This is a genomic window from Catenuloplanes japonicus (genome assembly GCF_000717135.1).
Lineage (GTDB): Bacteria > Actinomycetota > Actinomycetes > Mycobacteriales > Micromonosporaceae > Catenuloplanes > Catenuloplanes japonicus.
This window is the reverse complement of the sequence record NZ_JNXY01000009.1, coordinates 288,358-346,028: the sequence shown is the minus strand read 5'-3', so window position 1 is coordinate 346,028 and position 57,671 is coordinate 288,358. Positions and strand designations below refer to the sequence as shown.

Below are 57,671 nucleotides of genomic sequence, written 5' to 3'. Positions count from 1 at the left end.
CGATCGGCGCACGGCAGGACGCGAACGGCTGGTGGCGGATCGAGGTCGCGGACCGCGGCATCGGCATCCCCGCGGAGCACCACAAACGGGTGTTCGCGCCGTTCTACCGCACGCCGGCCGCGACCGGTTATCCGGGCACCGGCCTGGGGCTGGCCACCTGCCGGCGGATCGCCGGTCTGCACGGCGGCCAGGTCGGCGTGGAGTCGAACCCGGGCGGTGGCAGCGTCTTCTGGTTCACCGTCTTCGACGGCCAGAGCGACCACCAGTCCGGCGAGCACGCGGTCTTCCTGGCCCACCTCGCATGACCCGCACGGTACGGCTGCCGGCCGCTCAGGAGAGCACCGGCAGCCGTACCGTGAAGGTGGTTCCGGTGTTCTCCACCGACGTCGCGGTGATCGTGCCGCCGTGGTTGCGCACGATCGCGTGCGTGATCGCCAGGCCCATGCCGGTGCCGGGAACCGCCAGGTGGTTCGCGTTCGACGCGCGGAAGAAACGGTTGAACAGCTGGTCCTGCTCGCCGGCCGGGATGCCCATGCCGGTGTCGGAGACCTCCACGACCGCCTGGTCGTCCTCGCGCCGCGCGGTGAGCGAGACCGCGCCGCCGGTCGGCGTGAACTTCAGCGCGTTGGAGAGCAGGTTCGACAGCACGCGGTCGATCTGGTCGCTGTCCGCGTCCAGGCGCAGGTCGCCCTCGGCGCGGACGGTCAGCGCGATCCCGGCCCGGTCCGCGGCCGGCGTGACCACGGCCTGCACGCCGGAGATCAGCCAGGCCAGGTCGACCGTGTCCCGGCCGGCCCGGAACGTGCCGGCCTCGATCCGGGACAGGATCAGCAGGTCCTCGATCAGGCCGCGCAGCCGGGACGTGTTGCGCGAGATGACCGCCAGCATCTTCGTCTGCGCCTCGTTGAGCGGGCCCGGGTCCTCGTCGACCAGCATCTCCAGGTACCCGGCGATGCTGGTCAGCGGCGTGCGCAGCTCGTGCGAGACGGTGGACATGAAGTCGGTCTTCACGTCGTCGATCTCCTGCAGCCGGGACACGACCTCCTGCTCGGCCTGGTAGATCCGCGCCTGGGTGAGGCCGTGTCCCAGGTCCGCGACCACGGACTCGGCCATCCGGATCTCGCCCAGGCTCCACGGCGGCGCGTCGCCGGCCACCAGCAGCGTGACCACGCCCAGCCGTTCCGTGCCGTTGCCGAAGACCACGGAGAACACGCCGGACGCGTGCGCGTCACGGAACCCGCGCCTCTCCTCCTCCGGCACCTCCGGCCCGGCGCCGCCGCGCACGTCCTCCACGGACCAGACCGAGCCCTGCACCGCGGTGTCCAGCAGCCAGCCCGCGTCCGCCGCGGCCAGCCGGTCGCAGAGCCCCTCGGCGCCACGGGTGCACCAGCGCGCGGACCGGCCGCCGGTGAGCCGGATGACCACGTGCTCCGCGCCGAGCATCCGGCCCAGTCCGCTACCGGCCTCGGCCAGCAGCTCGTCCTCGTTCAGGTGGGTACGGACCGTGATGCCCAGCTCGCGCGCGGACTGCCGCAACCGGGCCATCTCCTGCTCGTCGCGCCGGTTCCGCTCGATCTCGGTGGCGAACACGTTCACCGCCTCGCTCACCGCGCGTACCTCGGCCGGGCCGTCCGGCCTGCGCACCCGCGCGTTGAGCTTGCCGCCGGTCAGCTCGCCGAGCACGCGGACCAACCGGTCCAGCGGCCGGGTGATCTTCCGCCGGGTGTAGAGGCCCGCGGTCAGCGCCAGCAGCGCGGCCAGCACGGTCAGCGCCGTCAGCGACGCCTCGGTGGTGGTCCGCAGCCGCTCCGCCCGCCGGCCCAGGTGCTCCGCGCGCGCGGCCATGGTGTCGTCCAGCGCGTCGTTCTCCACCAGGTAGGCGTCGAACAGGTTCTTGCCCTGCTCCGCGTACTCGACGGCCTGGTCGCTGCGCGGCGGGACCAGGCGCTGCTGGTCCGCGAGCGCCCACCAGGCCTCGGCGCGGTCCACCTGGGTGACGACCGCGGTCGACTCGGACAGCGTCAGCACCAGGTCGTCGAGGCGATCCGCCAGGCCGGGGAAGTCCTGGACCGCCGCGTCGTACGACTCCATGAACCGGGTGTCCGCGGTCAGCAGGTACCCGCGCAGCGCGCGCTGCGCGTCGGTCATCACGGCGCGCAGCTCCGCGTTGGCCAGCCGCATCGGGAAGACGTGATCGTCCAGCTCCCGCACGGACCGTACCTGCACCTCCGTGGCCGTGATCCCGGCCGCGCCGGCGATCACGATCAGCACGAACAGGACCGAGAACGCGCGGGTGAGCAGCTGCCCGACGCTGCCGGTCCTCCGCGCCCGCGACGACATGCGCCGGGATCAGGCCCGGGAGCGGGTGAGCAGCGACTGGATCCGGGAGACCAGCTCTCTCGGGCTGAACGGTTTCGTCACGTAGTCGTCCGCGCCCGCGCCGAAACCACCCTCGATGTCCTGCTCCTGCACGCGGGCGGTGAGCATGACGATCAGCATTCCCTGGGTGGTCTCGTCGGCGCGCAGCATGCGGCACACGTCGATGCCGGACAGGCCGGGCATGGACACGTCGAGCACCGCGAGCGCGGGCTGGTTGCGGCGTGCCGCCTCCAGCGCGGACTGCCCGTCCTCGACCGCGATCACGTCGTAGCCGACCTGTTCCAGCTTGAACGCGACCAGGTCCCGGATGTCGGCATCGTCGTCGGCAATGAGTACGGCGGTCAATTCCCCTCCACCTCCGCCCGCGGCAGCGCGAGCCGCCGCATCAGGTCCGCCACGTCGGCCTTGCCGAACGGCTTGGCCAGGATCGCGGCCGCCGGCAGGTCCGCCAGATCCTCGGCGTCCAGCACCGAGCACACCACGATCGGGCACGTCGCGGTGCGCGGATCCGCGCGCAGCTGCCGGATCACGTCCCGGCCGTCGAGATCGGGCAGCAGGATGTCCACGACGATCAGGTCCGGCGGGTCGGCGCGCGCGGCGTCGAGCCCTTCCTGACCCAGGCCGTACCCGGACACCCGGCACCCGTGGCGGCCGAGGTGCCCGCGCAGAAGATCGAGGAGATCCTCCTCGTCCTCGATCACCACCGCCCGCAGCGCCCCGCCCACAGGCCCCATTGTCGCTAAAGAACTCCGCAATATCCGGTTGGTCCGGAATATCGGCTTAAGGGGGTGCAACCGTTTCGCAACCGGAGCGCTCCCACGCCGTACCCCCGGCGGCGTTTGCTTGGTTGTAGACACCGCACTGAAAGGAGACTCGCCATGGTCGCCCAGCCCGTCCAGGTCGAGGCCCTCTTCGCCTCCACGCTGCAACGCTCCGAGCAACCCACCGCCGAACTCATTCGTGACGCGATCCGCGCCGTCGTCGCCCGGCACGGTGAGATCGAGGTCGCCGCGATGGTCGCGCAGGAGTTCGGCGAGCACCCCGAGACGTCCGTCGGGCGCATGCTGTGGGCCCGCCGCGCCTGCCTCCAGGCCTACGCCAACGCCGCCTAGCAGCCCTTTTGCCCGTTTCCCATCGACCGCCGTCTCGGACGGATCCTGCCGACTCACTCCCGCCGCCGTGGCGTCTATTGTGGGCGGCCTGCGGGCCTTCCCGCAGGCCAAGACCCACTTGACACCGCGAGGAGGCCGGCCGCGTGGCCGAGGAGCCCAACCCCCGGCCCGCCCAGGCCGACAACCCCCAAGATCAACACCATCCCACGGTACGCCCGGCCCCTCCCCCGCCCCGCTCCGAGCCCGTCCCGGCCGGTCCCGGGATTCCGGAGTCATCGCCCGCGGACAGCGCCGGCGATCCGGCCGGCGAAGCCGCACCCGAACCGCACAGCAGCCCCACCACCAGGCCGGCCAGCGGAGCCGCACCCGGACCCCGCAGCCCCACCGCCGGGCCATCGCGGGACTGGGCCGGGTCGACGGTGGAGATTCCGCTGGTCATAGCCGCGCTGGCCGCCGCGAACGGGACCGACCCGTTCGAGGAGGCCCGCAAGCACGTGGCCGCGCTGGCCGCAGAGCGTGCGGCGGCGGAGTCCGGCGGGACGGCCGCACAGCCCGGCGCGGCGGCCACGCGATCCGGCGCCCACCCCGGCGCGGCAGTCGGCCCGCCCACCTCGGCGGACCTCCGAATATCGGCCGGTGGCGGCCCGCCGACCGCGTCCGCCGACGGGGTGGATCACCCGAGTTCCGGAGCTTCGTTGAGTGGACATGGGGCACCACTCGACAACGGGGAACCGGCCATGGTGACCGGGACGCACCGCGCCACCGGCGGACGCCTGCGCCGCCTGGCCGGCGACTACGCCTGGGTGATCGTCGCCGTCGTGCTGGCCGTGCTCGTCGCGCTCTGCTCGCTGCCGTTCACCACCGGTCTGGCACCGTCCTGGCGGGCCGGCGCGCCCGCGGTCCCGTCCGCCGGCACCGGCCTCCCGGTCGCCCCGATGGCCGCTACCTTCGGTACCGCGCCGTCCGGCTCCCCCTCGTCGCCGCTCTTCCCGAACGACCCCTCGTCCGGCTCGCCTGCGGATGGCTCCCCGACCGGCTCATCCCCGGATGGCGCCTCCCCGAACGGTTCCGTCCCGAACGGCTCTGCCCCGGACGGCTCTGCCCCGGACGGCTCCGTCCCGAACGGCTCTGCCCCGGGTGCCGACGCCGGAGCCGGCCGCATCGAGCCATCCGCGCAGGCCGGGGGCTCGGCCGAGGCCCCTGCCCCGCGCGCCACGACGCTCGCGCTCGGCCCCGCGAGCAGCGGCGACCTGAAGGCCTCGATCCGCCTCTACTGCTGGCAGGAGTTCGGCGCGTCCGGCGCCCGGCTGCGCTCCGGCCCGGACTCCGCCGCCGGCGACTGGGAATGCCGCGGACCCGGCTTCACCCGTCTGGTCGACCTGACCGCCATGTGCTCCTGGCGCTACGGCCCCGGCACGTTCGCCGCGATCACCGACCGGCACGACGCCTACAGCTGGCGCTGCTTCCGCGACCAGTCCACCTGACCACACGCGCCTCTCCGGCTCACCACCGTCCAGCGCGTAACCGGGACCGACGCGCCGGGACCGCGATCGGCGGACCGGAACCGCGGCCGGCGGGATGGCTCGATCGCGCCGGGCGGGTCGTCCGCGAACGTCTGACGGCACCCTGCCGGTGTGCGACGCCGACGCCGGCGCGGTGTCCCACCGACGGTCGCCGGACCACGACCGTGATCCGGCCCGCTAGGCGCCGATCGGGACGATCGATGCCAGACGCGACATCAGGTCGCCGGTGATCGCGGCCAGGTCCGCGTCGTCAGGGGCCGCGAGCCAGCTCTCGTAGGCCGTGAAGAAGAGCTGAATGCCGACGCGCGCGGCCAGCCGGGCAGTGTCCGGGTCGACGCCGCGCTCCCGCAGCACGCCCGTGAACTCGACCGCGATGTCGTCGTGCTTGATCAGGTCGCGTTCCAGCAGCTCCGGGTTTGCCGCGATGACCGCCTGGCGGTGGCGCTGCACGTCCCGGCCGCCCATCGCGTCCCAGTCGAACTCCGTCATCGCCCGCACGATCGTGTGCAGCGGATTCGTCACGTCCTCCGCCTGCCGGATCCGCGCGACCAGCCCCGCGCGCAGCCCCTCGGACTCGGCGAACAGCACGTCGCGCTTGTCCGGGAAGTAGCGGAAGAACGTGCGGGTCGTGACGCGGGCGCGCGCCGCGATCTCGACCACGCTCGTGTCCTCGAAGCCCTTCTCCCTGAAGAGCTCCATCGCGGCCTGTTTCAGCCGGTCCGCGCTGCCGAGTTCCCACCGTGGCATGGCGGTCATCCTACGCACTCCCCCATCTGTTGTCGCGCCGTGACATCAGTGCTAGCGTGATGTCACGGCGCGACATCATGTGGCGCCACGCGAGAGGACGGAGGAGCACCATGCTGACCATCGACGACCGCCAGGAGATCACCGACGTGCTGTCCCTGCAGGGGCACATCTTCGACGGCGCCCAGCTGGACCGGCTGGAGGAGGTCTTCACCCCGGAGATCGTCTACGACCTCAGCGAGGCCGGCGTGGGCACGTTCGAGGGGATCGAGGCGATCCGGGCCGCGACCGTGCGGCTCGGCGCCCACAACCCGATCGCCCACCACGTGACCAACGTGGTGATCACCGGCGACGGCGAGGACCTGGCGACCGTACGGTCGAAAGGCTTGGTGATCATGGCGAACGGCACGCTGCAGAGCGTGAACCACGTGGACACCGTGCGCCGCCACGACGGCCGCTGGCTGATCAGTCACCGGGTCATCACCAACCAGCAGGCGCCCTCGTACCAGTGACGCTTTCTTTTTTCATGTCAAAGGTGGATAAATCATGAAAGCAGTTATCTTCGATCGGTACGGTCCGCCGGACGTGCTCGCGCTCGCCGACGTCGACGCGCCGCACGCCGGGCAGGGCCAGATCCGCATCCGGGTACGCGCGGCCGGCATCAACGGCCTCGACGGCAAGATCCGCGCCGGCCTGATGCGCGAGCTGTTCGAGGTGACCATGCCCAGCGGCACCGGCTCCGACGCGGCCGGCATCGTCGACGAGGTCGGCGACGGCGTGACCGGCGTCCGGGCCGGTGACCCGGTCTTCGGCGTCGGCCGGAACGTGCTGGCCGAGCACGCGGTCCTGGACGCGTGGGCGGCCGTCCCGGACGGGCTGTCGTTCGAGGAGGCCGCCGGCTTCCCGATCCCCGTCGAGACCGCGTTCCGCCTCCTGGCCCAGGTCGCACTCAAGCCCGGCCAGACGCTGCTGGTCAGCGGCGCGTCCGGCGGCGTCGGCACCGCCGTGGTCCAGATCGCCCGCGACCGGGGGATCACCGTGATCGGCACCGCGAGCGCCGCGAACCAGGGCTATCTGCGCGATCTCGGCGCCGTCCCGGCCGTCTACGGCGACGGCTTCGCCGACCGGGTGCGGGCGCTCGCGCCGGACGGTGTCGACGCCGCCCTGGACCTCTCCGGCACCGGCGTCATCGCGGACTGCATCGCGCTGACCGGGAACCCGTCGACGGTGGTGTCCATCGCGGACTTCACCGCGCCGCAACTGGGCGCGCAGGTGTCCTACCAGCCGTCCGACGTGCCGGGCGCACTGCGGGAGGCGGCCGCGATGTATGCCCGGGGCGCGCTGCGCATCCCGGTCGAGAGCGTCTTCCCGCTGGCGGACGCGGCCGCCGCACAGGCCCACAACAGCGCAGGTCACGCGGCCGGGCGCACGGTCGTCGTCGTACCCGAGAGGTAGGAAACCATGGCACAGCTGTCGATCGTCAGGCCCGGCGAGGGCGAGATGGGCGAGTTGAGGGGCGTGCGGATGCGCGTCCTCGAGGACGGTTCCACGACGGACCACCGGATCGGCGTGATCGAGATGACGCTCGCACCCGGCGGCACCGGCCCCCAGCAGCACCGGCACTCCCTGCACGACGAGGGCTTCTACATCGTCTCCGGCACGGTCAGGTTCACCGTCGGCGACGCGGACCACGACGCGACCCCGGGCACGATGGTCATGGTGCCGCCGGGAGTGCCGCACACGTTCGCCAATCCCGGCGAGGTGCCCGCGGTGATGGTCTCGACCGTGACCCCGGACCTGTATATGCGCTACTTCGAGGATCTGCGCGACTGGGTGGCGGGCGGCCGCCCCATGACGCCCGAGGCGCAGGCGGAGATCATGTCCCGCTACGCCACGGTCCCGGCCACCGACCACGCCCACTGAGCCAACACTCAGTCCACCCCGCGCCCGTTCCCAGATCCCGGCACCCCACTCCCAGGTCCGAGCACCCCACTCCCAGATCCGGGCACCCCACTCCCAGGTGCCGGCACCCCGCTCCCAGGTCCGGGCACTCCGTGCCCGAAATTTCGTGAAATAGCGCTCCCGCCGATCACGGCAGCCTTATTCAGATATTGATGGCCGACCGCACAGCAGGCCCCACCACGGCCCGCAGCTGAGGATTCTCTCGCGCAGCACGGGAAGGAACACGCGGCACCCGCCGCGTTCACGTCGCCTTCACGCCCGCGAGGAGCCACCCGAGGGCATCAAGGGGACTCCGTGGCCGCCCCGGCGGGCATCGGTGGGTTCCCGCACGGCACCGGCTGGACCGGCAGACGTCATCGAGGTGATCGTTGGTGCGCTCACTGCTCTTTCAGACCGACGGAAAGAGCAGTGGGCGCAACAACGATCTCCGCCTTTCCGCGGGCGTCGTTTCCGGCTCAGGTCTGGAGAACCCGCACTCCCGCCCGGCAGGCCGCGGCGTTCTGATCGTGAGCCGCGCCACCCAGGGAGGAACGACGGGAATCGCGGCCTTGGGCCGACCCGCGCGAACCGGCTCCGACGGGGCGGGCAAAGCGGAGCGCCAGCGAAGTCTTTGCCCGCCCCGAGGTTTGCCCGCGGCGCGCGTGGATCATTGACGTCGACGAAACGGCTGTCAGCGAACGGATTTGACCGCCATTTTGCCGACGTCAATGATCCACACGCGGTGAGGTAGCGGTCGATCCCAGCGCGTGCCACGCGGGCACCTATGGTGCCCGGACGCGGCCGGGGTCCCCCGCCGCACATCTTGCTCCAAAGGCGCTATTTCCCGAAATTTCGGGCGAACCGCGCCCGGATCGGGCGGCCGAGCCGTAGGGGCGGCCGGGTATACGCGGACGGGCAGCAGGGCAGCCGGATTCGCGCGGCCCCGCAGCCGGATTCGCGCGGCCCCGCAGCCGGATTCGCGCGGCCCCGCAGCCGGATTCGCGCGGCTCGGCCGGCGCGCACAACAACAACATGGTGGAGCCGGGCTGGATGGCTGCCGCGGACCGGGCGGCGGCGGAGTATCCGAAGGCGGTCGACCACGACCCGGGCGCCTCAGGGGCCGGAAGCCATGGAGCCGGGCGAGCGGCACCGGGGTGCCGCCCGCCCGGAAGCAGGAGTGGTGGGCCGGGAACCGGCGTTGGCCTGACGGCACCCGGCCCACCACGGGCGGCCTGATCGTGGGAATCAGGCCGTGCGGCGCCGACGTGCGGGCGACGGCGCCGCTCTATGTGACCCCGGGGCCCGCCCGTCAAAAGAACGGGCCCCGGGACGACCGGTCAGCCGAGCAGTCGGTCGTAGTCGGCCAGGGCGAGTGCGATGTCGACCTGGGCCCAGAAGCGGTGGTACGTGAACGTCGGCGCCGCGCCACCGCTCAAATAGGCCTGGACCTTCGGGAAGTCCGGGTCGTTGCGGTAGAAGGAGCGGATGTCCAGGAAGGACTTGCCGGGCGCGATCTGGTCCCCGTTGGCCATGACGCCGCTGTAGCCGGACGGGACGAACAGGCCCTGCCCGGTCGATGCGTTGTAGACGTCGTCGAAGCGGTTGTAGTCCGCCCGTGTCTCCGGCACCGCGATGCCGGCCGAGTCCTTGTGCGTAAGCAGCGCGTCGAGCAGCGCCTTCGCCGTGGTCTGGGCCTGCGTGTTGCCGGACTTCGCGCCGTAGTAGACGAGCGTCCGGGCGTAGGCGCCGACCACGCCGACGTCCTGCGTGTAGTCGACCACGCTGACGTGCAGGCCGCTGTTGTTGACGCTGGTGGTGCCGGCCTGCCAGTTGCCGCCGGGCTGCCCGGACCAGGCCAGTGTGGACGGGACCTGGTAGTTGGAGCCGCTGGCCGTGGTGTTGGCGAGCGCCCAGGCGACCCACTTGTCCAGCACGGCCTTGGCGCGCGTGTCACCGGATTCGTGGTAGTACTCCGCGACGCGCTCCATGCTCCACGCCTGGAAGCCGAACCACTGGTTCGACGGCGGGTCGTGGTAGACCGGCTTCTCGTCGTAGACCATGCCGTAGAACGTCGGCACGCCGGACGGGCGGGCGCTGTAGTTGCCGTGCCAGCTGTTGGTCGCGCCGCCGGCGATCGCGCCCTCGGCGGACTGCAGCCAGGTGTAGAAGTCGATCTGCCTGGTCAGTGACGTCGCCCAGTCGGCCTTCGCGGACGAGGACCGCGGGACCAGCTCGGAGACGGTGGACAGCGCCCAGGCCGCGAACGGGTTCTGGTAGCCGCCGTGGTTGTGGCTGGAGCCGATCCGCCAGGACCAGCTGCCGTTCGCGGTGCCCTGCGAGCCGCCCCACGCGTAGTACCAGGACAGCAGGTAGTTGGAGCTGTCCTTGCCGGTGCCGGCGGTGCAGGTCGGGGACGCGCAGCCGGGCGTCTTGAAGTACTTGTCGTACATGGCGTAGCGCAGGTAGTCGCCCATCTTGGCCGCGTTCGCGATGGTGGCCGTGATCTGCGACTGGTTGCCCTGCTCCTTGGCCCATTTCAGCGCCCAGTAGGCGGCCTGCACGGCGCGGGCGTCCGCGTCCGGCGCGTTGGTGTAGCGCCACTGCTGCGCGTAGGACGAGTCACCGATGAAGATCGGCAGGAAGCCGCCGGCCGTCTTCGCGCCGAAGTTGAACGTCTCGCAGGACGGGTGCGGGACGGTCTCCCACACGGACTCCTGCGGGCCGCGCTGGTACGTGTTGATGTACGCCGGCTTCGTGGTGCCGTCACCGCACTTGCCGTAGCCGTACACATTGTCCACGTCGATCAGCCAGTGCATGCCGTACACGCTGGTGGTGCCGTAGGTGGACTGCAGCTCCGCCGCGAGCGGGTCCGCGCCGACCTTGATCGACGAGTCGAGCTTGCCGCCGACCGACGGGTACTGGCTGGGCAGATCCGCCTCGGGCGCGTAGTCGGCCGGGTCGGACGCGTTGTAGTTCGACTGCGTCTCGTCCGGGATGATGTATTGATCCATGATCTGCCACGCCTGGTTGAACGGCGCCCAGTTCTCGGTGACGCGGCCGTACTGCGCCTCCAGGAACAGCCAGTAGCTGAACGCCTCGGACGTGGTCTCGTGACCGTGGTCCGGCGCCTCGACCAGCAGCGTCTCGACGGAGTGGTAGGGCACGCCCTCCGGGCTGAAGTACCCGTTCGCCGGCGCCTTGATCTTGTTGTAGAGCGCCAGGAACTCCTCGCCGTAGACGCCGCCCGGGTTGGTGCCGCCGTCGTTGTCCGTCTCCGTGACCGTGGTGACCGACGACGTGTAGCCGGTGGCCGAGGCCGTGACGGTGGCGGTGCCGTTGGTGCTGTCCGCGTCCTCGGCGGCGTTGACCGGCACGTTGACGCCGGTGCTCCAGTTGGACGTGGTGAGCGTGGCCGTGCTCGCGCCGAGCGTGAGGTCCGCGTCGCCGGTCTTGGCGAGCGCCACCGAGACGTTGCCGGTGGGCGCCGCGCTGAGCTTGACGTTGAGCGCGGAGCTGCTGCCCTCGGCGACCTGGAGCGTGGCCGGCGTGACGATGCTGTTCGCCGACGATCCGGTGACCGTGAACGCGGCGTCGTCCGTGCTGGTCAGGCCCGCGTTGTCATAGGCCTTGGCCTGCACGGTGTAGGACCCGGCCGGCAGTCCGGTGGACGAGTAGGCATAGGGCGCCGCCGTGTCCGTGTTGATCAGCAGGCCGTTGCGGTAGAACTCGACCTTCGCGATCGTGCCGTCCGCGTCCGTGGCCGTGGCCGCGAGGTTGACCGTGGCCGGTGCCGCGAACGTGGCCCCGTCCGCCGGGCTGGTGAGCGTGACGGCCGGCGCCTGGTTGACCGCGCCGTTGCAGGGGCTGCCGTTCAGCGTGAACGAGGCCGGCTTGGCGTTGGTGCCGCTGTAGCTCGCGTTGAAGCCCAGCGTCACGGACGCGCCGGTGGCCAGGCTGCCGTTCCACGCCTCGTTGGTCGCGGTGACGTTCTGCCCGCTCTGGCTGTACCTCGCGGACCAGCCGTTGGTGATCTGCTGGTTGCCCGGGAACGTCCAGCCGAGGTTCCAGCTGGTCACCGGGTCGCCGACGTTCTTGAGCGTGACGCTGGCCGTGAAGCCGTTGTTCCAGTCATTGGTGGTGTAGACGACGTCACAGGCGGTCGCCGCGAACGCACTGCTGACCGGTATGGTCGCCAGCCCGCCGGCCACCAGCACGCCGGCGGCGGTCATCGCCAGCCGTCTCCTGCCGAGCCGAAATCTCATCTGCTGCTGTCTCCTCGCGAACCGGGCGTCATGCGACCACACCCCGATCAAGATCAAGATCATCAGGGGGTACGGGTGGAGCCGCGCACATACGCCGAGAAAGGTGGGGGTTCACAGGGTGGCCGCACCGGAAGAGATCCGGGGCCCTCGGCGACCCGTCAAGCGTGCGGTTCTGTGGCTCCCGTCACGCGATTGGTCGCCAGTCTCGCATGGGAGCGCTCCCGTTTCAAGCGATACCCGTCAATGGGTCGCTATATGCCCCTTGAGCAGCACTTTCATGACCATGGAGCTCGGCCGCATGTTTCGGGCTCATTTTGGGGCTTTCACAAAGCCGTGACGCGGACTACAGTCCCAATCATCGATGGGAGCGCTTCCATCGAAGCCCATCATGATTATTGCTACACCGTCATCGGTTCGTAGCAGACCGCCCAGCCGTATGGCTGGCGGCGGGCCAGCCCGGACTCCGCCACCAGCCGACCCATCGACCCGGTCGAAAGGAGGTGGGAACCTCAAGCCACTCGCGTGGCCCGGCTCCCGCGCGACACGCACACGAGGAGGCCATTCCGAATGTGCGTGTGCATCTTCTGAACCTGCTGCCCTACCGAAGAGCAGAGGGTTCACCTGGGGACGGGGGTTGCCCTCCCCGTCCCCACACTAATGCCCAGCGGCACCACCAGCGCCTGACGTCACAAAGATTTCACGGGTGCTCCGACTTCTCCCATCAGCCATGGACTTCACGGGCCCTGGCAGCGACGCCGCCGGACGGGCGGCCCCCAAGTTCGCGCCCCGGGCTGACAGAACGCCCCGCCCGTCGGTAAGACTGATCATCATCCAACCTGCAAGCACCCATCCGCCGATGTCCTGCGATAGCCTCGGGAGCGCTCCCACGAAGGTGGATGGGGCACCTCCCAGAGGGGATCACCAGAATGTCCGTATCGACCAGACGGGCCCCGCAAGCCGGGGAGCCGTCCGCGGGGCCGATCCCGCCCGCTCTGCTGCCGGTCGCACCCGTCGAGCCCGGCTCCGACCCCGAGGCGCGGCTCGGACTGCGCTTCCCGGACGGCTTCAGCTGGGGCGCCGCGACCTCCGCGTACCAGGTCGAGGGCGCCGCCGCCGTCGACGGCCGCGGACCCTCCGTGTGGGACACGTTCGCGCGCACGACCGGCCGCACCGCCAACGGGGACACCGGCGACATCGCGGCCGACCACTACGCGCGCTACGCGGAGGATCTCGGACTCATCCAGGATCTCGGCCTGCGGTCGTACCGGTTCTCGATCTCCTGGCCGCGCGTGCAACCGGACGGCCGCGGCGCCATCAACCAGCGGGGACTCGACTTCTACCGCCGGCTGGTGGACGGGCTGCTCGAGCGCGGGATCAGCCCGATGGCCACGCTGTTCCACTGGGACACGCCACAGACGCTGCAGGACGGCGGCGGCTGGGCGTCCCGGGACACGGCCTACCGCTTCGCGGACTACGCGTCCGCGGTCTTCGACGCGCTCGGCGAGTCCGTGCCGGTGTGGCTGACCGTCAACGAGCCGAAGACCGTGGTACAGAACGGCTACATCATCGGCCACCACGCGCCCGGCATCCGGGACGAGCCGGTGGCGTACCTGGTGGCGCACCACCTGGCGCTGGCCCACGGCCTCGGCGTGCAGGCGCTGCGCGCGACCGGCTCCGCGTCCCGGATCGGCGGCGCGCTCAACCTGCACCCGTGTTACGCGGCCGACGACAACCCGCTGACGCTGGACGCGGTCCGGCTCTACGACGGCTACGAGAACCGGCTGTACCTCGACCCGATGTTCAAGGGCCACTACCCGCAGGACGTGCTGGACCACCAGGGACCGGCGTCCCCGCTGCTCCAGGGCATCAAGGACGGCGACCTGGAGATCATCTCCCAGCCGACCGACATCCTCGCGGTGCAGTACTACACGCCGATCTACGTCACCACGGACGGCGGCACCGTGCAGAAGCACCCGACCACCGAGGCCGCGTGGCAGCAGGTCTACCCGCCCGGCATGTACGACATCCTCACCCGGGTGACGCGCGACTACGCGCCCGCGTCGCTCACCGTGACCGAGAACGGCCTGCCCTGCCCGGACGAGATCGGCGTGGACGGGTCCGTGGACGACGCGGCCCGGGTCAGCTTCCTCCGCGACCACCTGGCCGAGGCGCACCGCGCGATCGGCGACGGCGTACCGCTGGAGAGCTACCACGTGTGGTCGCTGATGGACAACTTCGAGTGGGAGGCCGGATACGACCAGCGGTGGGGGCTGATCTACGTGGACTATCCCACCCAGCGCCGGATCTTCAAGCGCAGTGCGAACTGGTACCGGTCCGTCATTTCTGACAATTCGCTCTAAAGGCTGAATCGGGGGGTACGCCGCGCGCGCGGCGTACCCCCTTATTTGTTCCTGTGGAAGTTTGTTCTGCTTGCACGCAGGACGGACACTTGGCGTCATGCCCGAGCCCGCCGCCGGAACCCGCCTCAACGGCCGATACGTGCTCGACGGCCGGATCGGCCTCGGTGGCATGTCCGAGGTCTGGCGCGCGGCCGACGAGACGCTCGGCCGCCAGGTCGCCGTGAAGATCCTCTCCGGTACCGCGTCCGAGGACCCGCTGCTGCGCGCCGCCATCCGCCGCGAGGCCCGCGCGGCCGCCCGCATGACCCACCCGCACGCCATGCGCGTCTACGACTTCGGCGAGGTCGACACCGGCGACGCCGTCCTGCCCTACATCGTGATGGAGCTGGTCGAGGGCGCCACCCTGGCGGACGTGCCGCCGCTGACCTGGCGCGCCGCCGCCCGCATGGCCGCGGAGATCTCCGCCGCGCTCGCCGACGCGCACCGGCTCGGCGTGGTCCACCGCGACATCAAGCCGGCCAACGTGATGCTCACCCCCTCCGGCGCGGCCAAGGTGCTCGACTTCGGCATCGCCACGCTGGTCAACGCGGACGCCGCACCCCTGGCCGGCTCCTTCACCGGCGGCCGCACCGGCGGCACCGAGATCCTGGACGGCTGGCTGGCCGGCACCCCGCCCTACGCCGCGCCCGAGCTGCTGATCAAGGGCGAGGTCGGCCCGCCCGCGGACGTGTACGCGGTGGGCGCCACGCTCTACCAGGCGCTGACCGGCGCACCGCCGCTGGCCATCGGGTCGTGGGAGGAAGCGGCCGAGATCCACCGATCGGGGACGGCGGTCCCCGCGCCGTTGCCTCCGTCGGTGCCGGAAGCGCTGGCGACCGCGTGTCTGGCCTGCCTGGCACGCGATCCGGCAGCGCGGCCGACGGCGGCGGCCATCGCCAGAATCTTCGGAGGGTACGCGGCGGGAGCGGGCGAACCCGTCGCCGTGTTCACGCCGACGACAGTGATGCCGGTGTCCGGCGGGCCGTCCGATTCTCCGGGCGGCTCCTCCGGCGGCGCCGGGCAGCCGGTGTCGCCGGCAGGGTCGGACGCGTGGGCAGGGTCCGGGCCTGGCGGGCGCGGTGGGTCCGGTCCCGGCGAGCCCGGCCAGGGAGGTCGCGGCGGATCCGGTTCGCACGGAAGCGGTCCGGGCGGGTCCGGTCGCGGTCGGTCCGGTCCCGGATCCGGTCCGGGCGGGTCCGGTTCTGGCGGGTCCGGACCCGGATCCGGTCACAGCGGGGCCGGGTCCGGCGGGCCGGGGGACAGATCGCGCGGGCCGGGACGGTTCGCGCCGGGAGCGGCCTCGGTGCCGTCCGCGGCGCCGGATTTCTCCGTCTCGCCCGGCTTCGCCAGCGCGCCCGGCGGCTACTCCTCCGCGCCCGGCTCCCCCGCCGGTCCGTCCGGCGCCTCGGGGTTCTCGCTGCGCGGCCTCGTCCCGGCCGGTGCACAGTCCTGGACCGACCGCCACGCCTGGGAAGACCGGCTGCGCGGGCGGGCCGGCATCGGCGTACTCGCGGGCGGGTTGATCGTCGGCGGTGTCGGGCTGGTGGCGTTGGCCGCGCTGCTGTTCGGTCCGGACCAGGACCGGAAGCCGGTGAACTCCGCAGGCGGCAGCACCACGCCGGCCACCAGCGCCGCTGCCACGCCGACCCGGTCGGCGACGCCCTCCCGTACCCCCGGCCGCCCTTCGCCCTCCACGGACGAGGAATCTCCGGGCGACGCCGCCGAGGTGGGCGTCGTGCTCAACCGCCTCGACGCCGCGCTCGCGCAAGGGCTGCTCAGCCGCGACATCAACGCGCGCGCCGGCACCCGGCTCTTCGACGACCTGAGCGAGCTGCGCAGCGACGCCGACGACCCGGAGAAGCTCGCGGACGGCGCCGACGACCTTCAGGAACGCCTGGCGGACCTGGCCGACGCCGGCGACATCACCGAGGCCGTGGCCGACACCATGATCGAGATCGCGGAGGATCTCAAGGCGTGACCGGCAGCTCCACGACCGCCTCGATCTCGATCAGCAGGTCCGGGTGGATCAGCCCGGACACCTCCACCAGCGAGCTCGCCGGCGGGTTCTTCAGGTCGACGAACTCGTCCCGGGCCGCACGCACGTCCACCACCCTGGACACGTCCCGCACGAAGTAGGTCAGCTTCACCACGTCCGCGAACGACGCGCCCGCGGCCTCCAGCACGGTCCCCAGGTTCCGGAACGTCTGCACCGCCTGCGCCCGCATGTCCCCCACGCCGACCACCGCGCCGCTCTCGTCGAACGGCACCTGCCCGGACACGAACAGCAGCCCGCCCGCGCGCATCGCGTGGCGGTAACCGGCCGGTGTGGACAGGGTGGGCGAGGTGACCGCTTCAGGCGCCATACCGAAGATCCTATTCCGCGTCGTACGCCGCGCGCGCCCCCGCGATCTCCGTGCGGTGCGCCTCCGCCCACTCGCCGACGGCCACCACCAGCGGCAGCAGCGCCGACCCGAGCGCGGTCAGCGCGTACCTCGTCTGTTGTCCGTCCACGCTCCGGCTCACCAGGCCGTCGCGGACCAGGCCCTGCAGCGTACGCGTGAGAATGCGCCTGCTCAGGCCCTCGACGGCCCGATCCAGTTCGTTGTAGCCGTAGGGTCGCCGGGCCAGCAGCGCCAGCACCAGCAGGCTCCACCTGTCCCCGGTGCGGCGCAGCACGTCGGCGGCGGCGCACTCGTCACGCGCGTGCGCGGGTACCGGCGTGACCAGGGGGTACATCGATGTTCCTTCTTTCGCCGGGGCCGTCGGCACGTCTAGAAACGGTGACATGCGCACCATTGTGGTCACCGGCGGCACCCACGGCATCGGCGAAGGGCTCGTCCGTCACTACCGTGCCGCCGGCCATCGGGTCATCGCGGCCGGCAGCACCGTCACACCCGGTCCGGACACGCTCCGCGCCGACCTGTCCTCGCCCGCGGCCACGCTGCGCCTGGCCGCCGCCCTGCCCGACCGGATCGACGCGCTGGTGCTGGCCGCGTTCCGCTACGCGCCTACGCGTGTCTCGACGGCGGAGGGGTTGGAGCGGACGTTCGCGCTCTACGTGCTGAGCCGGTTCTTGCTGGCGGAGGCGTTGCTGCCGTCGCTCGAACGCGGTGAGGACTCCGCGATCGCGCCCGGACCCACGCCCATGATCATCAACCTGTGCGGCACCGGGGCCGGACGAGGTCTCGACTGGTCGGACCTGCAGCTGGCCCGGACCCGATATCGCCCGATGACGGCGGTCCTGCGCGGCGCGCACGCCAACGACCTGCTCGGGGCCGCGTTCGCACAGAAGCATCCGGAGGCCCGGACCCGCTATGTGCTCTACAACCCCGGCATGGTCGACACCGGCCTCGAACGCGCGTTCCGCGGCCCGGCCAGACTCCTGGTAGCCGCCGCGTCCCGCGTGCTCGCCGCTCCCGTCTCCCGTGCGGTCCCGCCCATCACCCGCCTGATCGACTCCCCACCACCCGCTCCGCTCTCCGCCTTCCGCGCCGGCCGTCCACTCCCCACCACCGGCCCCACCTTCGACCCGCCGTCCGCACTCCGCCTCACCGCGCTCCTGCGAAACCTGGCCTAGACTCACCGGCCCCGGCCGGACACCGACGCGACATCCCGCGCGGTGCGCGGCCGTTCGCGGGCCTGCCGCCTGGGTCCCGACGAGCCCGGCGCGTGCGCGAGCCCGGCGCGTGCGCGAGCCTATGCAGGTGGGCCCGCCTCGATGCGGGTGGTCATGTCGGACACGCGCTGGTCCGTGGTCTCCATCGAGCCCCAACGGGTCTCCAGCCACCAGGTCGCGCCCGCGTCCGCCCACGGCCGTACCGTCTCCGGCCCGGTGCTCTCCCCCTCGGAGATCACGTCGAGGCCCGGGGCGGCGCCACGCTCGGCCAGCCACGCACGCATCTCCCGCAGGTCGGCCGGCCCGCCCTCACCGGCGAACTGCGGGACCACGCCGTCGCACCTCAGCACCCGCCGCATCGATCTCGGCCGAGGCCAGGCCCCGACCACCCAGATCGGCACGCGGTCCTGCACCGGCCGCCCGACCTCCACGAGATTGCCGGTGCCGCCGTCGAAGTCGTAGTGCGTACCCCCGAAATGCCCGTCACCGCCCCACAACGCGCGCATCAGGTCGATGCCCTCGTCCATCATGGACGCCCGCACCCGCACGTCCGTCTCCTCGCGCGCGCTGGACGGCAACGGCGGATCGACGGCCCCGACCCCGACCGCCAGGATCGCCCGCCCGCCGGACAGCTGATCGACCGTGGCCACCTGACTCGCCAGCTTCCACGGCCGCCGCCAGGGCAACGGTGTCAGCATCGTGCCGAGCCGCACCCGCTCGGTCGCCACCGCCATCCCCGCCAGCAGCGACCACGCATCCACCCCGTATCCGGTCTCCCACACGAAGACCCCGTCCCACCCCGCCCGCTCCGCCGCCACAGCCTGCTCCAGCTGCCGCTGACCACTCCCACCAGGCAAAATCACCCCATACCTCATACCCCCGTCCTACCACCCACCCCCGACATTTTCAGCCGCGTGGGGTGTCCTCCTCCTTCGGCAGAAGCTCCTCGGTCCAGTCCCGATGGAGGATGCTGCTCGGCAGCATCACCTGATCCACCAGGTCGGTTGCCCGCGCGGCCGCTTCCCTCCGCGGGTCCGCCATCGTCCGGCCGGTCATCCGCGCCCACCAGCGGACGACCGCGCCGCCGCTCCCGTCGGCCGTGCTCCGCCAGACCGACAGTACGACCGACGCGACACCAATCGCGGCGTGCACGACGCCCCGCAGGTAGTGGCCACCGATCAGGTCGATGACGCCCAGCACGATGAGTGCGAGGCCCGCGCCGCCTCCGGCCGCCGCCGACAAGCCGCCGTGCGACCTCCACTCGGCCGCCCCCAATCCGACCGTGGCTACGCCCACCGCGATCGTCGCGGCGAGAACGGCCGCTGCTTCGCCCGGATGCGCAGCCGTCGCCCCCTGGTACTCCGCCACACCGATCGCGAGGACGACGAGGCCGAGCGCGATCCCCGTACCGCCGAGCAGTGCTTTCGGCGAGATGGATGCGGTCAGGCCGACGACGAACCCGGTCACGGCCAGGATCAGCGCGCCCGCCGCGAAGGAGAACTCGCCCGCGCACAGCAGTCCCAGCGTCGCACCGGAGCCGACGATGCCGGTCCCCAGAGCCACCACCGACAGGGCCACGCGGGCGGAGAGCAGGTCGGCGAGGCCGGCTCCGGCACAGCCGAGCCCGGTCGTCAGGCAGAGCACACCCAGCATCTGCTCGTTGTCCAGACCGGTCGGGAGAATTCTCTTCTCCTGCCAGTCGTCCCGGTACAGCCACGGCAGCAGGAAGTAGAGCCCGATGTGGAGGTTGAGCAGGCCGGCCCCGACCCAGCTGAAGCCGGACCGGTACCGTCGCGCGCACAACGCGGCAAGGCCGGTGCAGACCGCTGCCAGCGCCACCGCGAGTCCCAGCCCCGCTGCCGGCAGATGATCGTGATCCGCCAGGACCCGGGCCTCATCGGCCACCACCACGCCGATACCGACGAAACCGGCGCCCCAGAGCAGGCAGAGCATGGTGCTTCGGCCGGTCGGGATGAGCACGGCGGCACCGGCCAGCGCCGCCCCCGCCGCGGCCGCGTAGGCCGCGTACGGGCCGGACAGCAGGCCGGACACCATGGCCGCGGCCATTCCGAAGGTCAGGAAGACCCGCACGGCCATGCCGGGCAGGCGGGCGCCGACGGGCAGTCGGCGCAGCCAGGACAGGGCGGACAGCAGGCCGGCGAGCAGCAGCGCCATCACGATCGCGCCGTACCTCTCGCGATGATTGCTGATCACGTTGATCGCCAGACCACCGACCGCGCCGAAGAGGCCGGTCGCCAGCCGTCCACGCCAGTCAATCGAAGGCTTACCGACCGTTTTGTCCGAATCGCTCACTGATCCAGGGTGGCAGAACCCGCGGCCGGAGTCTCCTGACACCGGAAAACGGCGGCGCTCCGGAAAGGAGCACCGCCGTTGTCGTACCGAGAGAAAGCTGTCAGAAGGGCAGCGAGCCCTGCAGCTCGGCGCGGAGCTGGGGGGTGAGCATCTCGCCGGTCTGCTTGGCGAGGCGGGCCATCTCGTAGCCGACGACGCCGATGTCGGCGTCGCGGACCGCGAGCGTGGCGAGGATGGAGCCGTCGCGGATGCTCATGACGAGCAGGAAGCCGCGGCCCATCTCGACGACCGTCTGCTTGACGACGTCGCCGTCGAACATGGTGGCGGCGCCCTGGGTGATGCTGTAAAGACCTGAGGTCACCGCGGCCAGCTTGTCGGCGTGGTCGCGGGGCAGGCCGTCGGACACGGCGAGGAGCAGGCCGTCAGAGGAGACCACGATCGCGTGGGCAACACCGGGGACCCGCTGGGCGAACGCGTCGACCAGCCAGCTCAGGTCGCGCGCCTCCTGGCTCAGCACGGTCATTGCCTTTCTCCCTCCCACCGGATCGCCTCGGGCGACCCGGTGTTTTCAGTTGAATCTTCAGTCTCAGCGGCGCGAATGCCACTGTGGAACCTGCTGAGCATGTTTCCGGTCGCCTCGGGATCCAGCTCCGCGATCTTGCGCTCGGGGGCGCGGCCGGCCGGGGTCGGCGTGGCGCCGCCCTGACCGTCGGGGAGCTGGGCCATCGGGACCCGCATGGGGAGGCCGGCCGAGTTCGTCCCGGCGGTGACCGGGGCGGTGGGCGCGGCGGGTGCCCGGTCGAGGCCGGTGGCGCCGCCGGTCGGCTTGCCGGCGCCGGAGCGGTTCCACCAGGTGCCGCTGCCGCCCGCGCCGCCGCTGGCCGCGCCGAGCACGTCCTCCGCACGGATCGGGCGGGCCGGGCGTGCGGCGGGGCCGGAGACCGGGTACTCGCCGCTGGACTCGGCCGCGCGCCGGCCGCTGAACGCGTCGTACGCGGACGGCATCGCGAACGCACCGGAGTCGGCCGGGCCGCCGCTGGTCCACGCGCCGGAGTCCTCGGCCCCGTAGCCGCCCCGCGACGAGCCGGAGCCCGAATCCGCGGGACCGAACGTCGGCGAACCCGAGGAACCAGGCGGGCCGGCATATCCGGACGGCGCGGCCTGCGCCGGGGGAACAGCGAAGGACGAAGATCCGGAGCCGACCGCGGGGTACGCCGGCGGCATGCTGATCGCCGACCCGTAGACCGACCCGGTCCGCACCGATTCGGTCGGCGCCGGTCCCGGAGGCGTCGGCACGGCCGAGATGACCCCGCCGGACCGCGGCTTCGGCACCAGCGGCAGCGGCCCGGTCCCGGACGAGTCGAAGAACGTGGCGATCTCCGGCCGCGGCTGCCCGCCCGCCGGACGCGGCGCCGGCAGCGCACGCTGCGCGGGCGGCGCGTTCAGCCGCAGGTCGACCGGGGGCCGCGGCGGCAGCTGCGCGGAGGCGGAGACCCGGTACCCGCCGCCGGCCGGCACGGACGGCACCACGGTCCCGGACACCACGCCCGCGGCCTCGAACCCGCTCGGCACCAGCTCGCGGCGGCCCGGCACGACCGGGGTCTGCGCGGACGGCAGCGCGGGCACGGCACCGGTCGCGGTCAGCGACCCGGACGTGTCGTTGCGGCGCAGCGTCGCGTTGTCCGGCGAGTCGGTGAGCACGGACGGCGGGATCCACACGGTGGCGATCACGCCGCGCTCGCCGGCCCGCAGGCTGACCCGGATGCCGTGGCGCGCAGCGAGGTGGGAGACCACGAACAGGCCCATCCGCTCGGACGCGGCGACGTCGACCGCGGGCGGCTCGGCCAGCAGCTGGTTGAGCTCCGCGACCGTGCCCGGCGTCATGCCGAGGCCGTCGTCGACGACCTCCAGCACCACGGTGCCGTCGGCGGCGAGCCGGCCGGAGAGGCGGACCACGGTGCTGGGCGGGCTGAACGCGGCGGCGTTGTCGAGCAGCTCGGCGAGCAGGTGCACGACGTCCGCGACCGCGTGGCCCATGACCTGTACGCCGTCCGGCGCGTCGTGGCGTACCCGGGTGTAGTCCTCGATCTCCGCGGTGGAGGCGAGGACGACCGCGGAGAGCGCCACCGGGTCGCGCCAGCGGCGGGCGTTGTCGGAGCCGGCGAGGACCAGCAGGTTCTCGTCGTTGCGGCGCATGCGGGCGGCGAGGTGGTCCAGCTTGAACAGGTTGGTCAGCTGGTCCGGGTCGCTCTCCTCGCGCTCCAGCTCGTCGAGCAGTTCCAGCTGGCGTTCGACCAGCACCTGGCTGCGGCGGGCGAGGTTGACGAACATCGCGTTGACGTTGCGGCGCATGAACGCCTGCTCGAGCGCGACGTCGACGGCGCTGCGGTGGACGTCCACGAACGCGCGGCCGACCTCGCCGATCTCGTCGCGGCCGCGGGCCTCGGAGTCGCCGACCGAGATCTCGGGCACGCCCTTGGACACGGACCGGAGCCGTTCCAGCGTCTCGGGCAGCTCGGTCTGGGCGACGTGGCGGGCCTGTTCGCGGAGGCGCTTCAGCGGCCGGACGATGGACGTGCCGATCGCGATGGAGGCGACCACGGCCGCGATCAGGATGACCAGGATCGCGACGACGGCGAGCACGGCGCTGCGGGTCTGCGCGCCGGAGGCGTCGTCGACCTCGCCGATGGTGTCGTCGACGACGACCGTCTCGGCGCCGGCCAGCAGCGTCTGGCGTTCCCCGGCGGTCTTCCACCAGGTCTCGGCGTCGAGGAACGTGGCGCTGGAGTTCAGCGTGGTGGACTCCAGGCGGATCGCGTCCTTGCCGGCCTGGCTGCTCAGCGCCGCGTCGTACGCGGAGAGCTGCTCCGGCGTGGCGACGCTGCGCAGTTCCCGGGCGGCGGTGAGCAGGTTGCCGCGGAGCACGCCGATCTCGTCCAGGTCGCCGGGGCCGTAGCCGGCCGGGACCGCGCGGGTCGCCCGGTAGACGACCTGGCGCTGCTTGGACAGGATCTCCTTGATCTCGGCGATCTCGACCTGCCGCTGGAGCGCGAGCGCGAGCTCGGGCCGGTCGGAGCCGGCCGTGGGCGCGCCGAGCAGCGTGATCAGCGTGCTGATCACGCTGGTGTACGTGTCGTTGACCGTCTTGACGTACCCGGGGAAGTCGACGAGCGAGTCGGCCATCTTGTCCGCGAGGTCGATGCGGAGGCGGCCGATGGAGTCGATCGCGCGGGCCGAGTCGTTGTAGGCGGCCTCCCAGGCCACGGTGCCGCCGACCTCGCCGCCCTCGGCGCGCATCGCGGCCATGGACGCGTCGGTGGCCGCGTAGTACTCGGACATCGCGCTCTGCAGCAGCGACGGCCGGCGGAACACGGCGGACGTGTTCTGGACGGGGTAGAGCTCGCCGATGGTCCGGTCGCGCTCGGTCTGCAGGTCCTGCACCACGTCGGTGATCTGGTCCGCCAGCCCGGCCTCGCGGGCGAACTGGGCCAGGTCACCGGCGCGGCGGACCGAGTCGGTGATCTGGACGGCGGCGACCAGCATGAACGCCACCGACGGAATGACGAGCACGGCGATGATTTTGGTCCGGATGGGCCAGTCCTCGACGCGCAGGCGCGTGCCGCGGAATCGGGAACCGCGGCGGCGCCGGTCTGAAGGGGACGCCGATCGACGCGACGTACCCGTGGCAGCAGCCACCACACCTCCTGATGTCCTCCGGCGCGAGGGGGGTGAGCACCGAAGATGATCACATCCAAGCAGGTGAGGGCGGGATTCCCAATACGCGTGCTCGGACGTTTATCTGTGACCGTCAGTGTGGACGACGCTCGTGTGACGGACTCACCGATGGGCCATCATCCGTTCGGATGATCCGCCAGCATGATCAGCGCGGCGCCCACGGCACCGACTTCCGGGTTCGCCGCGGTCTCGACCTGACGCGGCGAGAGCGCGGCCTCGAACGCGCGCCGCCACCACGCGGACGCGGTGACCGCGCCGCCGCCGAGCCGCACGTCGACCCGGTGACCGAGCGTGGACTCGATAACGCCCAGGTCAGCGGCGATCTGCGCGCAGACACCGTCCATCATGGAGGCCAGGATCTGCGGCCCGGTGGTGGTGAGCCCGAGCCCGGCGAGCCGGCCGGATCCGGGCGGCGTCAGGCCGGGCGGGCGGTCGCCGGCCAACCGCGGATCGGCCCAGACCGGCACATGACCAGGGATGATCTCGTCGAGCGCGGCGTCGAGGGCCTCACCCTCCGGAAGCCGGAGCACACGCTGCGCCCAGGCGAACAGGTTGCCGCCACCGGAATAGGCACGACCCGTAACGATCCGATCACGGTCAACTCGGTACCGCCACAAAGCGGACGGAAGCGGCGGCATCGGCGCGCCGGACGGCACGTGCTGCACCAGCCGCACGGCCGCGGACGTGCCGACCGTGACCGCGGCGTACCGCGCGTCGCCGCAGCCGGTGCCCACGTTGGACGCGGCGCCGTCGCCGACCGGCGCGGTCCACTCCGCGTGCGCGAGCGCGGGCCAGCGCCCGGCGAACTCCGGCCGTAGCCGCCCCCGCCAGCCGGGCCCGGCCAGCGCGGGCAGCTGCCGCTCACGCGCGCCGGCCAGCACCAACGCCTCCGGGTCCCAGCGCTGGGTGTCCAGGTCGAGCATGCCGGCGCCGGAGGCCTGGGAGACCGAGACCGGACCCTCGCCGAGCAGCGCGGACCACGCGTACTCGGCCAGGCCGGTGAACGCGGCCGGCGTGGTGCCGGAGTGTTCGCGCAACCACGGGATTCGCACGGTCCAGTAGAGCGGGTGCCACCAGGCACCGGTCCGGTGGTGGAACACCGCCTCGTCGGCCGGGCCGGTGGCCGACGAGGACGGGCGCGGGCGGGTGTCGAGCCAGGTCACGACCGGGCCGAGCGGCTCGCCCTTGGTGTCCAGCGGCAGGACGGAGTGCCACTGCGCGCTGGCGGCGACGTGCGTGACGCCGTCCAGCCGGCCGGCCGCGTGCAGCTCGTCGACGCACTCGATCAGCGCGGCGAGGTAGTCCGGCGCGGACAGCGTGGCGGCACCGTCGTCGTCGACCGCGGGCGTCTGTCTACGCCGGGCGAGCGCGCCGTCGATCGGCACGGCGGAGGGGTCGAGCACGAGCGCGCGCACGGAGGACGTGCCGAGGTCGAAGGCGAGAATGTTTCCGAGAGCCGTCATCGCCCGTCACCGTACCCACATCGGGGTCAGGGTTTACCGACGATGTCGTGCAACAGGCCGTAGTCTCGTGCCTCCTCCGCGGTCAGCACCTTCCCGGCGCCCAGATCGTCCTCGATCCTGTGCCGCGTCTGGCCGGTCGCCTCGGCCAGCCGCACGGCCAGCTCCTCCAGCTCGCGCAGGTACTGCCCGGCGGCCGCGGTGACCTGCTCCGCGGTGCCGGAGGTGGTGGTCGCGTGCGGCTCGGACAGACGGATGCGGGCGTGCCGGTAGCCGACCCGCCGCTCGGCCGTGGCCAGCAGCGCGAGCGCGGCGCCGCCCGCCTCCGACGTGACCACCACGTGCACCGGGGAACGCATCGCGTCCATCGCGTCGACCACCGCGAACGCGGCCGACAGCTCGCCGTCCGGGCAGGCCACGTGGATCTGCACCGTGGTGTCGCCGGCCGCGTCCAGGCTGAACAGCGCGGCCGCGGCCTGCGTCGCCGCGGGCAGCGTGAGCCGCCCGCGCAGCATCACGATCCGCTGGTCGAAGAGCCGTTCTTCAAGCCATGGGCTCAAACCGGCATGAGGGTACGTTTCGGAGGGCCGAGGCTGCTGCTCGCCCGGCCGTCCGGGCTGCCACCGGTAGGGATCGGTCATCCGTTCTGTATAGCCCGGTCGCGGCGGACGCGCCGAGTGGTTACGCCACGGGCAGATCCGCGTCGTGGACCAGCAGCGCGATCTGCACCCGGTTGTTGAGGTCCAGCTTGGTGAGCATCCGGGAGACGTAGGCCTTCACGGTCGCGGTGCTCATCCGCAGCTCCGCGGCGATCTCCTGGTTTGTCAGGCCGCGCCCGATCCGCTCGGCCACGGCCCGTTCGCCGGCGCTGAGCGCGTCCAGCCGGACCCGGGCCGCGTCGCGCCGCGGGTCCACGCCGGCGCCGGCCAGGAAGCCCATCATCCGGCGCAGCACCTCCGGCGAGAGCATCGGCTCACCGGCCGCGACCTGGTGGATCGCGTCCGCGATCCGGGCCGGCGGCGTGTGCTTGAGCAGGAAGCCGCTGGCCCCGGCCCGGATCGCGCGCTGGACGTGCCGGTCCGTGTCGAACGTGGTCAGCACGATCACCTCGGGCGCGTCCGGCCGGGCGCGCAGCCGCTCGGTCGCGGCCAGCCCGTCCAGCTTCGGCATGCGGATGTCCATCAGCACCACGTCCGGCCGGAGGCGGGTGACGGCGGCGGCCACCTCCTCACCGTCGCCGACCGCGCCGGCCACCTCGATCCCGTCGAAGCCACCGAGCATCATGGTCAGCCCGGCGCGGACCAGGGCGTCGTCATCGACGATCAAGACCCGCACAGGGTCGTCGTCTCCGGTTCGGGCTCTCACGGTCTCCACGGCAGCCATGCTTCCAGCCGGAACTCGCCGGACTCCGTCCAGCCGTGCCCGATCCGGCCACCGACCAGGCCGACGCGCTCCCCCAGACCGATCAGGCCCGCGCCCGCGCCGGGCAGCCCGGCCGTGACGGACGCCGGGTTCGTCACCTCCACGGTCAGCCCGTCGACCGGTCCGCCGGTCACGGTGACCCGCACCCGCGTGCCGGGCGCGTGCTTGCGCGCGTTCGTCAGGCCCTCCTGCACGATGCGGTACGCGTGCCGCCCGGCCCGGCCCGGCTCCTCCTCCGCCACGGTCACCGTGAGGTCCACCTGCGCACCCGCGTCCCGCGACGCCGCGACCAGCGCCCGCAGGTCCGCCAGCCCCGGTTGCGGGCGGTCCGAGTCGGAGTCCGGCGCGCGCAGCACGCCGATCACGTCACGCAGATCCTCCAGCGCGTCGTAGGCGCACTCCCGGATCACGCCGGCGGCCCGCGCCTCCTCCTCGGACGCGCCGCGCCGCACCTCCAGCGCGCCCGCGTGCACGGCCAGCAGCGAGATCCGGTGCGCGAGCACGTCGTGCATCTCCCGGGCCAGCCGCTCGCGCTCGAGGTGGCGGGCCTCCTCGACGCGCAGCCGCTGCCCCTCCTCGGCCTGCCGGGCGCGCTCCTCCAGCGAGCGGACCAGCAGCCGGTGCGAGCGCAGCAGCAGGCCCCAGGCGATCAGCACCAGGTCGGACAGCAGCAGCACGAGCACGGTCTCCCAGAACTCCCGGTCCGGGCCGCTCTCCTCCTGGAACAGCGTCACGATCAGCGTGGCGTGCAGCGCGAACAGCGGGAACGCCCAGCGCCAGCCGCGCCGGGACGCCAGCCCGACCAGCGTGGCCGCGGTCAGCCCGATCAGCGACGGCAGCGCCAGGCCACCGAGCAGCAACAGCACCGCGATCAGCAGCGGCCGGGAGCGGCGCAGCCACAGGAACAGCGCCACCGCGACCGCGAGGCCGGTCAGCTCCACCGGCAGCGGGGCGAAATCCTCAGTGGGCTCGGTCGCGTACGCCACCCAGAGCCACAGCAGGCCGACGACGACCGCGACCGCGGTCACCGTCAGATCGGACCACCAGCGCCTGCTCATGCCGTTCACGCTAGCCGCGCCGCGCCGACCGGGCAGCGGCCGAAGGTCGAGACGCCGTCGACCAAAGAACACTTGCCTACCGGCAGGTTGACGGCGGGTGTCCTAGGTCCATTTTCACCCGATTAGCCGGAATACGCAGCAGCACCCCGCTCGTACGATCGGCGTCCTCAAGCAGGGGGTGGACATGACCTCGCCAATCGGCCAGTACCAGCGGCTCGGCCTCATCGGGCGAGGCGGGATGGGCGAGGTCTGGCGGGCCCGGGACCTCGACCGCGGCGGCCGCGTGGTGGCGCTGAAACTGCTCGCGCCGGAGGCGCTGGACGACGCGGAGCTCCGCGAGCGGTTCCTGCGCGAGACGGAGATCGCCGCCGACATCGAGAACCCGCACATCGTGGTCGTCTACGACTTCAGCGCGAAGCTGCCGGAGCCGTACATCGCGATGCGCTACATCGACGGCCGCACGCTGGCGAACGAGATCGCGGACGGCACGCTCACCCCGGCCAGGACCGTGCAGATCGTGGAGCAGATCGCGTCCGCGCTGGCCGCCGCGCACGACAAGGGCCTGCGGCACCGTGACGTGAAGCCGTCCAACATCATGCTGGAGCGCGGCTACCGGGCCGGCACCGACCACGCCTACCTGATCGACTGGGGCATCGCGCAGCGCATCGACACGTCCGACCTGACCCGGCTCGGGCAGATGGTCGGCACGCCGGCGTACGTGGCGCCGGAGCGGCTGGTCAGCGACAACGCGGACGGCCGGGCGGACATCTACTCGCTGGCCGTGGTGCTCTACGAGGCGCTGGCCGGGCGCAAGCCGTTCGGCGGGCGGTTCACGATCACGGACCACCGCGACCGCACGCCGGACCCGCTGCCGGAGAGCGTGCCGCCACCGCTGCGCGACGTGGTCCGCAAGGGCATGGCAAAACGGCCCGCCGACCGGTACGCGGACGCCCGCGAGTTCGGCGACGCGGTCTACCGGGCCTGGCTGGCGTCGGAGAAGCGCGCCGCACCTGCGCCGGAAGCGCACGGAACACCCACGCAGGAGGCGCACGGAACACCGGCGCGGGAAAAGCAGCCGGAGCGGGAGCGCTCACCCCGTACCCCCGGAATGATCTGGCCTTCTGCCGCCGGAGGCGGGATCGGCGCGGTCGCCGGAACCGGACTGCTGGCCGCGAGCCTGATCGACACCACCATGGCGGTCTGGGCGCTCCCCGCGCTCGTGATCGCCGGCGCCGTCGCGGGCTGGGCCCTGAGCGGCACGACGACAGAGGAAGGCGACGAGGAATGAGAGCGCTGCGCATGATCGCGCTGCTGGTGAGCGTGGTGATCGTGGCCGTGGTGGCCTGGGCCGTGGTCCGCCGCGCGCTCGGCGACAACGGCGAGGCCACGGCCGGCGGCAAGAACGGCTGCGTGACCGAGATGACCCGGGTGACCGGCGTGATCGGCTCGGAGAAGACGCCCTACCTGCGCGATCCCCGCGTCACCGCGCGGCTGGCCTGCCTCGGGCTGACGCTGGTCGTGGACGCGAAGGGCTCCCGCGACATGGTCGGCACGCTGTCCAACGACCAGCACCCCTACGACTTCGCGTTCCCGTCCAGCACGCCGGCCGCAGAGAAGATCAAGGAGTTGCGGCACGTCAACGACGCCTACAAGCCGTTCTCCTCGGTCATGGCGATCGCGACCTGGGAGCCGACCGTGAAGATCCTGCGCGACGCCGGCGTGGTCACCACCGTGAACGACCGGCCCGTGGTCGACATGGCCGCGCTGATCGACCTGGCCCGCAAGGGCACCCGGTGGAACCAGCTGAAGGGCAACGAGACCTCGCCGAACAACAAGGTCGTGCTGCTGCGGACCACGGACCCGAAGGACTCCAGCTCCGCGATCATGTTCCTGTCGATCGCGTCCGCCGTGCTCAACGACGACCGCCCGGTGGCCTCCGCGGCCGACGTGGCGAAGGTGATGCCGGACCTGTGCAAACTCGTGTCCTACCAGGGCGCCAAGGAGGAGACCAGCCAGGACCTGTTCGAGCAGTACCTCGGCGACGGCCCGGTCCGCTCGCCGCTCGCGCTCATCTACGAGCAGCAGTTCCTGGACACCACCTCGGCGATCAAGGTCCCGGAGGGGCAGCAGCACACGATGTTGTTCCCGAACCCGACCGTCTACTCCCGGCACACGGTCGTGCCGTTCACCGACGCCGGCGACCGGTTCGGGCGCGCGCTGGAGGACGACGCGACGCTGCAGCACCTCGCCGCCGAGTACGGCTTCCGGCTCGACGGCCAGGCGCTCACCGACCGTCCCGAGCCGCCCGTGGTGCAGGAGCCGCCGGAGTACGCGCAGCTCGAGGCCATGCTGACCATCTTCGAGAACGGGGAGTGCCCGCAGTGATCCGACGCATCGCCGCCACCGCGCTGTCGGTGGTCCTGCTCGCGGGTTGCACCGCGTCTCCGGCGCCCGCTGCCGACGAGGACCTGAGCGGCCCCGCCACCACGCTGCGCGTCCTGGCCGGCAGCGAGCTCGCCGACCTGCAGCCCGTCCTCGACCAGGCCGCGAAGGCCACCGGCGTCACCGTCACGTTCGACTACACCGGCAGCCTGGAGGGCGCGGAGACGATCGCGACCGGCAAGGCCGACGGGAAGTACGACGCGGTCTGGTTCTCCTCCACCCGCTACCTGGAGACCGACCCGGCCGCGAAGAGCCGGCTCGGCACGTCCGCGCGCACCATGAGCTCGCCGGTCGTGCTCGGCCTGCGCGCCTCCACCGCCGCCCGCCTCGGCTGGACCGGCACGAACGTGACCTGGTCCGACGTGGCGGCCGCGGCCGGTCGCGGCGACTTCTCGTTCGCGATGACGGACCCGACCACGTCGAACACCGGCTTCTCCGCGCTGGTCGCGGTCGCGTCCGCGATCGACGGCAGCGGCCGGGCGCTGGACGCGGCCGCGATCGAGAAGGTCGCGGTCCCGGTCACCGGCTTCTTCAAGGCGCAGCAGCTCACGGCCGGTTCCTCGGCCTGGCTGACGGACGCGTTCGTGCGCCGCAACACCGGCGCCGACCCGGGTCCCGCGCTGGACGGCCTGATCAACTACGAGGCGTCGCTGGTCGCGCTGAACCGGTCGGGGCAGCTGCCCGAGCAGCTCACGCTGATCTACCCGACCGACGGCGTGGTCACCGCCGACTACCCGCTGACCGTGCTGGCGAACGCGTCCGAGCCGGCCCGGGACGCGCACCGGCGGCTCACCGCGTACCTGCGCACGCCCGCGGTGCAGCAGCAGATCGGCGCGCAGACCGCCCGCCGCCCGGCGATCCCCGACGTGGCGTTGCCCGAGGGCCTGCCCGGGTCGCTGGTCGAGCTGCCGTTCCCGGAGACGCAGCTGTCGATGAAGGCGCTGCTCACTGCGTACAACGACCGCCTCCGCCGTCCGTCCCGCACGGTCTACGTGCTGGACGTGTCCGGTTCCATGGAAGGCGACCGGATCAGCACGCTGAAGACCGCGCTGTCCGGCCTGACCGGCGTCAACACGTCGCTGACCGGCGAGTTCTGCCGCTTCCGCAGCCGCGAGGACGTGGTGCTGCTGCCGTTCAGCCGGACGCCGCAGACCGCGCAGACCTACACGGTCGACTCGCAGAACGCCCAGCCGTCCCGCGACGCGATCCGCGATGCGATCGGCGCGCTCGCGGTCGGCGGCGACACCGCGGTCTACGACTCGCTGATCGCCGCCTACGCCGGCCTGGACGCAGCTCAGGACAAGGACCGTTTCGTCAGCATCGTGCTGATGACCGACGGCGAGTCCAACCAGGGCCGCGACCTGGCCGCGTTCACGGAGTTCCTGGCCGCGCGCGGTGCCGGCGCCACCCCGGTGCCGGTCTTCCCGATCCTGTTCGGCGAGGCGGCCGAGGCCGAGATGCGCGAGATCGCCACCGCCACGCGCGGCGAGACCTGGGATGCCCGTGGCGGCGACCTGACCAGGGCTTTCTGCCAGATCCGCGGCTATCAATAACCATCCGGGGGTACGCCGGGAGCGGCGTCAACCGCTCTCGGTGTCCTTCCGGCGCGCGATCGTCGCGTGTGGCGGCATCCGTGGGGGCGCGCCCGGCCGGGCGGAACCGTGGGGGCGCCCGCCCGCCCGGCCGGGCGGAACCGTGCACAGATTCGTGGCCCGCTCGGCGAGCACGGGCTGTGCACGGATTCCTGGCCGGCCCGGCGGGCGCGGGCCGGCTCGCCACACGGGCGTGGGCGCGACCCGAGCCCGTCAGGCGTGCGCCGGCTCTCCCGTCAGGTAGCCGGCCACCCGCGGCATCGCGACCTCGATGTCCTCCCGGATCACCTCGACCGCCAGCGCGTCATACGGCGTCGGGTCCCGATTTATCAGGACAAGCTGGGCGCCCTGGTCCACCGCCAGCGCGATCAGCCCCGCCGCCGGGTTCACCAGCAGCGAACTCCCCACCGCGATCACCAGCTGTGCCGCCTGGATGATCGAGGCCGCGTTCCCCAGCACCACCGGATCCAGCTCCTGCCCGAACAGCACGGTGCCGAGCTTGAGCACTCCCCCGCACTCCGCGCAGTGCGGGTCGGCCTCGCCGGCCAGCACGCGCGTGCGTACCCCCGTGGTGGGCATCGACCGCCCGCACCCCAGGCAGTCCGTGCGGTGCATGGTCCCGTGCAGTTCCAGCACCTTCCGCTCCGCCAGCCCTGCCCGCTGATGCAGCCCGTCGATATTCTGCGTCAGCACCCGCAGCGCCGTCCCCGGCCGATCCAGCCCCGCGATCGCCCGATGCGCCGCGCTCGGTTCCGCACCCCAGGCCGCGTGGTTCGCATACGTCCGCCAGAACAGCGCCCTGGTCTCCGCGTCCCCCACGAACCGCTCGTACTCGAACGCCGTCACCAGCCCCGGATCCTTCGTCCAGACCCCGTCCGGCCCCCGATAATCCGGAATCCCCGACCCCGTCGACACCCCCGCCCCGGTGAACACGACTACCCGCGAGACATGCCGCGCCCACACCGGCTTCCCTGCACCCATGGACCCCGAGGCTAGGTTCCGACCACCCTGCCCGCGACCGATTTCCCATAGCGACGATGCCGCCGTCAGCTCGAGCCTCGTGGAGATCGAGACCTACCGCGCGCTGGTCCGGGCCACCACCCCCAGCGGACATGCCTGCGGTGATCGATGAATTCCATGCGTTGCTGGACCTCATCGTCCGCATCGAGATCGACCCCGGGATTCGCATCCTGGCGCAGACGGTCACACCGCCTGCCGTGCGCAGCCTCGACGCCATCCATCTGGCCACCGGGCTGCGACTCCACGGCCAGGGTCGGCTGACGTCATTCGTGACCTACGACAAACGGCTGGCCGAGGCGGCATCGGCAGCAGGCCTGGCAGTCGACATGCCCACGAGCTGAATCGGCGCATCAGCCGGTGGGCGAGTCCGGGCTCGTGAGGGGCAGTTCGCGGGCGGGCCAGCGGGAGCGGAGCCAGCGGTCGTGGGTGGCGATGACGATGGCGCCGGGGGCGGGGATGGCGAAGGCGTCCTCCAGCTCGTCGGCGAGGCGCGGGGAGAGGTGGTTGGTGGGCTCGTCGAGCAGGAGCAGCTCGGGCGGGTTCGCGATGACCAGGGCGAGCGCGAGGCGGCGGCGCTGGCCGACGGAGAGCTCGCCGACCGGGAGCGTCTGGGCACGGGCCGGGAGCAGACCGAGCGAGGCCAGCGGAACGGCGTCGGCGCGGCCGGGGCCGAGCGCGGAACGGTAGAGGTCGCGGGTGACCACGTCGGGGCGGTCGAAGACCGTGTCCTGGGTCAGCAGCGCCACCCGCAGGCCGCGACGTCGCTGCACGTCACCCTCGACGACCGCGCCGGAAGGACCGAGGTCGGCCGCCGCGGAGCCGATTGCCGCGCTGCCGGGACCCGACGAGGCGGTCGAGCCGCTGGAGGCGGCCGGGCCGCCTGATCCGGAGCCGGCCGAGGCCGGGACCGCGGACGCCGGTCGCAGGTGGCCGGCCAGGACCGCGAGCAGCGTGGACTTGCCGACGCCGTTCGGGCCGGTGATGAGGAGGCGGTCGCCGGCGGAGATGTCGAGGTGGTCGAGCGTCAGGCGGCCGGGGACGTGGACGGAACGCAACGAGACGAGCAGGCCGGAGGCGGACGCGGCGGCCAGCGCGGTGGGGTGGAAGCGGAGCGGCTTCGGGGGCTTGCGGACCTGGGTGCGTTCCAGTTCCTCCAGGCGGCGGGCGGCATTGCGAACGCGGCGGGAGATCTGCTGCTGGACACGGCCGGCCGTGTGGCCCTGGCCCATCTTCTCGCTGTCGCGCGGCGGGCGGCCGTGGGCGACCTGCTGGGCCGTGGCCGAGGCGGCGATCCGTAGCGAGGCCAGCTCGTCCTGTTCCTCCTCGAAGCGGCGCTGCCACCGCTCCCGTTCCGCGATCTTGAAATCCCGGTAGGCGCTGTACCCGCCGCCGAAACGGGACGGGCCGTCCGCGGCGGGGTCGAGGTCGATCAGGTCGGTGCAGACCGCGTCCAGGAACGCCCGGTCGTGGCTGGCCACGATCACGACGCCGGGGAGGCCGCGCAGCGCCTCCTCCAGGAAGGCGGCGGCGGTGTCGTCGAGGTGGTTGGTCGGCTCGTCCAGCAGGAGCGCGGCCGGGCGGCGGATCAGCAGCGCGGCCAGGGCGAGGCGGCCGCGTTCGCCGCCGGAGAGCGAGCCGACGGTACGCGTGAGCGCCGGATGCCCGAGCCCGAGCCCGGCCATGATCAGCGAGGCCCGCCGGTCCGCGTCCCAGGCGTCCAGCTCTTCGGCGGTCTCCAGAGCGGCACCGTATCTGGCCAGCAGCGCATCGGCGGAAGCCGGGTCGGAAGCCGACGGGTCAGAAGCCGTCGGCGGGCCGGAATCCGGAGAGAGCAGAGCGGCCAGGCGATCGAGCGAGGACAGCGCCGACCGGGACGGCTCCAGCGCGGCGTCGAGCACGTCGGAGAGCCTGGCGGTGACCGGAAACGGCAACTCCTGGTGCAGGAAGCCGAGCGATTCCGGGCGCACGACACTGCCGGAGTCGGGCACGTCCACGCCTGCGAGCAGGCGGAGCAGCGTGGTCTTGCCGGTGCCGTTCTCGCCGATCAGGCCGATGCGGCGGCCGGGGGCGGCGACGAGGGAGACGCCGTCGAGCACGCGGCGGGAGCCGAGCGTGCGGACGAGGTCGTGGGCGAGCAGCGCGGAAACGGACATGACGGGACACCCCAGGAAAGAAATGAAGGAAACCCGCCGGGCATCGGAGGCCTCGGGCGCGGGTCGGGGAGGGTGTCAGCGGCTCACATCGCGATCAACGGTAGGCGACCCGCCCCCACCACGGCAAGCGAGAACACACAAACCGCACCCCGCCGCACGAACTGCGAGCCGCGCACACGCGACCGCCGAGCCCGAAACGCGACCCGCCGCACCCCCGACACCGACACCCGCAAACACGATCAGCGTGTACGCTCCGAGCCATGTCCGCGCGATTGAACCTCTGGTGGCCCGCCTCCCCGGCGGCCCACACCCCCCGCGCGTAATCACACCGCGGCCGCCCGATCGAGGCGGCCGCCACCGAGTCCCTGTGGCCCGAGGCCCGCCGCGTGACGGCGGCCCCCGCACCGGCCAGGAGACCCACATGTTCACCGAGATCATCTCCGGCGCGCGCCCGTTCGCGCTGATCAGGCGCGAGCACGCCACCGAGGTCGAGGCCTTCACCGGCGACGTCGGCACCGCCGGGAGGCTCGCCGAGTTGCCTCTCGACGACGGGCCCGGCCCGCGGACGCTGGCGCTCATCCCGTACCGCCAGATCGCCGAACGTGGTTTTGAGACGGTCGACGACGGGACGCCGCTTGCGTTCCTGCGCATCGCGCAGGCGACCACGCATGCGCTCGACGCGGCCCTCGACGCGCTGCCGCAGACCGCGATCGTCACGGAGAACGCCGGCTTCGACATCGACGACGACGCCTACAGCCGCACGGTCGAGGACGTGCTGCGCCGCGAGATCGGCCACGGCGAGGGCGCGAACTTCGTGATCCACCGGACGTTCCGGGCCACGGTGCGGAACGACCCGCGCACGGCCGCGCTCGCCGCGTTCCGCAACCTGCTGACGGCGGAGCGCGGCGCGTACTGGACGTTCCTGGTCTGGACCGGCACGCGCTACCTGGTCGGGGCCACGCCGGAGCGGCACGTCAGCGTGGCGGACGGCCTGGTGATGATGAATCCGATCAGCGGCACGTTCCGGCACGCCGGCAACACACCGCCCGCGCCCGAGGCGCTGCTGACGTTCCTGGAGGACCACAAGGAGCGCGACGAGCTCTACATGGTGCTGGACGAGGAGCTGAAGATGATGGCCACGGTCGCGGAGGCCGGCGGCCAGGTGCTCGGGCCTTACCTGAAGGAGATGGCGCACCTCACCCACACGGAATACCTGCTGGCCGGGCGCACCGCGATGGACGTGCGGGAGGTGCTGCGGGAGACGATGTTCGCGCCGACCGTGACCGGCAGCCCGATCGAGAACGCGTGCCGGGTGATCGCGCGGCACGAGCGCCGGGGCCGTCGCTACTACGCGGGCGTGCTGGCGCTGCTCGGCCGCGACGACGACGGCGGTCAGTCGCTGGACGCGCCCATCATGATCCGGACCGCGGAGCTGTCGCCCGACGGTGAGCTGCGGGTTCCGGTCGGCGCGACGCTGGTGCGGCATTCGACGCCGGCGGGCGAGGTCGCGGAGACGCACGCGAAGGCCGCGGGCGTGTTGTCCGCGCTGGGTCTGCTGCCACGCGCGACCGGGCAGGCCGCCGGGAGCGACAATCACGAGCATCCGGGGGTACGCCGTGCGCTCGCGGCCCGCAACGACCGGCTCGCCCGGTTCTGGCTGGACGACCGCGCGTCGGCCGCCCCGGCACCGCGCTTCGCCGGCCGGCGGGCGCTGATCGTGGACGGCGAGGACACGTTCACCGGCATGCTCGCGCATCAGCTGCGCGCGCTGGGCCTGGGCGTGGAGGTGCGGCCGTGGCACGCACCGGGGGATCTGGACGGCTTCGACCTGGTGGTTCCGGGTCCGGGACCGGGCGATCCGACGGATCCGGCGTTCGCCAAGGGCGCGGCGCTGCGGGCGCTGATCGGGGAGCTGGTGCGGACGGGGCGCCCGTTACTGGCGGTGTGCCTGTCCCACCAGCTGCTGTCCGGCATGCTGGGACTGCGTCTGCACCGCCGGGACGCGCCATATCAGGGAATGCAGCGCGACGTCCCACTCTTCGGGACGATGCGCCGGGTCGGTTTCTACTCCACGTACACGGCGCTGTCCGGCGTGGACACCGTGGCGACGCCGTTCGGGCCGGTGGAGCTGGCGCGGGATCCGGAGGACGGCGCGGTGCACGCGCTGCGTGGGGCCAGGTTCGCCGGCGTGCAGTTCCACCCGGAGTCCGTGCTCAGCCAGGACGGGCTCGCGGTGCTGACCGAGCTGCTCGCCGGACTGCTGCCGGACGCCGCGGAGACCGGTAGCGCTCCCACGCAGGAATCGGTTTCTGATCGGCATATTCCGGCCCTCGGCGGGTAGGACTCTGCTAGCGGCACCTGATGGATGCCGGGGTCGCCGAAGGTCCGGGCGGGTTTGAGAGCCCCCGCTCGGGCCTTCGGTTTCAGACTGTTTTCAGCGAGTTCACGGCGTTTGCCAAGCCGGAGCGCGAGCCGTTCCTTGCCGCGCTGACTCTTGCGGATTAATCGTTGGTTAACGCCGGAGATTCGGCGCGGAACCGGCCACTCCATCAACCCCTGATCGCTACTCTGTGCGCACGTAAGGACCGCACCTTACGTACGCAAAGAAGGTGGAGTATGGGGATTTTTAAGCATTTAAGGGTATCGGGTAGCGCTGTCGCACCGGGCGGCGGCGCTTCCCCGGTGGGAGATCCGGACCCGCCCCCGGCGGCCGACGGGGCCCACGGCCCGCCCGTTACCGGCAGTTCCACAAAGGTCTCGCTCTGGCGCTCCGACTTCGGCGCCTCTCTGGTGGTCGTGCTGATCGCCGTGCCGCTCTCGCTCGGTATCGCGGTCGCGTCCGGTGCACCGCTGGTGGCCGGCCTGATCAGCGCCGTGGTCGGCGGCATCGTCGGGGGCCTGTTCGGCGGCTCCGCGGTGCAGGTCAGCGGCCCGGCGGCCGGTCTCACGGTGATCGTGGCCGGCCTCGTGCAAACCTACGGATGGGCCGCGACCTGCGCCATCGTCGCCGCGGCCGGCGTCCTTCAGCTCGCGCTCGGGCTGTTCCGCGTGGCCCGCGCCGCGCTCGCGGTCTCACCCGCGGTCATCCACGGCATGCTTGCCGGGGTCGGCCTCGTCATCGCCCTCTCCCAGCTGCACATCGTGCTCGGCGGCACGCCGCAGAGCTCCGCGCTGGAGAACCTCATCGAGCTGCCGGGGCAGCTCGTCCGCAATCACACCCACTCGGTCGCGGTCGGCCTCTTCACGCTGATCGTGCTGATCGGCTGGGGGCGCCTGCCGAGCCGGTTCAAGGTCATTCCGGCGCCGCTCGCCGCGATCGGGGCCGGCACCGCGCTCGCCACGGTCTTCGCCTGGGACGTCGCCCGCGTCGACCTGCCCGACGACCCGATCGGCGCGCTCGTCACACCACAGTGGCCGGACGGCAGCTGGAGCTCGATCGCCGGCGCGGTCATCGCGGTCGCGCTGGTCGCCAGCGTCGAATCGCTGCTCTGCGCCGTCGCGGTCGACCGCCTGCACGACGGCCCGCGCGTGAACCTGGACCGTGAACTGGCCGGTCAGGGCGCCGCGAACCTCACCGCCGGCCTGCTCGGCGGCCTGCCGATCGCCGGCGTGGTCGTGCGCAGCACCGCGAACGCGGCCGCGGGCGCACGCAGCCGCCGGTCCACGATCATGCACGGCGTCTGGGTGCTCGCGCTCGCGCTGGCGGCCGCGCCCGCGATGGAGCTGATCCCGCTGGGAGCGCTGGCCGCGCTGCTGGTCGCGATCGGCGTGCAGATGGTCAACCTGGCGCACATGCGCGGCGTGCACCGGCACGGGGAACTGCCGGTCTACCTGCTCACCATGGCCGGCGTGGTCGCGCTCGGCCTGTTCGAGGGCGTGCTCATCGGGCTCGGCTGCGCGCTGCTGCTCACCATCTGGCGGCTGGCACGGATCTCCGTCAAGGTCACGCCGCAGCTGGACGCGCCGGTGCGGGTCACGGTCGACGGCTCGCTGACGTTCCTCAGCGTCCCGGCCCTGGCACGCGCGCTCACGGCCGTACCCGCGAAGGAGGTGGTGGATCTTTCGTTGAACATCGATTTCATGGATCACGCCGGGGTGACCGCAATCGACGACTGGCGCACCGGGTACGAACGGGCCGGCGGGACGGTCCGCATCGACGAGGTGCAGGAGCAGTGGTACGCGCAGGGCGCCACCGGGCTGCCACGGCCGGTCCGGCGCACGCCGCCGTCACGCAACCGCCAGGCCTGGCATCCGCTCGCGGCCACGCTCTCCGGCCGGCGGCAGCTGGAGGAGGGCTCGGAGGAGTTCCACTCGCACGTCGCGCCGCTGGTCCGGCCGCTGCTCAGCGAGCTGGCCGAGGGGCAACGGCCGACCCACCTGTTCATCACGTGCGCGGACTCGCGCCTGGTGCCGAACCTGATCACGTCCAGCGGGCCCGGCGACCTGTTCACGGTCCGTAACGTCGGCAACCTGGTGCCACGGCACGGCGAGGCGGATCCGACCGACTCCACGATCGCGGCCATCGAGTACGCGCTCGCGGTGCTCCCGATCAAGACCATCACGGTCTGCGGGCACTCGGCCTGCGGCGCCATGGACGCGCTGCTCACGCCGGGGAGCGCGGGCGACATGCCGTACCTGAGCGGCTGGCTGCGGAACGGGACGCACAGCCTGGACCGGATGTCCTCGGTCCCGGACGGGCCGGACCGGCTGGACCGGCTCGGCCGGGAGAACGTGCTGCAGCAGCTGGAGAACCTGCGCACGCACCCCGGCGTCGCCAAGCGCGAGGCAGCCGGCGAACTGGAGCTCTGCGGTGGCTACTTCTCGATCGCGGAGGGACGCATGCACATCCTCTCGCCGACCGCGCTGACGGTCTGAGACGAGGGCCCGCCGGGTGGCACGAAATCGTGATTTCCCCAGCTCAGGCCGCAGATAGAGTAGTTCTTGGCCGGTCGGGTAGGACTGGCCGACGCAGGCGGCGAGGGGAAGTCGGCATGACGTACATCGGTCCGGGCTGAACAGACGACCCTCATCCACATCGGGCATCCCCGGACGCGACGGCGTCCGGGGATGCTTGCTTCATGACCGATCTTCGCTACTCCCTGTTCGCGCGCGAGGCGGACGGCTGGTCCGCGACCTATGCGGCGCTGTCCCGCACGGTCGCGGCCGACCACGAACTGCTCGCGCTCATCGACACGCTGCCGGAACGCTCACGGCAGCCGAACCTGCTGTTCGGCGCGGTCCGGCTGCTGGGCGGGCCGGTGTCGCCGTGGCCGGCGTTCCGCGAGTTCGTGACGGCGCGGTGGGACGCGGTGGCGCACGAGATGCGGACCCGGATCACGCAGACGAACGAGATCGGGCGGTGCGCGCTGCTGCTGCCGCTGCTGGCGTCGCTGCCCCAGCCGCTGGCGCTGCTGGAGGTGGGCGCGTCGGCCGGGCTGGGGCTGTATCCCGACCGGTATGCGTATGCGTACAGCGGGCGGACGGTCGGGTCGGGCGTACCCCTGCTGGATTGTGAATTTGCAGGTTCTGGGTCTTTTCTGCCGGACCGGGTGCCGGAGGTGGTGTGGCGCGCCGGGCTGGACCTGAATCCGCTGGACGTGCGGTCGGCGTCCGATCTGGACTGGCTGGAGGCGCTGATCTGGCCGGAGCAGACGCATCGGCGCGCCCGGTTGCGGGAGGCCGCCGCCCTGGCCGCGGCCGATCCGCCGCTGCTGGTGCGCGGCGATCTGGTGGCGGACCTGCCGGCGCTGGCCGCGTCCGCGCCACCGGACGCGACGCTGGTCGTCTTCCACACGTCCGTGCTGTACCTGGTCCCGCCCGAGCCTCGGCAGGCCTTCGTGGAGCTGGTGCGGTCGCTGCCCGGCCACTGGATCTCCGTGGAGGCGCCCGGCGTGCTGCCGTTCCCCGGCCTGCCCGCGCCGCCGGACGACGAGCCGTGGAACGTGGTGGCGCTGGACGGCACGCCGATGGCCTGGGGCCGGGGGCACGGCCAGGCCATGACGCTCATCTGACCGGCTGCAGCAGGTCCCACTCGTAGTAGTGGCCGGCCGGCGCCGGATCACGCCAGCGGACCTCCCACTGCCCGCCGCCGGTCCGCCGCGCCGGGGTCACGCTGCCGTGCTGGTGACGCTCGGTCACCCACGGCATCGGCAGGTGACCCGGGAACAGGAACGTGACCGTGAACGACGCCAGCGCGGACGGCTTGGTGTCCGTGGTGATCAGCTGGTCGCGCCAGCGCAGCACGTCCCGGCCGCGCTGGCGCAGCGGCCGCCACAGGCCGGCGGGGTGGTAGGTGACCTCCCAGTCGACCTCGTCCGTCAACGGCTGGTCGAACACGAGCCACACCCGCAGGTGGCCGATCTCCTCGATCAGCGCGAACTTCTCCACCGGCGCGTCGTCCGGTAGGAACCGCACCCGGTAGTCGATGTCGGACAGCCGGGACACCTGCGCCGCGCGGCCGGCCGGCACGATCGGGCGCATCGAGCGGTGCGTCACACGCTCCCGGGGGTACGTGTGGCGCCGCTCGACGATCACGTCGTCCCCGTCCTGCGCGCCGACCGTTATCGTCACCTCGAGATCCTCGTGGAACGCCGCGGTCTCCCGGTCGACGATGCGCTGGATCGCGTTGACGTAGCCGGTGTGCTCCTCGGCGAGCCGTTCGTTGTCGGCCTGGAGCGTGCGGTTGTCGGCCTGGAGCGTCTGATTGGCGCTGGAGAGCGAGTCGTTCTCGGCCTGCAGCGCCGCACCGTCCGTCTGCAGGCGGCGGATCGTCGACTTCAGCTCGCCGTTGTGCCGGAGCACGAAGATCGTCCAGAACCGGACCACCGCGATCAGCCCGCACACCACGGCCGTGAGCAGCAGCGCCAGCCGCGAGGCCCCCTGCGAGAACCCGGCCAGCCCCGCCACGCCGGACACGACGCCGACCGCGACCGGAACGATCTCCCACACCCCGGCCGCGGCCTGAGAATAGGTTTTCTTCTGCTCCTCGCGCGTTCCGGAATTGCCAGCCATCGCCGAATTATGGCACGGTCATGCATTCCGTCCCGTGCTGCTTTAGGGGGACAGCACCATTTCCCCGATCACCGGAACGGGTGAATGTTAGTCTGGCTGCGGATTGAACGGTTCATTGCTAAGGGGTTTGACAATGGAATCCACGACCGGACGGTCTCGTGAGGGCGAGGGCGGCAACGCCTTCTGACCTTTTTTTCTTGAGCACTCGTCTCCGGGCCCGCCCGGAGACGTGGTGTTCAGACCGTTATCGCGAGCCCGACGAACACCACCAGCAGCACAGACACCAGCACGGCCGCTGCCAACCAGCCCGTCGTGCCACCCTCCCCCTCGGGCCCCCCGTGCGGTCTGGCGAGCGTGGCACGCTTCTCGGTATTCATGATGTGTTTCGCCTTCCCCTGACGCCGATCTTCGCGGATGCGTCGTTTCGGCCTTTCGCGAGACCGTGTCCCCGACGCTTCGATGGCATCGAACGTCCCATCCTTATCGCCCGCACAGATTGATCGCAAGGACGAGGGTCCGTGCTTTCACCACCCGAACCGTTCCACCCGTCCGGGGTGTTGCGGATCAAATTCGTCGATCGAACGGCCTGATCGCCGGCTTTGCTCCCGCCAGGCGGGACGACGGAGGGCAGGCGGCGGGTCGCCGGCGGCAACGAAAAAGAGGCCGCCGCCTCGGGTGAGGCGGCGACCTGGAGACCGCCTGCGTTACGGGCGGGGGTGGCTCAGAATCGGCCGGAGATGCGCGGGTCGTCGGCCGGGAGGCTGTGTACCCGGCCTTCGCGGTCGATCACCTGGACCACCGGGACGCGGCGGGTCTGCGGGCGTGCGGACAACCAGGCGAAGCCGGCGACGGCCAGCAGCGCAAGCGTCGACACCCACAGGATGATGCTCGGCATGGGGGACCTCCCAACGTTGGCCACATCAGCGTAGCGCGCACCCGCCGATAAGCCAGTGGTGCAAACAATCACCCAGCGTAATGCTCAGGTTGCCGGAGCGGCTCCGACGTGCCGAAACGTCGCCGACTATGCCGGGATAAGCCGAAATTTCGGGCGCGCGGCGCCCGATGTGGCACGGGTCGCGGAGCGCAGACGACGCGCCGAAAGAGGGCACCCATCAACCTGCGGGAACGCGAGACCAGCCGCGGAACCGGCCGCGGCCTTGGCACGCGATCTTTGCGCCGGCCGGCCGGGACCTGCGTCAGCCGCCGGTCGGCGACCTGCGCCGCCGGCTCACATCAGCCGGCGAGGTGCGCCGCCAGTTCGGATCGGCCCGCGGCAGCCAGGGGACGTGCGGTGCCTGGCCTGCGTCAGCCGGCCGCGGCCGGCGGGAACTGGCCCGGATCGCGCGGGGCGGGCGAGATCGGGCGGACGACGACGTCGAACGCGCCGGTCAACGGCATCGGCGGTGCGGGCGGCTCCGGAGCCAGGCCGATGGCGGACTCGGCGGAGACGGAGAGCTCGGAGGGCTCCCAGGAGAGCACGTCCGCCGGGTCGGGGCGGGCAGGGTCGAGGCGCTGGGCCGGGGCGGCGGCGTTCAGGCTGCCGAGCGTCTCCATCAGGCGCGGGACGTCCTCGCCGAGGAGGCGGAAGGAGGCGCGGCAGTGACGGTCGACCCACAGCGAGAGCACGACCATGTCGCTCTCGTCGTGGCAGCTGACCCGCATCACGCGTGAATCGCCCCGGACGTCGGAGAAGATCTCTCCCCGGCGCGGCAACGGCACCAGTTCACCCATGGGCCACATATTGCCCGCCGGAACCCCCTCCACGGAAGAGGTCCCGGCGGATTGATCTACAGCGTCAGGTTCTTGCCGGTGGAGGCGTCGAACAGATGGACCTTCTCCGTGTTCAGCCAGACGTCGCGCGTCTCACCTGCCCGGACGCCGGACTCGGCGGCGAATCGGGTGACCAGATTGGACGCTCCGGAGGGCAGGTCGGCGCCGCCCGCGTCCGCGGCCAGCTCCTCCAGCTCCGCCGATGTGGCACTTTCACCTTCTAACGTGAAATATGCGTACTTGTCGGAGCCTATCGACTCGACCAGGTCGACGGGTGCGGTGAACTCGTGACCCCGGGCGCGCTGCGCGGCGTCGACCAGCGTCGCGTCCTCGAAATGCTCGGGCCGGATGCCGAGGATCAGTTCGGACGAGGTGAGCGCACCCCGTACCCGCGGCGGGATTGTGATCTTCCCGAGCGGCGTCTCCAGGACGTCGCCGGAGGAAGCCACGGCCGGCAGGAAGTTCATCGCGGGCGAGCCGATGAAGCCGGCCGTGAACAGGTTGGCCGGACGATCGTAGAGCTCCTGCGGGTGCCCGACCTGCTGGATCCGCCCGGCGCGCATCACCACGACCCGGTCGCCGAGCGTCATCGCCTCGGTCTGGTCGTGCGTGACGTACACCGTGGTGGTGGCGAGTTGTTTCTGCAGGCGGGAGACCTGGGTGCGCATCTGCACGCGCAGCTTCGCGTCCAGGTTGGACAGCGGCTCGTCCATCAGGAACGCCTTCGGGCTGCGCACGATCGCCCGGCCCATGGCGACGCGCTGGCGCTGGCCGCCGGAGAGGTTCGCCGGCTTGCGGTCCAGGTAGGCGGTGAGTTCCAGGACCTTGGCGGCCTCCTCCACCTTCTCCCGGATGACCGCCTTGTCCAATTTGGCCAGTTGCAGCGGGAAGCCCATGTTCTCCCGGACCGTCATGTTCGGGTAGAGCGCGTACGACTGGAACACCATCGCGATGTCCCGGTCCCGCGGCGCCTTGTCGTTGACCCGGTCGCCGCCGATGAGCAGGTTCCCGGAGCTGATGTCCTCCAGCCCGGCGATCATGTTGAGTGTGGTGGACTTCCCGCAGCCGGACGGTCCCACCAGGATCACGAACTCGCCGTCCGCGATCTCCAGGCTGATGGAGTCGACCGCGGTCGTCCCGTCCGGATAGCGCTTACTGATCTCGTCGAGCACGATGTCAGCCACTGATCATCACCCCTTGACCGCGCCGTTCGTCAGACCCGAGACGATGCGACGCTGGAAGAACAGCACGAACAGAATGATCGGGATCGTGATCACCACGGCGGCCGCGGAGATCGCGCCGGTCGGGTCCTCGAACTGGGACTCGCCGGTGAAGAACGACAGCGCGACCGGCACCGTGCGGGACTGCTCGGTGGAGGTCAGCGACATCGCGAACAGGAAGTCGTTCCAGCAGAAGATGAAGACCAGGATCGCGGTGGTGAACACGCCCGGCGCGGCCAGCGGCGCGATCACCCGGCGGAACGCCTGCGCCTGGGTGGCGCCGTCCATCTTCGCGGCCTTCTCCAGGTCCCACGGGATCTGTTTGAAGAACGCGGAGAGTGTGTAGATCGCCAGCGGCAGCGCGAACGTGATGTACGGCAGGATCAGCCCCGGCCAGGTGTCGAAAAGCCCGAGCCGCCGCTCGATGTCGAACAGCGGCGACACCAGCGAGACCTGCGGGAACATCGCGATCAGCAGCGACACGCCGACCAGCAGGCCCTTGCCGGGGAAGTCCAGCCGGGCGACCGCGTAGGCGGCCATCGTGCCCAGCACCACCGCGACCGCGGTGGCGATCAGCGCGATGCCGATCGAGTTGATCAGCGCGCGGACGAACTGGTCCGTGCTGAAGATGACCCGGTAGTTCTCCAGCGTCCATTCCCGCGGGATGAAGTTCCCGTCGGAGAGCGTGGCCGGCGTCTTGAACGACAGCGACGCGATCCACAGCACCGGGACCAGCGCGAACACCACGACCACGATGTCCAGCAGGCTCCAGGTGATCTTCGCTCGGGTCTCCTTGCTGACGCCGGTCGTCGTGCGATCGTGCGTGACCGCGGTCATCATCGCCTCCCGTCGTCGGAGGCACCGGGCGCGGCCGTGCCGAACAGCTTCACGAACACGAACGCGATGATCGCGACCGTGAGGAAGATCAGCACGGACATCGTGGAGCCGATGCCGAGGTTGAGCCCGCGCAACAGATTGTTGAACGCGATCATCGACACGGAGGAGGTCTCATTGGACCCGGCCGTCAACACGAAGATGTTGTCGAAGACCCTGACCGCATCGAGGGTACGGAAGAGGAGCGCGACCAGGATGGCCGGCTTCATCACCGGCAGCATCACCTTGGTGAACCGCTGCCACGCGGACGCGCCGTCCATCGACGCGGCCCGGAGCAACTCCTCCGGCACCAGCGCCAGGCCGGCCATCAGCAGCAGCGCCATGAACGGCGTGGTCTTCCAGATCTCGGCCAGGATGATGATCGCCAGCGAGCCGGCCCGTTCGGTGAGCGGCGCGCCGTCCGGCGTGATCAGGTTCGCGAGGTAACCGGTGTCCGGCGTCCACGCGTACCGCCAGGAGAACGCGGCCACCACGGTCACGATGCCGTAGGGAATCAGCGCCGCGGTCCGGACCAGGCCGCGACCGACCAGCGTCCGGTGCATGATCAGCGCCAGACCCATGCCCAGCACCAGCTCGACCGCGACCGTGACCACCGTGATCAGCATCGTGACGCCGAACGCGTTCCACCAGTACTCGTTGGTCAGCACGGTCACGTAGTTGTCCAGGCCGACGAACTCGCGCTCGTCCGGGAACTTCAGGTCGAAGCGCTGCAGCGACAGCCAGACCGAGTACAGGATCGGGTACGCGGTCACCGCCACCATGACGAACGCGGCCGGCGCGCAGAGCAGCCAGCCGAGCCGCCGCTCCTGACGCTTGCCTTCGGACAGCTGCGTCACGGCAGCACCCCCTTGGACTCCAGCGCGTCCTGGATCAGCTTCTTCAGGTCCTCGGCCGTGCGGGCCGGATCGATCGCGGACGGCGGCGAGAGCGTGGCCGACATGACCGTGGAGATGTTCTGATAGGCGGGCGACAGCGGCCGCACCGCCGCGTCCCGCAGCTCCTCCAGGATCACGTCCTTCATCGGGTACGCCTCCGCCATCTCCGGCGCGGCATAGACCGACTCGATGGTCGGCGGCACGCCGTCATTGATCGCCGCATACTTCTGGTGCTCCGCGTTGCGCAGGCAGCGCGCCGCCTCGAACGACTCGGCCGGATGCCGGCTGTACGCGCTGACCGCCAGGTTCGTGCCGCCGATCGTGACCCGGCTCGGCGTGCTCGGGTCGACCGCCGGATAGCGGGCCCAGCGCACGTTCTTCGCCAGGTCCGGCGCCGCCTCCTGCATGGCCGGGTAGACGTACGGCCAGTTCAGCTGGAACGCGCCGTTGCCCGACTGGAAGTCGAGCCGGGCCGGATCCTCCTGCGCGTTCGTGAACGACGGGCTGGTCACCCCCGCGGTGGCGAAGCGTTTCAGCAGCTCCAGAGCCTTGACCGCGCCGGCGTCCATGGTGGCGGTCTTCCCGTCCGCACTGAGGATGGTGCCGTTCGCGCCGGCCACCAGCGTGTTGTAGAGGACGACCAGGCCCTCGTACTGCGCGCCCATCGTGATCACCTGGTACGGCTTGCTCTCGGCCTTGAGCTGCTGCGCCTGCGAGATCATCTGATCCCAGGTGCGCGGCGGCTCCGGAACCAGGTCGGTGCGGTACCAGAGCAGCTGCACGTTCGTGTTGTTCGGCGCGGCGTAAAGCTTGTCCTCATAGGTGGCGGACTCCAGCGGTCCGGGCAGCGTGCCCTGTCGCACCTGGTCCGCGTCCGCACCGGTCCACTCCCGGATCCAGTCCGCACCGGCGAACTCCTGCGTCCAGGTCACGTCCAGCCCGAGCACGTCCATGCTGTCGTCCTCCGCCGCCAGCCGGCGCACCATCTGCACCCGCTGGTCGTCGGCCGCACGCGGCAGAACACGGTAGACGATCTCGTACCGCCCGCCCGCCGCCGCATTGCACTCGTCGATGACATGCTGCATGTTCTCGACCGGCGGATTGTAGAAATTGATCGTGGGTACGCCGTCGTCGTCCCGCCCGGCGCACGCGCCGAGCGGCACGGCCACCAGCACCGCTGCCACAATCGCGGTGACGCTCCTGCGGCGTCGTCGTGTGTCAGAGTTCGGGGGATCACCCATCCTGTGCTTCGCCTCCCGTCCGAGATGGCGCGCGTCACGGGTATTCGATGCGCGTGGTGCTCATGCGCATGACGTCCCCGGTGTGCACACTTCCCCGGAGCCGCCCGAGACCTCGCGGCGCGCAGTCGAGCGACGACGGCCCACAGAGGCCGCCACCGTCCCTCCACCTTCTCCCCCACCCCACACCGCGCGAAACGCCCCGTTAACACGCGCACCACGCAGGCTCGACTGCCTCTCGACATCAAGGCCCGCCCCACCGCGATCAGCCGGTCACTCCACACCCGAAATTTCACGAAATAGCGTCCCGCGCACCGGCCACGCCCGCGCTACCGCCACACGACAGACCAAGCCGGCGGCCCTGCCGATGATCCGCTCGGCTCGTCCCGGGTCGATGGCAGAAGGGGGAGAAACGCCCGCACGAAACCCCGCCACCCGGGATCCGGGCAGGCAGTTGGGGGTCTTGGATCCCGCCCCGGAGCCGGCGCGCTCCCGCCGGAAGCCCGCCGGAGGCAATGACGCGACCCAAGACCCAACGCACCACCCACGGATCCCTCGGCCCGCGGGAGCACGCGGACCGCAACCACGCCGGAAGCGGGAATATCTATCTCTTGATCTTCCCCGATGTGCCCATCCGCTTCACATCCGCATCCGTCGGCGGAAGTGTCAGCGCGCGATCCGCCCAGCTGTCCGCCGCCTCGACCCGCCGCAGCAGAATCCCCTCGCGCAGCGCCCACGGGCAGATCGTGACCTCCGCCAGCCCGAACATGTCCATCATGGTGTGCGCGACCAGCGCCCCGGCCAGCGATTGCCGGGCGCGCGGCGCCGAAATACCGGGCAGGCGGGCGCGTTTGTCCGCGGTCAGCGCCCCGAGCCGGCCGATCTGCTGGGCGAGGTCGACGCGGCGCAGTACCCGTGGCACGAACAGGCCGCGGCCGGGTGCGGGCGCGCCGCAGAGCTGCGCCAGCTGCTGGAACGTGCGCGAGGTGGCGACCGCGGTCTGCGGCGCGTCCCAGCGCATCCGGGTGGCGACCTCGCCCAGTTCTCGGCGGAGGTAGCGGCGGGCCTTCTCCACCCTGGCCACGCGCGGTGGGTCGCCGGCCAGGCGCTCGCGGGTGATCCGGGCCGCGCCGATCGGGAGGGAGACCGCGAACTCCGGTGTCAGGTCGTGGCCGTAGGCGATCTCCGCGGAGCCGCCGCCGATGTCGAGCAGCAGCAGCGGCCCGGCGCGCCAGCCCATCCAGCGGCGGACCGCGAGGAACGTCAGCTCCGCCTCCTCGGTGCCGGACAGCGTGCCGAGGCGCACACCGGTCCGCGCGTCGATCTCGGCGAGCGCGGCGTCCCGGTTCGGCGCGTCGCGGACCACGGCGGTGGCGTAGGCGAACAGTTCGCGGACCTCGAAGTGGCGGGCCTGCGCCACGGCCGCGCCGACGGCGGTGACGAGCCGGTCGATCGCCTCGGTGCCCAGCGCGCCGTCCTGTCCGACCACTTCGGCGAGCCGGACCGGCTCCTTGACCGCGTGCACCGGCAGCGGCACCCCGTTGCCGATGTCGGCCACGACCAGCTGGGCGGTATTGGACCCGACGTCGAGGACACCTATGCGCATGCCTCCAGTCTCCATGATCACCGTTTGTGTGGCGGAAATGTGAACGACAGAGCCTGTTCATGCCGTTCGGCCGACCGGTACGGTCGATGGGCGAGTCCGCGCTGTGGCGGACGATGCGACATCCAAGAACACCGTGATCGGGCGGCGCCGCCAGTCCCGTCACGGCTGTCCGGGGTCCGAAGTGATTCGCACCGCCGTTTCGACGCTCCTGGTTCAGGTCGTCGTCAACGAGGAGATGCCGCCCATGACGGAGACGCCTGCCCATGCCCTCACGTTCGAGGTGTCCGGGCTTCCGCCGCTGAAGACCTCCCCCACGCCGTTGCTGGCCGCCGGTGGCCGCCAGGCCGTCCGCGTCCGCGCGCTCCTGGAGGCCGCCTGCCTGGCCGCCCAGGAGACCGGCTGGATGCCGCTCACCTCCCCCGTCGGGCTGGAGGTCGTGCTCCGCCACCCGCCGGACAGCCACACCGGCGACGTCACCCATTTCCTCGGCGGCATCGGCGACGTCCTCCGCGACAAGCGACGCGGCGCCGAGGTCCCGCTGGGGCACCTCGGCGCGCTGCTCGACGTCGCGCTCTTCCACGACGACCGGCAGATCCGGCAGATCTCGTACCGTGAGGAGGACTCGGACGAGGTCTCCTACCGGGTCCGCGTGGAGCGGCTCTAGGCACGGGGGCCGAGAACGCGCTGCCGGATGGATGCGATCCGCACGCCACAAGACCGAGCACCGACGGCATTACTTGCCCCCGGGTCACCCGTCAGGGTGGAAACGCGGACTCCGGCCGCCGCATCGCAGGCGGCGGCCGGAAATACGACCTACGCTTGCTCTCGGTCGTCGAAATGGAAGATCTTCGCGCCGGACACCTTGTCGAAGTGGAATATGGCGACAGTTATGACTTCCGACGAGGAGTCGGTCGAGTTCAAGCGGAGCGCATTCGAGAAAATCGCCTGCGGAACTGAGAACGAAATCGGCGCGATCTCGGCTTCAGCGATGGTTCCCGTAGCAAGCAGTCCCGCAGCGACGAGGGACGCGGCAATGAGCGGCACAAATCCTCCGGATGTTGGCTGGCACCAGTGCGACCGGACTCCAACACCACCGGGACGCGCGTCACCAGATGGAGCATTCTTTACTGTTCACGTCGCATCGACACCCGAGGTCGAGCATCTCCCCAGCTGACGCGATGCCGGCTACCGGGTTCCATCTTTGACCACGATGATCCTGCCCGCGCTCTGGTATATCCGGTGGGAGTTGGTCGCAAGTAGATCAACAAGCCTGCCAGCAGGCCTGGCGTGGCGGCTCGACGCGTCTGCGGCAAGCCCTCCGTGCAACTTGTCTCAGTTTGATCTCGGCGCTCACCCTGCGTCGCCCGTCGAGCCGCCTCGTAGACAGAGGCGCTGGGACGGACTCCGGCGCCTCGGTCCGTCTGGCTCGCCAATCGTTCCACGAAGGAAGGGATCAGTGCACGCCGACCGGTCAACAAAGCGCGCGAATTCCCACAAGAATCATTCGGTCGGTGGGAACGGACTCAGTGGCGATCCGTTCTGTCCAGGTGGCAACCGCGTGCTGGTCACCCAAATCCGACAGCTGGTCACAGAGCGCGTAGACGACCTCGGCCCACTCGATTTCGAGAGCGTGTCTACGACTTTCAGCCCAAGATGATTCGACTCCGGAGAGAGCATCACCACGCCATTTTCCCAGCGCGGCTTCATATGAGCTCACGGCCGATCGCGGATCATTTCGCGCTGCAGCCTCGCTCGCTGCCGCACACAGCGAGCGGAAAATATGGTAATCGATATTCTTAGGGGAGAGATCGAGGGAGTACATCCGGGGCCGGTGGCTCCGTAAAGTATCGGCCGGCACACCGGCCTGTGTGAGAGCACGTCGGACGGATCGCACATATGTCGTGACTGTCTCGTCGGCACGGTCGGGCGGCGCGATGCCCCAGACCCGCGAGACCAGGTCGTCGATGCCGAGACGACGACCAGGGCTCAGCGCGAATGCGCCGAGGACGCAACGCACGGCACCGCGGGACGGAGAGATCGAGGTGCCGTCGTCCGTGACAATCTCGATGTTTCCCAAGATCCGAATTTCCGTACGAACCCCGGGCTTGATTGTGTCAACGAGAGTCCACAGGAAACTGCGGGAGGGTGCGAGCCCCGGATCCGGGCGGGTCCGGCCAGGCAAGCGCCCGCCGGACCCGCCGACAGTGGATCCTCAGCGCGTCGGCCGGAACCAGACGGTCGCGTACGGGCCCACCGCGACCTCGGCCGAGTGCGGCAGCCCGTGCGAGCCGGCGTCGGACGCGGTCAGCGCGCCGAAGTTGCCGACGCCGGAGCCGCCGTAGTGGGACGCGTCCGTGTTGAGGACCTCGTCCCAGCGGCCGCCGCGGGGCAGCCCGATCCGGTAGCCGATCCGGGGCGTACCGGCGAAGTTGACCACGCAGGCCAGGACCGAGCCGTCGGAGCCCCAGCGCAGGTACGACACGACGTTGTTCTGCCAGTCGTCGTGCGCGATCCACCGGAAGCCGTCGCCGGACGTGTCCTGGGACCAGAGCGCGGGCGACTCCCGGTAGATCCGGTTGAGGTCGCGGAGCGCGGCGTGCACGCCCTGGACGGCCGGATCGCCGAGCACGTGCCAGTCGAGGCCGCGGTGTTCGGCCCACTCGTGCTCGTCGGCCAGTTCGGAGCCCATGAAGAGCAGCTGCTTGCCGGGGAACGACCACATGTAGCCGAGGAAGCCGCGCAGCCCGGCCAGCCGCTGCCAGCGGTCGCCGGGGAGCTTCGCGATCAGCGACTTCTTGCCGTGGACGACCTCGTCGTGGCTGATCGGCAGCACGAACTGCTCGTCGAACGCGTAGCACGACGGCCAGGTCAGCTGATCATGGTGATGCTTGCGATAGATCGGGTCCCGCTCGACGTATTCGAGCGTGTCGTGCATCCAGCCCATGTTCCACTTCAGGCCGAAGCCGAGGCCGCCCCAGTCCGTCGGCTTGGAGACGCCGGGGAACGCGGTGGACTCCTCCGCGATCATGACCGCGCCCGGGTGCTCGCGGTAGACGACCGCATTGAGCTCGCGCAGGAACGCTATGGCCTCAAGGTTCTCGTTGCCGCCGTGCTCGTTCGGCGACCACTGGCCGTGCTCGCGGGAGTAGTCGAGGTAGAGCATCGAGGCGACCGCGTCCACCCGCAGGCCGTCGATGTGGAACTCCTCCAGCCAGTAGAGCGCGTTCGCGACCAGGAAGTTCCGCACCTCCCAGCGGCCGTAGTTGAAGATCAGGCTGCCCCAGTCCGGGTGCTCGCCGCGGTGCGGGTCCGGGTGCTCGTAGAGCGCGGTGCCGTCGAAGTTCGCCAGCGCCCAATCGTCCTTGGGGAAGTGCGCGGGCACCCAGTCGAGCAGCACGCCCACGCCGGCCTGGTGCAGGCGGTCGACCAGGTACCGGAAGTCGTCCGGGTTGCCGAACCGGGACGTCGGCGCGTAGTAGCCGGTGACCTGGTAGCCCCACGAGCCGCCGAACGGGTGCTCCATGACCGGCATCAGCTCGACGTGCGTGAAGCCCAGCTCGGAGACGTACTCGACCAGCTGATCGGCGAGGTCGCGGTAGGACAGGCCCGGCCGCCAGGATCCGAGGTGCACCTCGTACACACTCATGGGTTGCTTGTGGTGCTCGGTCCGGTGGGCGCGCGCGACCATCCAGTCGCCGTCATCCCATTTGTGCTCGGACCTGAAGATCATCGACGCGGTACGCGGCGGCGTCTCCGTCGCCGTGGCCAGCGGATCCGCCCGGTCGGTCCACGTCCCGTCCGCACCGTGGATCTTGTACTTGTAGTACTGGCCCACGGTCGCGCCCGGCACGAACACCGCCCACACGCCGCTGTCGCCCAGGTTGCGCATGGGCACGCCGTCGAACGCGCCCCAGCCGGCGAAGTCGCCTATCACCCGGACCTCGCGCGCGTTCGGTGCCCAGACCGCGAAGTGGCAGCCGTCGTCGCTCACGTGGGCGCCCAGTACGGTCCAGAGCCTCTCGTGCCGGCCCTGGGAGAGCAGCCAGCGGTCGATCTCGCCGATGAAATCGTATTCGGACACGGAGCGGCAGGCCTCGCAGTCATGGGTAGGTGGTGGAAAAACACCCGCTGGCCGTCGCATGTGCGGCGGCCAGCGGTGGAGAGAGCCTGGTGAAGGGGAGGGTCAGGAAGCGGACGAGGCGGCGTTGATCAGGCCGTGCAGGAGGTTGCCCTCCGGCACCACCGCCTTCGGGCGGCCGTTGGCCAGCTGCGTCTCCGCCTGCTTCGTGTTGAAGGCCGGTGCCTCCCGGATCGCCGCGCTGTACGCCGCCGCGGTCCGCGCCGCGATCGTGCCCCAGCCGTACCGCTCGGAGACCATGGAGCGCGCCTGCCGGGCCACGCGGCGCGCGAAGACCTCGTCGGCCAGCAGCGAGTCGACGGCGTCGGCCAACGCGTCCGGGTTGCTGTGCGGGAACGTGACGCCGGTGACGCCGGGCTCGACGATCTCGGCGAGGCCACCGGTCGAGGAGACCGCGATCGGCGCGCCGGCCGAGGCGGCCTCCAGCGCGATCATGCCGAACGGCTCGTAGAGGCTCGGGATGACGGTGGCGTCCGTGGCGGCGAGCACCGCGGGCAGCTGCTTCTCGTTCATGAAGCCGGCGAACGTGACGGTGTCGTCCAGGTGCAGGCGCGCGGCCTCGGCCTGGAGCTCAGGCCGATAGGGCCCGTCACCGGCGATGACGACCTTGAGGCCGGGGTGCCGGTGCTTGAGCTTCGGCACCGCGTTGACGAGGTGCTGCACGCCCTTCTCGTAGACCAGGCGGCCGGCGAAGCCGATCAGCGGGCCGTCACCGGCGAACTTGGAGCGGGCCGCGGCGATGGCGCGGGGCTGGGCACGCCACATGGTGTCGTCGACCCCGTTCGGGACCACGTCCATCCGGGCAGCGGGCAGGTCGAGGAGCCGGTTCACCTCCCACCGCATGTACTCCGAGCAGACGATGACGCGCACCGCCTCCTGGGACAGCCAGAACTCCACGGTGTGGATCGCCTTGTTCATCTCCTCCGGGAGCCAGCCCTGGTGGCGGCCGGCCTCGGTGGCGTGGATCGTCGCGACGAGGGGGATGTCGAGATGTTCCTTGAGCGTGACCGCGGTGTGGGTGACGAGCCAGTCGTGAGCGTGGATCACGTCGTACTCACCGGACTCCGCCGCCCGCAGGGCCGCGCGGGTCAGCGTGTGGTTGAAGGCCATGGTCCAGGCGAGCAGCGAGGGCGTGGCGAGCGGGAAGACCGGCGGGTCCTCCGGGGCGCGCACGATGCGGACACCGTCCGCGTATTCCTCCAGCGGGGCACCGGCCACGTGCCGGGTCACCACCGTCACCTCGTGCCCGGCCGCGGCGAGCGCGACGGACAGCGCGTGCACGTGACGTCCCAGACCGCCCACCACCACCGGTGGGTACTCCCAGGAGAGCATCAGCACTCGTTGCGGACGCGCAGTGCGCATCTCGATGATGTCGGCATTTGGTGACATAGGCCCGGCCCCCTCGCAGATTCGTCCCTCAGGCACACGCCAGCGGACGACCCTCAATCAGGTACAGAAGGGTGTCATCGCGTTGTCGGGATGGGCTTATCCTGCCCTACCCGTGGAAACCAGCGAAGACGCCCCGGTTGCCGCCGTGTAACCAAGGTTGATCAACACCGACGGACGCGAACTAGTTCCCCCACCGACCAGGCTTGAAACGGGCAGCCCGTTGCCGAGTGAGGCGGCTCACCATCCGCTGTTTCAGAGACAGAGCCTAGGCCAAACTCGGTCAAATGAACTTCGATACCGGAGAGTAGTTCGCCATCTGACACGGCGGACTTGGTACACGTATCGATAAAAGGCCCCACCCACCACGGCCACACGGTGCCCATGTGATACGCGCCATCTCTATTATCAGAATTTCCACGGTGTTCACGTTGGAAACCCCTTTCCCGGGGGCCAAGGCTGCGTAGACCGACCGGTGTCAGCAATCCCTTGGAAATTGCACGGAGAGCACGCGCATCGGCACGCATCGGAGCGTACGGCAGCGACCACGCCAGCAATTGATTGGGCCGGAGCGACGCGTCATCGCCCCGAGGCCCGTCGACGACGTCGTAGAGCCACCCGGCGGGTGCCGGGAAGCGACGGCGGAACGAGGCCAGCGCGGTCCGGTGAGCGGCCGGGGCGGCTCCGGCATCTCCGCGGGTACGGCGGGCGAGGTCCACGATACCGGCGAGCCCGTTGATCCACAGTGCGTTCACCTCAACCGGCTTCCCGGCCCGCGCGGTCACCGGCACGCCCCGCACCCGCGCGTCCATCCAGGTCAGCGCCTCGCCGTCGGCGCCCTGGGTGAGCAGCCCGTCGTCCGGGTCGACGCGGATGCCGTACCGGGTGCCGCGCAGGTGCGCGTCGACCACGTCGCGCAGCGCGGGCAGCAGCTCCTCGGCCAGGTCGGTGTCGCCGGTCGCGGTCACGTGCCGGGCCACCGCGTGCAGGAACCAGAGCGTGCCGTCGACCGTGTTGTACTCCACGCTGCCGGTGTCCGCGGTGTTCGCCAGCATGCCCTCGGAGAGCGTGGCGGCGTACCCGAGCAGCAGCCGCCGGCCCTCCTCGGCCCGTCCCGTGCTCAGCAGCAGGCCCTCGTAGGCGATCATCGTGTCCCGCGACCACGCGCCGAACCACGGGTAACCGGCCACCACGTCCGGTGTGCCCTCGGTGCGGACCACGAACGCGTCCGCGGCCAGCGCGAGCGTGGCGTCCACGTCGTCGGCGGGTGCGGCCGCCGCTACCACGGCCCGGTTCCGCCGCCGGGCGGCGGAGACCACTTCACGCGCAGGGGGCGGCACGTCTTCCGGCGAATCGGCCCAGGCGCGCACCTCGAGCACGTCACCGGGCTCACGCAGCTCGGCCGAGAACGTGCCGGCATGCCAGAGATCCTCGTTCGGGGACAGGCCGCGCGCGGCCTCCTCGCGGTGGTGCACGCCGGACCACCAGGTGCCGGCGGCGGTCCAGCCCGGACCCTCCAGCCGGTACGCGTCCTCGATCACCGCACCGTTCGTCACCGAGGCGATCTTCATGGAACCGGCGCTGCGTTCCCCGTGCGCGTCCCGCCAGGTGCACAGCGCCTGCAACTCCAGCCGCGCCGGGCCGCCGGCCAGCAGGCGGTGCACCACGGCGAGCGCGGGGCGGCCGTACACCATGGCCAGTTCGCGCTCCAGCACCACGTCGCCGACGCGCCAGCGCCAGCGGGGGAGGCCGTCGATCAGCGAGAACCGCTCCAGATAGGTGTGCCCGGCCGGGGCGACCGTGCCGTCCGCCCACTCATGCACGCCGAGCCGGTGGGTGTCACCGCCGATGACCAGCACCGGGTCCAGGCTCGCCAGCGCCAGCGTCCGCGCGGACGCGGTGGCGCCGGAGACCATGAGCAGCCCGTGGTAGCGGCGGGTACGCAGGCCGGACGCCGTGCCCATGGCGTAGCCGCCGAGCCCGTCCGGGACCAGCCACTCGCGGGCCGCGCCCTCGGCGAGCGCACCGCAGACCTGAGGACCGAAGCTGATCGGGATCATCTTTTTCCTGCACCTATCAATGAACGATTTTCGACCTGGCGAGCGGGTCAACGCTACGCAGAGGTCGACGGGACGGGGCGTGTATGGGTTGGGACCACGTTGAAAAAAGCTCACTCATGGTGGCGGGTCAGTGGCGGTAACCCCGCACGACGACAATGAACAGTGTGATCGACTTGGTCATGGGAAGTCTTCCGATGGAAGATTCAGGAGGGGGTGACGGGCGTCGGTGAGTGAGCGGGAGCGTCTGGCGCAAGCGGACTCGGGCGAGCAGCCGTGGCGTGGGTGGGGTCCGTACCTGTCGG

General features: G+C 71.2%; 49 protein-coding genes (2 of these 49 only partly in view). 18 read left to right on the top strand and 31 right to left on the bottom strand.

Features of this window, described 5'->3' with window-relative positions:
* Window positions 1-305: the 3' portion of a sensor histidine kinase gene (locus OP04_RS16410; RefSeq protein WP_232323623.1), read on the top strand. It extends 1,408 nt beyond the left edge of the window; the window shows 305 of its 1,713 coding nt (coding positions 1,409-1,713); the start codon falls outside the window, past its left edge; the stop codon is at window positions 303-305.
* Between the two features lie 25 nt (window positions 306-330).
* Here OP04_RS16410 and OP04_RS49705 read toward each other — a convergent pair whose 3' ends face one another.
* From OP04_RS49705 to OP04_RS16395, 3 genes are read right to left on the bottom strand one after another with little or no spacing between them, the layout of a single operon-like run.
* The gene (locus tag OP04_RS49705; protein WP_051798045.1) at window positions 331-2,340 is read right to left on the bottom strand and encodes an ATP-binding protein; all 2,010 of its coding nucleotides are present in this window, start codon (window positions 2,338-2,340) and stop codon (window positions 331-333) included.
* Between the two features lie 9 nt (window positions 2,341-2,349).
* Window positions 2,350-2,724, bottom strand: a complete 375-nt coding sequence (locus OP04_RS16400) for a response regulator transcription factor (RefSeq protein WP_033340507.1) — start codon at window positions 2,722-2,724, stop codon at window positions 2,350-2,352.
* Window positions 2,721-3,104: a response regulator gene (locus tag OP04_RS16395; RefSeq protein WP_051798042.1), complete on the bottom strand. Its 384-nt coding sequence runs from the start codon at window positions 3,102-3,104 to the stop codon at window positions 2,721-2,723. Before OP04_RS16395 ends, OP04_RS16400 begins: the two co-directional genes overlap by 4 nt.
* 153 nt (window positions 3,105-3,257) lie before the next feature.
* Here OP04_RS16395 and OP04_RS16390 point away from each other — a divergent pair, with 153 nt between their 5' ends.
* The gene (locus OP04_RS16390; RefSeq protein ID WP_033340505.1) at window positions 3,258-3,491 is read left to right on the top strand and encodes a hypothetical protein; all 234 of its coding nucleotides are present in this window, start codon (window positions 3,258-3,260) and stop codon (window positions 3,489-3,491) included.
* A 419-nt stretch (window positions 3,492-3,910) separates the two neighbouring features.
* Window positions 3,911-4,975 (top strand): hypothetical protein, encoded by a 1,065-nt coding sequence (locus tag OP04_RS16385; RefSeq protein ID WP_033340504.1) that lies wholly within the window; start codon window positions 3,911-3,913, stop codon window positions 4,973-4,975.
* 216 nt (window positions 4,976-5,191) lie between these two features.
* On the opposite strand, the gene OP04_RS16380 is transcribed toward OP04_RS16385, so the two are convergent.
* Window positions 5,192-5,761, bottom strand: a complete 570-nt coding sequence (locus OP04_RS16380; RefSeq protein WP_033340503.1) for a TetR family transcriptional regulator — start codon at window positions 5,759-5,761, stop codon at window positions 5,192-5,194.
* Between the two features lie 110 nt (window positions 5,762-5,871).
* Here OP04_RS16380 and OP04_RS16375 point away from each other — a divergent pair, with 110 nt between their 5' ends.
* From OP04_RS16375 to OP04_RS16365, 3 genes are read left to right on the top strand one after another with little or no spacing between them, the layout of a single operon-like run.
* Complete coding sequence (locus OP04_RS16375; RefSeq protein ID WP_033340502.1) at window positions 5,872-6,270, top strand: nuclear transport factor 2 family protein; 399 nt, start codon at window positions 5,872-5,874, stop codon at window positions 6,268-6,270.
* A 34-nt stretch (window positions 6,271-6,304) separates the two neighbouring features.
* The gene (locus OP04_RS16370) at window positions 6,305-7,213 is read left to right on the top strand and encodes an NADP-dependent oxidoreductase (protein ID WP_033340501.1); all 909 of its coding nucleotides are present in this window, start codon (window positions 6,305-6,307) and stop codon (window positions 7,211-7,213) included.
* A gap of 6 nt (window positions 7,214-7,219) precedes the next feature.
* The gene (locus tag OP04_RS16365; protein WP_033340500.1) at window positions 7,220-7,681 is read left to right on the top strand and encodes a cupin domain-containing protein; all 462 of its coding nucleotides are present in this window, start codon (window positions 7,220-7,222) and stop codon (window positions 7,679-7,681) included.
* Window positions 7,682-9,036: 1,355 nt separating this feature from the next.
* Here the strand turns inward: OP04_RS16365 and OP04_RS16360 are convergent.
* The gene (locus OP04_RS16360) at window positions 9,037-11,961 is read right to left on the bottom strand and encodes a glycoside hydrolase family 48 protein (RefSeq protein WP_033340499.1); all 2,925 of its coding nucleotides are present in this window, start codon (window positions 11,959-11,961) and stop codon (window positions 9,037-9,039) included.
* 926 nt (window positions 11,962-12,887) lie between these two features.
* Here OP04_RS16360 and OP04_RS16355 point away from each other — a divergent pair.
* Together OP04_RS16355 and OP04_RS53355 are read left to right on the top strand one after the other, a co-directional pair.
* Window positions 12,888-14,321, top strand: a complete 1,434-nt coding sequence (locus OP04_RS16355) for a GH1 family beta-glucosidase (RefSeq protein WP_085066509.1) — start codon at window positions 12,888-12,890, stop codon at window positions 14,319-14,321.
* Window positions 14,322-14,418: 97 nt separating this feature from the next.
* Window positions 14,419-16,338, top strand: a complete 1,920-nt coding sequence (locus OP04_RS53355; protein ID WP_051798041.1) for a serine/threonine-protein kinase — start codon at window positions 14,419-14,421, stop codon at window positions 16,336-16,338.
* Here the strand turns inward: OP04_RS53355 and OP04_RS16345 are convergent.
* Window positions 16,328-16,723 carry a RidA family protein gene (locus OP04_RS16345; RefSeq protein ID WP_033340498.1) on the bottom strand — a complete coding sequence of 132 codons (396 nt, stop codon included), beginning with the start codon at window positions 16,721-16,723 and terminating at the stop codon, window positions 16,328-16,330. The two genes, OP04_RS53355 and OP04_RS16345, sit on opposite strands and share 11 nt — an antisense overlap.
* A gap of 10 nt (window positions 16,724-16,733) precedes the next feature.
* Window positions 16,734-17,096, bottom strand: a complete 363-nt coding sequence (locus OP04_RS16340) for a winged helix-turn-helix transcriptional regulator (RefSeq protein WP_051798039.1) — start codon at window positions 17,094-17,096, stop codon at window positions 16,734-16,736.
* Window positions 17,097-17,145: 49 nt separating this feature from the next.
* On the opposite strand from OP04_RS16340, the gene OP04_RS16335 reads away from it, so the two are divergent.
* Window positions 17,146-17,937, top strand: a complete 792-nt coding sequence (locus tag OP04_RS16335) for a Rossmann-fold NAD(P)-binding domain-containing protein (RefSeq protein ID WP_033340497.1) — start codon at window positions 17,146-17,148, stop codon at window positions 17,935-17,937.
* 119 nt (window positions 17,938-18,056) lie between these two features.
* Here the strand turns inward: OP04_RS16335 and OP04_RS16330 are convergent, their stop codons facing one another.
* From OP04_RS16330 to OP04_RS16295, 8 genes are all read right to left on the bottom strand, one after another.
* Window positions 18,057-18,851: an LLM class flavin-dependent oxidoreductase gene (locus OP04_RS16330; protein WP_033340496.1), complete on the bottom strand. Its 795-nt coding sequence runs from the start codon at window positions 18,849-18,851 to the stop codon at window positions 18,057-18,059.
* A 31-nt stretch (window positions 18,852-18,882) separates the two neighbouring features.
* On the bottom strand, window positions 18,883-20,289 hold the full coding sequence (locus OP04_RS16325; protein ID WP_033340495.1) for a hypothetical protein: 1,407 nt from the start codon (window positions 20,287-20,289) through the stop codon (window positions 18,883-18,885).
* Between the two features lie 100 nt (window positions 20,290-20,389).
* Window positions 20,390-20,812, bottom strand: a complete 423-nt coding sequence (locus OP04_RS16320) for a roadblock/LC7 domain-containing protein (protein WP_033340494.1) — start codon at window positions 20,810-20,812, stop codon at window positions 20,390-20,392.
* Window positions 20,809-23,859 (bottom strand): sensor histidine kinase, encoded by a 3,051-nt coding sequence (locus OP04_RS49695; protein WP_051798037.1) that lies wholly within the window; start codon window positions 23,857-23,859, stop codon window positions 20,809-20,811. Before OP04_RS49695 ends, OP04_RS16320 begins: the two co-directional genes overlap by 4 nt.
* Before the next feature lie 281 nt (window positions 23,860-24,140).
* Window positions 24,141-25,487: an FGGY family carbohydrate kinase gene (locus OP04_RS16310; protein ID WP_033340493.1), complete on the bottom strand. Its 1,347-nt coding sequence runs from the start codon at window positions 25,485-25,487 to the stop codon at window positions 24,141-24,143.
* 26 nt (window positions 25,488-25,513) lie between these two features.
* Window positions 25,514-26,044, bottom strand: coding sequence for an ATP-dependent Clp protease proteolytic subunit (locus OP04_RS16305; RefSeq protein WP_033340492.1), 531 nt, complete (start codon window positions 26,042-26,044; stop codon window positions 25,514-25,516).
* A 121-nt stretch (window positions 26,045-26,165) separates the two neighbouring features.
* A complete protein-coding gene (locus OP04_RS16300; protein WP_051798034.1) occupies window positions 26,166-26,867 on the bottom strand; it encodes a response regulator transcription factor in 702 nt (233 codons plus the stop codon).
* A complete protein-coding gene (locus OP04_RS16295) occupies window positions 26,846-27,964 on the bottom strand; it encodes a sensor histidine kinase (RefSeq protein WP_033340490.1) in 1,119 nt (372 codons plus the stop codon). The genes OP04_RS16300 and OP04_RS16295 overlap by 22 nt, the downstream gene beginning before the upstream one ends.
* Before the next feature lie 184 nt (window positions 27,965-28,148).
* Between OP04_RS16295 and OP04_RS16290 the strand changes: the two genes are divergently transcribed.
* Genes OP04_RS16290 through OP04_RS16280 form a run of 3 tightly spaced genes read left to right on the top strand, consistent with a single transcriptional unit; the run spans window position 28,149 to window position 31,959 of the window.
* Window positions 28,149-29,252 carry a serine/threonine-protein kinase gene (locus OP04_RS16290; protein WP_051798032.1) on the top strand — a complete coding sequence of 368 codons (1,104 nt, stop codon included), beginning with the start codon at window positions 28,149-28,151 and terminating at the stop codon, window positions 29,250-29,252.
* Window positions 29,249-30,349 carry a hypothetical protein gene (locus OP04_RS16285; protein ID WP_157239889.1) on the top strand — a complete coding sequence of 367 codons (1,101 nt, stop codon included), beginning with the start codon at window positions 29,249-29,251 and terminating at the stop codon, window positions 30,347-30,349. Before OP04_RS16290 ends, OP04_RS16285 begins: the two co-directional genes overlap by 4 nt.
* Window positions 30,346-31,959, top strand: coding sequence for a VWA domain-containing protein (locus OP04_RS16280; RefSeq protein ID WP_198153846.1), 1,614 nt, complete (start codon window positions 30,346-30,348; stop codon window positions 31,957-31,959). Before OP04_RS16285 ends, OP04_RS16280 begins: the two co-directional genes overlap by 4 nt.
* A 252-nt stretch (window positions 31,960-32,211) precedes the next feature.
* Here the strand turns inward: OP04_RS16280 and OP04_RS16275 are convergent, their stop codons facing one another.
* Window positions 32,212-32,979, bottom strand: a complete 768-nt coding sequence (locus OP04_RS16275) for an SIR2 family NAD-dependent protein deacylase (RefSeq protein WP_051798027.1) — start codon at window positions 32,977-32,979, stop codon at window positions 32,212-32,214.
* A gap of 131 nt (window positions 32,980-33,110) precedes the next feature.
* On the opposite strand from OP04_RS16275, the gene OP04_RS48500 reads away from it, so the two are divergent.
* Window positions 33,111-33,359, top strand: a complete 249-nt coding sequence (locus OP04_RS48500) for a PIN domain-containing protein (RefSeq protein ID WP_085066507.1) — start codon at window positions 33,111-33,113, stop codon at window positions 33,357-33,359.
* 9 nt (window positions 33,360-33,368) lie between these two features.
* On the opposite strand, the gene OP04_RS16265 is transcribed toward OP04_RS48500, so the two are convergent.
* Window positions 33,369-35,171: an ABC-F family ATP-binding cassette domain-containing protein gene (locus tag OP04_RS16265; RefSeq protein ID WP_033340488.1), complete on the bottom strand. Its 1,803-nt coding sequence runs from the start codon at window positions 35,169-35,171 to the stop codon at window positions 33,369-33,371.
* Between the two features lie 421 nt (window positions 35,172-35,592).
* Between OP04_RS16265 and OP04_RS16260 the strand changes: the two genes are divergently transcribed.
* The 3 genes from OP04_RS16260 (at window position 35,593) to OP04_RS16250 (ending at window position 41,182) form a co-directional block, all read left to right on the top strand.
* Window positions 35,593-37,512, top strand: a complete 1,920-nt coding sequence (locus OP04_RS16260) for an anthranilate synthase family protein (RefSeq protein WP_033340677.1) — start codon at window positions 35,593-35,595, stop codon at window positions 37,510-37,512.
* 341 nt (window positions 37,513-37,853) lie between these two features.
* The gene (locus tag OP04_RS16255; protein WP_051798022.1) at window positions 37,854-40,046 is read left to right on the top strand and encodes a SulP family inorganic anion transporter; all 2,193 of its coding nucleotides are present in this window, start codon (window positions 37,854-37,856) and stop codon (window positions 40,044-40,046) included.
* Between the two features lie 203 nt (window positions 40,047-40,249).
* Window positions 40,250-41,182 (top strand): DUF2332 domain-containing protein, encoded by a 933-nt coding sequence (locus OP04_RS16250; RefSeq protein ID WP_033340487.1) that lies wholly within the window; start codon window positions 40,250-40,252, stop codon window positions 41,180-41,182.
* Here the strand turns inward: OP04_RS16250 and OP04_RS16245 are convergent.
* The 9 genes from OP04_RS16245 to OP04_RS16215 all read right to left on the bottom strand — a co-directional run bounded on the left by OP04_RS16245 (window position 41,175) and on the right by OP04_RS16215 (window position 49,785).
* The gene (locus OP04_RS16245) at window positions 41,175-42,182 is read right to left on the bottom strand and encodes a hypothetical protein (protein ID WP_063746616.1); all 1,008 of its coding nucleotides are present in this window, start codon (window positions 42,180-42,182) and stop codon (window positions 41,175-41,177) included. The two genes, OP04_RS16250 and OP04_RS16245, sit on opposite strands and share 8 nt — an antisense overlap.
* A gap of 236 nt (window positions 42,183-42,418) precedes the next feature.
* The gene (locus OP04_RS53350) at window positions 42,419-42,559 is read right to left on the bottom strand and encodes a hypothetical protein (RefSeq protein WP_157239887.1); all 141 of its coding nucleotides are present in this window, start codon (window positions 42,557-42,559) and stop codon (window positions 42,419-42,421) included.
* Between the two features lie 344 nt (window positions 42,560-42,903).
* Window positions 42,904-43,077, bottom strand: coding sequence for a hypothetical protein (locus OP04_RS53345; RefSeq protein WP_157239885.1), 174 nt, complete (start codon window positions 43,075-43,077; stop codon window positions 42,904-42,906).
* Between the two features lie 410 nt (window positions 43,078-43,487).
* Window positions 43,488-43,913, bottom strand: a complete 426-nt coding sequence (locus OP04_RS49690) for a hypothetical protein (protein ID WP_051798020.1) — start codon at window positions 43,911-43,913, stop codon at window positions 43,488-43,490.
* A gap of 56 nt (window positions 43,914-43,969) precedes the next feature.
* Window positions 43,970-45,136: an ABC transporter ATP-binding protein gene (locus tag OP04_RS16235; RefSeq protein WP_033340485.1), complete on the bottom strand. Its 1,167-nt coding sequence runs from the start codon at window positions 45,134-45,136 to the stop codon at window positions 43,970-43,972.
* A 6-nt stretch (window positions 45,137-45,142) separates the two neighbouring features.
* Window positions 45,143-46,009 (bottom strand): carbohydrate ABC transporter permease, encoded by an 867-nt coding sequence (locus OP04_RS16230; RefSeq protein WP_051798019.1) that lies wholly within the window; start codon window positions 46,007-46,009, stop codon window positions 45,143-45,145.
* Window positions 46,009-46,902: a carbohydrate ABC transporter permease gene (locus OP04_RS16225; protein ID WP_033340484.1), complete on the bottom strand. Its 894-nt coding sequence runs from the start codon at window positions 46,900-46,902 to the stop codon at window positions 46,009-46,011. Before OP04_RS16225 ends, OP04_RS16230 begins: the two co-directional genes overlap by 1 nt.
* The gene (locus tag OP04_RS16220) at window positions 46,899-48,125 is read right to left on the bottom strand and encodes an ABC transporter substrate-binding protein (protein WP_232323606.1); all 1,227 of its coding nucleotides are present in this window, start codon (window positions 48,123-48,125) and stop codon (window positions 46,899-46,901) included. Before OP04_RS16220 ends, OP04_RS16225 begins: the two co-directional genes overlap by 4 nt.
* A 658-nt stretch (window positions 48,126-48,783) precedes the next feature.
* Window positions 48,784-49,785: a Ppx/GppA phosphatase family protein gene (locus tag OP04_RS16215; RefSeq protein WP_033340482.1), complete on the bottom strand. Its 1,002-nt coding sequence runs from the start codon at window positions 49,783-49,785 to the stop codon at window positions 48,784-48,786.
* Between the two features lie 244 nt (window positions 49,786-50,029).
* On the opposite strand from OP04_RS16215, the gene OP04_RS16210 reads away from it, so the two are divergent.
* Window positions 50,030-50,449: a hypothetical protein gene (locus OP04_RS16210; protein ID WP_033340673.1), complete on the top strand. Its 420-nt coding sequence runs from the start codon at window positions 50,030-50,032 to the stop codon at window positions 50,447-50,449.
* A gap of 149 nt (window positions 50,450-50,598) precedes the next feature.
* Here the strand turns inward: OP04_RS16210 and OP04_RS16205 are convergent, their stop codons facing one another.
* The 5 genes from OP04_RS16205 to OP04_RS16190 form a co-directional block, all read right to left on the bottom strand.
* Complete coding sequence (locus tag OP04_RS16205) at window positions 50,599-50,829, bottom strand: hypothetical protein (protein ID WP_033340481.1); 231 nt, start codon at window positions 50,827-50,829, stop codon at window positions 50,599-50,601.
* Between the two features lie 427 nt (window positions 50,830-51,256).
* Window positions 51,257-51,862: an AfsR/SARP family transcriptional regulator gene (locus OP04_RS51785; protein ID WP_198153845.1), complete on the bottom strand. Its 606-nt coding sequence runs from the start codon at window positions 51,860-51,862 to the stop codon at window positions 51,257-51,259.
* Between the two features lie 135 nt (window positions 51,863-51,997).
* Window positions 51,998-53,866: a 1,4-alpha-glucan branching protein GlgB gene (glgB, locus tag OP04_RS16200; RefSeq protein ID WP_051798017.1), complete on the bottom strand. Its 1,869-nt coding sequence runs from the start codon at window positions 53,864-53,866 to the stop codon at window positions 51,998-52,000.
* A 102-nt stretch (window positions 53,867-53,968) separates the two neighbouring features.
* On the bottom strand, window positions 53,969-55,312 hold the full coding sequence (locus OP04_RS16195) for a glycosyltransferase family 4 protein (protein ID WP_033340480.1): 1,344 nt from the start codon (window positions 55,310-55,312) through the stop codon (window positions 53,969-53,971).
* Window positions 55,313-55,473: 161 nt separating this feature from the next.
* Window positions 55,474-57,369, bottom strand: coding sequence for an amylo-alpha-1,6-glucosidase (locus OP04_RS16190; protein ID WP_033340479.1), 1,896 nt, complete (start codon window positions 57,367-57,369; stop codon window positions 55,474-55,476).
* A 226-nt stretch (window positions 57,370-57,595) separates the two neighbouring features.
* On the opposite strand from OP04_RS16190, the gene OP04_RS16185 reads away from it, so the two are divergent.
* A protein-coding gene (locus OP04_RS16185) for an MGH1-like glycoside hydrolase domain-containing protein (RefSeq protein ID WP_033340478.1) crosses the window boundary here: on the top strand, window positions 57,596-57,671 show its 5' end (the start). 2,540 nt of this gene lie beyond the right edge of the window; 76 of the gene's 2,616 nt are visible here — the first part of the coding sequence; it begins with the start codon at window positions 57,596-57,598; the stop codon falls past the right edge of the window.

Excerpts from the sequence above, each read along its gene's own strand:
- OP04_RS49690 (WP_051798020.1), bottom strand. The coding sequence starts at position 43,913 with ATGGGTGAACTGGTGCCGTTGCCGCGCCGGGGAGAGATCTTCTCCGAC.
- OP04_RS16250 (WP_033340487.1), top strand. The coding sequence starts at position 40,250 with ATGACCGATCTTCGCTACTCCCTGTTCGCGCGCGAGGCGGACGGCTGG.
- OP04_RS16310 (WP_033340493.1), bottom strand. The coding sequence starts at position 25,487 with ATGACGGCTCTCGGAAACATTCTCGCCTTCGACCTCGGCACGTCCTCC.
- OP04_RS16340 (WP_051798039.1), bottom strand. The coding sequence starts at position 17,096 with ATGTACCCCCTGGTCACGCCGGTACCCGCGCACGCGCGTGACGAGTGC.
- OP04_RS16365 (WP_033340500.1), top strand. The coding sequence starts at position 7,220 with ATGGCACAGCTGTCGATCGTCAGGCCCGGCGAGGGCGAGATGGGCGAG.
- OP04_RS16290 (WP_051798032.1), top strand. The coding sequence starts at position 28,149 with ATGACCTCGCCAATCGGCCAGTACCAGCGGCTCGGCCTCATCGGGCGA.
- OP04_RS16390 (WP_033340505.1), top strand. The coding sequence starts at position 3,258 with ATGGTCGCCCAGCCCGTCCAGGTCGAGGCCCTCTTCGCCTCCACGCTG.
- OP04_RS16230 (WP_051798019.1), bottom strand. The coding sequence starts at position 46,009 with ATGACCGCGGTCACGCACGATCGCACGACGACCGGCGTCAGCAAGGAG.
- OP04_RS16265 (WP_033340488.1), bottom strand. The coding sequence starts at position 35,171 with ATGTCCGTTTCCGCGCTGCTCGCCCACGACCTCGTCCGCACGCTCGGC.
- OP04_RS16215 (WP_033340482.1), bottom strand. The coding sequence starts at position 49,785 with ATGCGCATAGGTGTCCTCGACGTCGGGTCCAATACCGCCCAGCTGGTC.
- OP04_RS16260 (WP_033340677.1), top strand. The coding sequence starts at position 35,593 with ATGTTCACCGAGATCATCTCCGGCGCGCGCCCGTTCGCGCTGATCAGG.
- OP04_RS16245 (WP_063746616.1), bottom strand. The coding sequence starts at position 42,182 with ATGGCTGGCAATTCCGGAACGCGCGAGGAGCAGAAGAAAACCTATTCT.
- OP04_RS53350 (WP_157239887.1), bottom strand. The coding sequence starts at position 42,559 with ATGAATACCGAGAAGCGTGCCACGCTCGCCAGACCGCACGGGGGGCCC.
- OP04_RS53355 (WP_051798041.1), top strand. The coding sequence starts at position 14,419 with ATGCCCGAGCCCGCCGCCGGAACCCGCCTCAACGGCCGATACGTGCTC.
- OP04_RS16210 (WP_033340673.1), top strand. The coding sequence starts at position 50,030 with ATGACGGAGACGCCTGCCCATGCCCTCACGTTCGAGGTGTCCGGGCTT.
- OP04_RS16330 (WP_033340496.1), bottom strand. The coding sequence starts at position 18,851 with ATGAGGTATGGGGTGATTTTGCCTGGTGGGAGTGGTCAGCGGCAGCTG.
- OP04_RS16360 (WP_033340499.1), bottom strand. The coding sequence starts at position 11,961 with ATGAGATTTCGGCTCGGCAGGAGACGGCTGGCGATGACCGCCGCCGGC.
- OP04_RS16195 (WP_033340480.1), bottom strand. The coding sequence starts at position 55,312 with ATGTCACCAAATGCCGACATCATCGAGATGCGCACTGCGCGTCCGCAA.
- OP04_RS16335 (WP_033340497.1), top strand. The coding sequence starts at position 17,146 with ATGCGCACCATTGTGGTCACCGGCGGCACCCACGGCATCGGCGAAGGG.
- OP04_RS16275 (WP_051798027.1), bottom strand. The coding sequence starts at position 32,979 with ATGGGTGCAGGGAAGCCGGTGTGGGCGCGGCATGTCTCGCGGGTAGTC.
- OP04_RS16300 (WP_051798034.1), bottom strand. The coding sequence starts at position 26,867 with ATGGCTGCCGTGGAGACCGTGAGAGCCCGAACCGGAGACGACGACCCT.
- OP04_RS48500 (WP_085066507.1), top strand. The coding sequence starts at position 33,111 with ATGCCTGCGGTGATCGATGAATTCCATGCGTTGCTGGACCTCATCGTC.
- OP04_RS16285 (WP_157239889.1), top strand. The coding sequence starts at position 29,249 with ATGAGAGCGCTGCGCATGATCGCGCTGCTGGTGAGCGTGGTGATCGTG.
- OP04_RS16345 (WP_033340498.1), bottom strand. The coding sequence starts at position 16,723 with ATGGCGCCTGAAGCGGTCACCTCGCCCACCCTGTCCACACCGGCCGGT.
- OP04_RS16370 (WP_033340501.1), top strand. The coding sequence starts at position 6,305 with ATGAAAGCAGTTATCTTCGATCGGTACGGTCCGCCGGACGTGCTCGCG.
- OP04_RS16380 (WP_033340503.1), bottom strand. The coding sequence starts at position 5,761 with ATGCCACGGTGGGAACTCGGCAGCGCGGACCGGCTGAAACAGGCCGCG.
- OP04_RS16295 (WP_033340490.1), bottom strand. The coding sequence starts at position 27,964 with ATGAGCAGGCGCTGGTGGTCCGATCTGACGGTGACCGCGGTCGCGGTC.
- OP04_RS16190 (WP_033340479.1), bottom strand. The coding sequence starts at position 57,369 with ATGATCCCGATCAGCTTCGGTCCTCAGGTCTGCGGTGCGCTCGCCGAG.
- OP04_RS16375 (WP_033340502.1), top strand. The coding sequence starts at position 5,872 with ATGCTGACCATCGACGACCGCCAGGAGATCACCGACGTGCTGTCCCTG.
- OP04_RS49705 (WP_051798045.1), bottom strand. The coding sequence starts at position 2,340 with ATGTCGTCGCGGGCGCGGAGGACCGGCAGCGTCGGGCAGCTGCTCACC.
- OP04_RS53345 (WP_157239885.1), bottom strand. The coding sequence starts at position 43,077 with ATGCCGAGCATCATCCTGTGGGTGTCGACGCTTGCGCTGCTGGCCGTC.
- OP04_RS16320 (WP_033340494.1), bottom strand. The coding sequence starts at position 20,812 with ATGACCGTGCTGAGCCAGGAGGCGCGCGACCTGAGCTGGCTGGTCGAC.
- OP04_RS16355 (WP_085066509.1), top strand. The coding sequence starts at position 12,888 with ATGTCCGTATCGACCAGACGGGCCCCGCAAGCCGGGGAGCCGTCCGCG.